Annotated in this window: 53 protein-coding genes and 1 tRNA gene (1 of these 54 cut by a window edge); 26 read left to right on the top strand and 28 right to left on the bottom strand. The window is 62.3% G+C overall.

Going from position 1 to position 55,996, the window contains the following annotated elements:
- The 7 genes from Q8R61_RS00390 to yrfG all read left to right on the top strand — a co-directional run.
- Positions 1 to 243: the end of an autotransporter assembly complex family protein gene (locus Q8R61_RS00390; protein ID WP_305533334.1), read on the top strand. The gene continues 1,491 nt to the left of window position 1, outside the view; only the last 243 of its 1,734 coding nucleotides appear in the window; its start codon lies off the left edge, out of view; its stop codon occupies positions 241 to 243.
- Entirely contained in the window at positions 240 to 3,980 is a 3,741-nt protein-coding gene (locus Q8R61_RS00385; RefSeq protein WP_305533333.1) for a translocation/assembly module TamB domain-containing protein, read from the top strand. Before Q8R61_RS00390 ends, Q8R61_RS00385 begins: the two co-directional genes overlap by 4 nt.
- A 103-nt stretch (positions 3,981 to 4,083) precedes the next feature.
- Positions 4,084 to 4,827, top strand: a complete 744-nt coding sequence (gene surE / locus Q8R61_RS00380) for a 5'/3'-nucleotidase SurE (protein ID WP_305533332.1) — start codon at positions 4,084 to 4,086, stop codon at positions 4,825 to 4,827.
- Positions 4,812 to 5,492: a protein-L-isoaspartate(D-aspartate) O-methyltransferase gene (locus Q8R61_RS00375; protein ID WP_305533331.1), complete on the top strand. Its 681-nt coding sequence runs from the start codon at positions 4,812 to 4,814 to the stop codon at positions 5,490 to 5,492. The genes surE and Q8R61_RS00375 overlap by 16 nt, the downstream gene beginning before the upstream one ends.
- Complete coding sequence (locus tag Q8R61_RS00370) at positions 5,489 to 6,406, top strand: peptidoglycan DD-metalloendopeptidase family protein (protein ID WP_305533330.1); 918 nt, start codon at positions 5,489 to 5,491, stop codon at positions 6,404 to 6,406. Before Q8R61_RS00375 ends, Q8R61_RS00370 begins: the two co-directional genes overlap by 4 nt.
- The gene (gene rpoS, locus Q8R61_RS00365) at positions 6,403 to 7,344 is read left to right on the top strand and encodes an RNA polymerase sigma factor RpoS (RefSeq protein ID WP_305533329.1); all 942 of its coding nucleotides are present in this window, start codon (positions 6,403 to 6,405) and stop codon (positions 7,342 to 7,344) included. Before Q8R61_RS00370 ends, rpoS begins: the two co-directional genes overlap by 4 nt.
- A gap of 49 nt (positions 7,345 to 7,393) precedes the next feature.
- Positions 7,394 to 8,050 carry a GMP/IMP nucleotidase gene (yrfG, locus tag Q8R61_RS00360; protein WP_305533328.1) on the top strand — a complete coding sequence of 219 codons (657 nt, stop codon included), beginning with the start codon at positions 7,394 to 7,396 and terminating at the stop codon, positions 8,048 to 8,050.
- 762 nt (positions 8,051 to 8,812) lie between these two features.
- On the opposite strand, the gene Q8R61_RS00355 is transcribed toward yrfG, so the two are convergent.
- Positions 8,813 to 9,226, bottom strand: coding sequence for an Mth938-like domain-containing protein (locus tag Q8R61_RS00355; RefSeq protein ID WP_305533327.1), 414 nt, complete (start codon positions 9,224 to 9,226; stop codon positions 8,813 to 8,815).
- Between the two features lie 159 nt (positions 9,227 to 9,385).
- On the opposite strand from Q8R61_RS00355, the gene Q8R61_RS00350 reads away from it, so the two are divergent.
- From Q8R61_RS00350 to msrA, 6 genes are all read left to right on the top strand, one after another.
- The gene (locus Q8R61_RS00350) at positions 9,386 to 10,630 is read left to right on the top strand and encodes a pyridoxal phosphate-dependent aminotransferase (RefSeq protein WP_305533326.1); all 1,245 of its coding nucleotides are present in this window, start codon (positions 9,386 to 9,388) and stop codon (positions 10,628 to 10,630) included.
- Positions 10,631 to 10,713: 83 nt separating this feature from the next.
- Positions 10,714 to 12,027, top strand: coding sequence for a homoserine dehydrogenase (locus Q8R61_RS00345; protein ID WP_305533325.1), 1,314 nt, complete (start codon positions 10,714 to 10,716; stop codon positions 12,025 to 12,027).
- A complete protein-coding gene (gene thrC / locus Q8R61_RS00340; protein WP_305533324.1) occupies positions 12,024 to 13,463 on the top strand; it encodes a threonine synthase in 1,440 nt (479 codons plus the stop codon). The genes Q8R61_RS00345 and thrC overlap by 4 nt, the downstream gene beginning before the upstream one ends.
- Positions 13,464 to 13,528: 65 nt before the next feature.
- Positions 13,529 to 14,323, top strand: a complete 795-nt coding sequence (locus Q8R61_RS00335) for a phosphatase PAP2 family protein (protein ID WP_305533323.1) — start codon at positions 13,529 to 13,531, stop codon at positions 14,321 to 14,323.
- Between the two features lie 219 nt (positions 14,324 to 14,542).
- Complete coding sequence (locus tag Q8R61_RS00330) at positions 14,543 to 15,151, top strand: glutathione S-transferase (RefSeq protein WP_305533322.1); 609 nt, start codon at positions 14,543 to 14,545, stop codon at positions 15,149 to 15,151.
- 57 nt (positions 15,152 to 15,208) lie between these two features.
- Positions 15,209 to 15,742, top strand: coding sequence for a peptide-methionine (S)-S-oxide reductase MsrA (gene msrA / locus Q8R61_RS00325; protein WP_305533321.1), 534 nt, complete (start codon positions 15,209 to 15,211; stop codon positions 15,740 to 15,742).
- A gap of 54 nt (positions 15,743 to 15,796) precedes the next feature.
- On the opposite strand, the gene Q8R61_RS00320 is transcribed toward msrA, so the two are convergent.
- The 8 genes from Q8R61_RS00320 to Q8R61_RS00285 all read right to left on the bottom strand — a co-directional run bounded on the left by Q8R61_RS00320 (position 15,797) and on the right by Q8R61_RS00285 (position 22,395).
- On the bottom strand, positions 15,797 to 16,636 hold the full coding sequence (locus Q8R61_RS00320; RefSeq protein WP_305533320.1) for a hypothetical protein: 840 nt from the start codon (positions 16,634 to 16,636) through the stop codon (positions 15,797 to 15,799).
- Between the two features lie 80 nt (positions 16,637 to 16,716).
- Positions 16,717 to 18,414 carry a glutamine--tRNA ligase/YqeY domain fusion protein gene (locus Q8R61_RS00315; protein WP_305533319.1) on the bottom strand — a complete coding sequence of 566 codons (1,698 nt, stop codon included), beginning with the start codon at positions 18,412 to 18,414 and terminating at the stop codon, positions 16,717 to 16,719.
- Between the two features lie 40 nt (positions 18,415 to 18,454).
- Complete coding sequence (locus tag Q8R61_RS00310; protein WP_305533318.1) at positions 18,455 to 18,787, bottom strand: type II toxin-antitoxin system RelE/ParE family toxin; 333 nt, start codon at positions 18,785 to 18,787, stop codon at positions 18,455 to 18,457.
- Between the two features lie 4 nt (positions 18,788 to 18,791).
- A complete protein-coding gene (locus tag Q8R61_RS00305) occupies positions 18,792 to 19,061 on the bottom strand; it encodes a type II toxin-antitoxin system Phd/YefM family antitoxin (RefSeq protein ID WP_305533317.1) in 270 nt (89 codons plus the stop codon).
- Positions 19,062 to 19,130: 69 nt separating this feature from the next.
- The gene (locus Q8R61_RS00300) at positions 19,131 to 20,264 is read right to left on the bottom strand and encodes a hypothetical protein (protein ID WP_305533316.1); all 1,134 of its coding nucleotides are present in this window, start codon (positions 20,262 to 20,264) and stop codon (positions 19,131 to 19,133) included.
- Between the two features lie 37 nt (positions 20,265 to 20,301).
- Entirely contained in the window at positions 20,302 to 21,378 is a 1,077-nt protein-coding gene (gene mnmA, locus Q8R61_RS00295) for a tRNA 2-thiouridine(34) synthase MnmA (protein ID WP_305533315.1), read from the bottom strand.
- Complete coding sequence (locus Q8R61_RS00290) at positions 21,375 to 21,830, bottom strand: NUDIX hydrolase (protein ID WP_305533314.1); 456 nt, start codon at positions 21,828 to 21,830, stop codon at positions 21,375 to 21,377. The genes mnmA and Q8R61_RS00290 overlap by 4 nt, the downstream gene beginning before the upstream one ends.
- Entirely contained in the window at positions 21,823 to 22,395 is a 573-nt protein-coding gene (locus Q8R61_RS00285; protein ID WP_305533313.1) for a pseudouridine synthase, read from the bottom strand. The genes Q8R61_RS00290 and Q8R61_RS00285 overlap by 8 nt, the downstream gene beginning before the upstream one ends.
- A 39-nt stretch (positions 22,396 to 22,434) precedes the next feature.
- Here Q8R61_RS00285 and icd point away from each other — a divergent pair, with 39 nt between their 5' ends.
- Entirely contained in the window at positions 22,435 to 23,676 is a 1,242-nt protein-coding gene (gene icd, locus Q8R61_RS00280) for an NADP-dependent isocitrate dehydrogenase (protein WP_305533312.1), read from the top strand.
- Between the two features lie 92 nt (positions 23,677 to 23,768).
- On the opposite strand, the gene Q8R61_RS00275 is transcribed toward icd, so the two are convergent.
- Positions 23,769 to 23,975, bottom strand: coding sequence for a cold-shock protein (locus Q8R61_RS00275; RefSeq protein ID WP_305533311.1), 207 nt, complete (start codon positions 23,973 to 23,975; stop codon positions 23,769 to 23,771).
- A 293-nt stretch (positions 23,976 to 24,268) separates the two neighbouring features.
- Between Q8R61_RS00275 and earP the strand changes: the two genes are divergently transcribed.
- The 3 genes from earP (at position 24,269) to dnaE (ending at position 29,624) form a co-directional block, all read left to right on the top strand.
- The gene (gene earP / locus Q8R61_RS00270) at positions 24,269 to 25,435 is read left to right on the top strand and encodes an elongation factor P maturation arginine rhamnosyltransferase EarP (RefSeq protein WP_305533310.1); all 1,167 of its coding nucleotides are present in this window, start codon (positions 24,269 to 24,271) and stop codon (positions 25,433 to 25,435) included.
- A gap of 25 nt (positions 25,436 to 25,460) precedes the next feature.
- Positions 25,461 to 26,021, top strand: coding sequence for an elongation factor P (gene efp, locus Q8R61_RS00265; protein WP_305533309.1), 561 nt, complete (start codon positions 25,461 to 25,463; stop codon positions 26,019 to 26,021).
- 162 nt (positions 26,022 to 26,183) lie between these two features.
- Complete coding sequence (gene dnaE, locus Q8R61_RS00260) at positions 26,184 to 29,624, top strand: DNA polymerase III subunit alpha (RefSeq protein ID WP_305533308.1); 3,441 nt, start codon at positions 26,184 to 26,186, stop codon at positions 29,622 to 29,624.
- Positions 29,625 to 29,897: 273 nt separating this feature from the next.
- On the opposite strand, the gene Q8R61_RS00255 is transcribed toward dnaE, so the two are convergent.
- Together Q8R61_RS00255 and metG are read right to left on the bottom strand one after the other, a co-directional pair.
- Positions 29,898 to 30,173: an acylphosphatase gene (locus Q8R61_RS00255; protein WP_305533307.1), complete on the bottom strand. Its 276-nt coding sequence runs from the start codon at positions 30,171 to 30,173 to the stop codon at positions 29,898 to 29,900.
- A gap of 7 nt (positions 30,174 to 30,180) precedes the next feature.
- Entirely contained in the window at positions 30,181 to 32,235 is a 2,055-nt protein-coding gene (gene metG, locus Q8R61_RS00250) for a methionine--tRNA ligase (protein ID WP_305533306.1), read from the bottom strand.
- Between the two features lie 393 nt (positions 32,236 to 32,628).
- Here metG and Q8R61_RS00245 point away from each other — a divergent pair, with 393 nt between their 5' ends.
- The 3 genes from Q8R61_RS00245 to Q8R61_RS00235 all read left to right on the top strand — a co-directional run bounded on the left by Q8R61_RS00245 (position 32,629) and on the right by Q8R61_RS00235 (position 35,434).
- On the top strand, positions 32,629 to 33,066 hold the full coding sequence (locus Q8R61_RS00245) for a hypothetical protein (protein WP_305533305.1): 438 nt from the start codon (positions 32,629 to 32,631) through the stop codon (positions 33,064 to 33,066).
- Positions 33,067 to 33,274: 208 nt separating this feature from the next.
- Entirely contained in the window at positions 33,275 to 33,682 is a 408-nt protein-coding gene (locus Q8R61_RS00240) for a hypothetical protein (RefSeq protein WP_305533304.1), read from the top strand.
- 39 nt (positions 33,683 to 33,721) lie between these two features.
- Positions 33,722 to 35,434 (top strand): hypothetical protein, encoded by a 1,713-nt coding sequence (locus Q8R61_RS00235; protein WP_305533303.1) that lies wholly within the window; start codon positions 33,722 to 33,724, stop codon positions 35,432 to 35,434.
- A 218-nt stretch (positions 35,435 to 35,652) separates the two neighbouring features.
- Here Q8R61_RS00235 and Q8R61_RS00230 read toward each other — a convergent pair whose 3' ends face one another.
- Positions 35,653 to 36,264: a DUF924 family protein gene (locus Q8R61_RS00230; protein ID WP_305533302.1), complete on the bottom strand. Its 612-nt coding sequence runs from the start codon at positions 36,262 to 36,264 to the stop codon at positions 35,653 to 35,655.
- Between the two features lie 7 nt (positions 36,265 to 36,271).
- Positions 36,272 to 36,523 (bottom strand): CDGSH iron-sulfur domain-containing protein, encoded by a 252-nt coding sequence (locus Q8R61_RS00225; RefSeq protein ID WP_305533301.1) that lies wholly within the window; start codon positions 36,521 to 36,523, stop codon positions 36,272 to 36,274.
- A 143-nt stretch (positions 36,524 to 36,666) separates the two neighbouring features.
- On the opposite strand from Q8R61_RS00225, the gene Q8R61_RS00220 reads away from it, so the two are divergent.
- Together Q8R61_RS00220 and Q8R61_RS00215 are read left to right on the top strand one after the other, a co-directional pair.
- On the top strand, positions 36,667 to 38,187 hold the full coding sequence (locus Q8R61_RS00220; protein WP_305533300.1) for an FMN-binding glutamate synthase family protein: 1,521 nt from the start codon (positions 36,667 to 36,669) through the stop codon (positions 38,185 to 38,187).
- 315 nt (positions 38,188 to 38,502) lie between these two features.
- The gene (locus Q8R61_RS00215) at positions 38,503 to 38,829 is read left to right on the top strand and encodes a hypothetical protein (protein WP_305533299.1); all 327 of its coding nucleotides are present in this window, start codon (positions 38,503 to 38,505) and stop codon (positions 38,827 to 38,829) included.
- A 65-nt stretch (positions 38,830 to 38,894) separates the two neighbouring features.
- Here the strand turns inward: Q8R61_RS00215 and Q8R61_RS00210 are convergent.
- Positions 38,895 to 38,971, bottom strand: a tRNA-Pro gene (locus tag Q8R61_RS00210).
- Between the two features lie 74 nt (positions 38,972 to 39,045).
- Positions 39,046 to 40,014, bottom strand: a complete 969-nt coding sequence (ispB, locus tag Q8R61_RS00205) for an octaprenyl diphosphate synthase (protein WP_305533298.1) — start codon at positions 40,012 to 40,014, stop codon at positions 39,046 to 39,048.
- 169 nt (positions 40,015 to 40,183) lie between these two features.
- On the opposite strand from ispB, the gene rplU reads away from it, so the two are divergent.
- From rplU to cgtA, 3 genes are all read left to right on the top strand, one after another.
- Complete coding sequence (gene rplU / locus Q8R61_RS00200) at positions 40,184 to 40,495, top strand: 50S ribosomal protein L21 (protein ID WP_305533297.1); 312 nt, start codon at positions 40,184 to 40,186, stop codon at positions 40,493 to 40,495.
- A gap of 12 nt (positions 40,496 to 40,507) precedes the next feature.
- Entirely contained in the window at positions 40,508 to 40,771 is a 264-nt protein-coding gene (rpmA, locus tag Q8R61_RS00195) for a 50S ribosomal protein L27 (RefSeq protein ID WP_305533296.1), read from the top strand.
- A 94-nt stretch (positions 40,772 to 40,865) separates the two neighbouring features.
- Positions 40,866 to 41,945, top strand: coding sequence for an Obg family GTPase CgtA (gene cgtA, locus Q8R61_RS00190; protein ID WP_305533295.1), 1,080 nt, complete (start codon positions 40,866 to 40,868; stop codon positions 41,943 to 41,945).
- Here cgtA and Q8R61_RS00185 read toward each other — a convergent pair.
- The 10 genes from Q8R61_RS00185 to Q8R61_RS00140 all read right to left on the bottom strand — a co-directional run bounded on the left by Q8R61_RS00185 (position 41,942) and on the right by Q8R61_RS00140 (position 52,252).
- Positions 41,942 to 42,217, bottom strand: a complete 276-nt coding sequence (locus Q8R61_RS00185; protein ID WP_305533294.1) for a hypothetical protein — start codon at positions 42,215 to 42,217, stop codon at positions 41,942 to 41,944. The two genes, cgtA and Q8R61_RS00185, sit on opposite strands and share 4 nt — an antisense overlap.
- Positions 42,214 to 44,304, bottom strand: a complete 2,091-nt coding sequence (locus tag Q8R61_RS00180; RefSeq protein ID WP_305533293.1) for a nitric oxide reductase activation protein NorD — start codon at positions 44,302 to 44,304, stop codon at positions 42,214 to 42,216. Before Q8R61_RS00180 ends, Q8R61_RS00185 begins: the two co-directional genes overlap by 4 nt.
- 29 nt (positions 44,305 to 44,333) lie before the next feature.
- A complete protein-coding gene (locus Q8R61_RS00175) occupies positions 44,334 to 45,146 on the bottom strand; it encodes a CbbQ/NirQ/NorQ/GpvN family protein (RefSeq protein ID WP_305533292.1) in 813 nt (270 codons plus the stop codon).
- Positions 45,147 to 45,162: 16 nt separating this feature from the next.
- Complete coding sequence (locus Q8R61_RS00170; RefSeq protein ID WP_305533291.1) at positions 45,163 to 45,735, bottom strand: DUF4124 domain-containing protein; 573 nt, start codon at positions 45,733 to 45,735, stop codon at positions 45,163 to 45,165.
- 4 nt (positions 45,736 to 45,739) lie between these two features.
- Complete coding sequence (locus tag Q8R61_RS00165; RefSeq protein WP_305533290.1) at positions 45,740 to 46,651, bottom strand: YkgJ family cysteine cluster protein; 912 nt, start codon at positions 46,649 to 46,651, stop codon at positions 45,740 to 45,742.
- Between the two features lie 264 nt (positions 46,652 to 46,915).
- Positions 46,916 to 48,937, bottom strand: coding sequence for an adenylyl-sulfate reductase subunit alpha (aprA, locus tag Q8R61_RS00160; protein ID WP_305533289.1), 2,022 nt, complete (start codon positions 48,935 to 48,937; stop codon positions 46,916 to 46,918).
- Positions 48,938 to 48,964: 27 nt separating this feature from the next.
- Positions 48,965 to 49,438 (bottom strand): adenylyl-sulfate reductase subunit beta, encoded by a 474-nt coding sequence (gene aprB, locus Q8R61_RS00155; RefSeq protein ID WP_305533288.1) that lies wholly within the window; start codon positions 49,436 to 49,438, stop codon positions 48,965 to 48,967.
- A 180-nt stretch (positions 49,439 to 49,618) separates the two neighbouring features.
- Entirely contained in the window at positions 49,619 to 50,836 is a 1,218-nt protein-coding gene (sat, locus tag Q8R61_RS00150) for a sulfate adenylyltransferase (protein ID WP_305533287.1), read from the bottom strand.
- A 167-nt stretch (positions 50,837 to 51,003) separates the two neighbouring features.
- Positions 51,004 to 51,417, bottom strand: a complete 414-nt coding sequence (locus Q8R61_RS00145) for a hypothetical protein (RefSeq protein WP_305533286.1) — start codon at positions 51,415 to 51,417, stop codon at positions 51,004 to 51,006.
- Between the two features lie 124 nt (positions 51,418 to 51,541).
- Positions 51,542 to 52,252 carry a type 1 glutamine amidotransferase gene (locus Q8R61_RS00140; protein WP_305533285.1) on the bottom strand — a complete coding sequence of 237 codons (711 nt, stop codon included), beginning with the start codon at positions 52,250 to 52,252 and terminating at the stop codon, positions 51,542 to 51,544.
- Between Q8R61_RS00140 and Q8R61_RS00135 the strand changes: the two genes are divergently transcribed.
- Positions 52,251 to 52,901, top strand: a complete 651-nt coding sequence (locus Q8R61_RS00135; protein WP_305533284.1) for a TIGR02281 family clan AA aspartic protease — start codon at positions 52,251 to 52,253, stop codon at positions 52,899 to 52,901. The two genes, Q8R61_RS00140 and Q8R61_RS00135, sit on opposite strands and share 2 nt — an antisense overlap.
- 74 nt (positions 52,902 to 52,975) lie before the next feature.
- Here the strand turns inward: Q8R61_RS00135 and folE2 are convergent, their stop codons facing one another.
- Positions 52,976 to 53,791 carry a GTP cyclohydrolase FolE2 gene (gene folE2, locus Q8R61_RS00130; protein ID WP_305533283.1) on the bottom strand — a complete coding sequence of 272 codons (816 nt, stop codon included), beginning with the start codon at positions 53,789 to 53,791 and terminating at the stop codon, positions 52,976 to 52,978.
- A 65-nt stretch (positions 53,792 to 53,856) separates the two neighbouring features.
- Positions 53,857 to 55,710, bottom strand: a complete 1,854-nt coding sequence (gene dxs / locus Q8R61_RS00125) for a 1-deoxy-D-xylulose-5-phosphate synthase (RefSeq protein ID WP_305533282.1) — start codon at positions 55,708 to 55,710, stop codon at positions 53,857 to 53,859.
- Between the last annotated feature and the right edge of the window lie 286 nt (positions 55,711 to 55,996).

The following is a 55,996-nucleotide window of genomic DNA, read 5'->3' as shown; positions in this document are numbered from 1 at the left end:
TCGGTGCGGCACCTGGCCACCGGCAGCGTCGAATACAACCATTTCTTCGAAGGCAACTGGGGCATGGCCGTGTTCGTCGACGCGGGCGACGCGGCCGACACCCCGGCCGCGCTGTCGCCGGTGTTCGGCTACGGCGTCGGCGCGCGCTACCGTTCGCCGGTAGGGCCGATCAACCTCGACCTGGCCTACGGCGAAGCCACCGGAAAATTCCGCCTGCATTTCTCGCTCGGGGTGCTGTTTTGAAGCGCGCGGCCTGGGCACTGGGGGCGCTGCTGGCCGGCGTGACGCTGCTGGGTTTGCTGATGCTGTGGCTGACCACGACGACCACCGGCTTTGTCTGGCTGGCGAAACAGGCCACCCCGCTAAGCGAGGGTCGCCTGGTGCTCGAAGGCGTGGAAGGCCATCTGGCCACGTCGGTTCATATCCGGAAAATGACGCTCACCACGGACACCCAGCGCATCACCCTGCAGCAGGTGAAGCTGGAGTGGCAGCCGCGCTCGCTGTGGCACCGCCTGATCGAGATCGACCTGCTGGCAGCGCAACACGCGCAGGTGGAGACGCTGGCCAAGGACCCGACGCCACCCGCTTATCCCGTCACGCTGCGCTGGCTGTTCGACATCCGCGTGGCCGCGTGGGACGTGGCCACGCTCGATGTCGTCGACGCCGGGCAGACGCTGCAGTTCAGCGCGCTGCGCGGCACCGTGGATGGCCGCGGCGAGCGCTTCGACTTCACGGCTGCAGCCCGCACGCCGTGGGCGGACGTGGCGGGAAAATTCGGCATCCACAAGGACGCGCCGTTCAAATTGCAGGGGCAGTTCAACGCCACTCGCAGCACGCCGGTACCGACCGAGGCCACGCTCGGACTGACCGGCGAACTGGCGGCGATCGATTTCAGGCTGGACGCGCTGGCCGAAGGCATGACCGTGATGGCCGACGGACAGGCGGCGCCCTTCGAGCCGGTGCGCCTGCCGCGCCTGCTGGTGGCGGGCGAGGGCATCGACCCGCGCCAATTTGCGGCGGATGCGCCGCGCGCCGACCTTGCGTTTTCCGGCGTGTTCGAAGGCCGGCCCGACGAGCGCCTGCTCGGCACCTTCAGCCTGTCGAACCGGCTGGCCGGGCGCGTCGACCAGGATCGGCTGCCGCTCGCCAACCTCACCGGCGCGGTGCTGGGCGACGCCCGCCACGCCGACTTCAGCGCGCTGTCGATCGATCTTGGCGCGGCCGGGCAATTTGTCGGCGACGGGCAATGGCGCGATGGACGCTTTAGCGTGAACCTCGCCAGCCCACGCGTGAACCTGGCCGGCCTGCACCGCGACCTGAATTCCACGCGGATCAAGGCGAATTTGAAACTGGCGGGCGACGCCACACGTCAGACGCTCGACGCCGACGTCAGCGAAACCTGGGGCCAGGGCCGCTTCACGCTGAGCCATGCCGATGCGGCGCTGCGGCTGGAGTCGGCGAACTTCAGCGGCCAGGCCGGCCGCCTGACGGCGAAGGGCGTGCTGCAGCTGGATGCCGGACGTGCGTTCTCGGCCGAGTTCGATGCTTCGCAAATCAATCCCGCCCGCTTCGGCAAATTTCCGCGCGGGCAGCTCAATGCGCGCGGCGAGGCAAGTGGTTCGCTGGCACCCAAGCTGCGTCTGCAGGCGCAGTTCACGCTGCCGCCGGGCGATCTCGACGGACGTCCGGTCAGCGGCAAAGGCCGGGTGCGTTACGAAAATCAACATCTCGCCGACGCCGACGTCGATCTGAATCTGGCCGGCAACCGGGCGAAACTGCTCGGCGCCTATGGCCGCGCCGGCGACCGCCTCAACTGGGACATCGATGCGCCGGCGCTGGCACGGCTGAACCTGGGCCTGGCCGGGCGCCTGACCAGCCGCGGCAGCGTGAGCGGCGACCCCGCGGCGCCGCAGATCGAAGCGACCGTCGCGGCCAGCGGTCTGCGCCTGCCGGGCGACATCGCCGCCGACACGTTGAACCTGGAACTCAATTTGCAGGCCGCCGCCACCGGCGCATTCACCGGCCAGCTCGACGCGCGCGGCGTCACGCTGGCCGGGCAGCGCCTGAGCGCCGTGCGCGCCAAGCTGCAGGGCCGCCGCAATGCCCATACGTTGACGCTCGACGCCCGCCTGCCCGACTGGCAGGTGACCGCGAGCCTGGCCGGCGGACTCGATGCACAGCAGGTCTGGCGCGGCCAGCTGAACCAGGCCCGCGCGGAAGGGCCGTGGCCGATGCTTCTGACGGCGCCGGCCACGCTGTTGCTGTCGCGCGAACAACAGCAGGTGAGCCAGCTGGCGCTGACGGTAGCCGGCGGCCGGCTCACGGTCGAACAGTTCAACCTGCAAGACGCGCAGTGGGCGAGCAGCGGCACGCTCGCCAACCTGCCGCTGGCGCCGCTGTTGACGCTGCTGGACACCGCGCCGCCTTTCACCACCGATCTCCGGGTCAACGGCAACTGGAACCTGCGCGCCGGCACCACGCTCGACGGCACGCTGCGGCTGCGTCGCCACTCGGGCGACGTGCGGATGAAGGACCCGGTGCTGAACCTGGGCCTCACCACGGTCGAACTCGATCTCGATGCGGTGGCCAGCCGGGTTAGCGCGCGTGTCGAGGCGACCAGCCGCGAAGCCGGCCAGTTGCGCGCCGAAGGGCAGGCCACGCTGGCCCGCGTAGGCGCCGGCTTTACCCTGCCGCGCAGCGCGCCGCTGGCCTGGACCGCGCAGTTCGATGTGTCCGATCTGCGGTTGCTGCGTCCCTTCCTGCCGGTCACCATGCGTGCCGACGCGCGTCTCAACGCCAACCTCACCGGCAGCGGCAGCCTGGCGGCACCGCGGATCGACGGCCGCATCGATGCCAGCCAGATTCGCTTTGCGATGCCGGAAGCGGGCATTGCGATCAGCGATGGCACGCTGAAGCTGCTGCTGGCCGACGACCGCGTGCGGGTGCAGGAAGGCGAGCTGATCGGGCCCAGTGAAATCCAGGGCGGGGGCGGCCGCATCGTGGTGAGCGGCGAGGCGCAGTGGAAAAACCCGCAGGCGGGGCTCACGCTCAACTTCGAGAAATTCGCCGTCACCAACCGCAGCGATCGCCGCGTCGTGGTGTCCGGCGCCACCCGGCTCCAGCTCGATCCCAAGCGGCTGCAACTGACCGGCGAACTCACCGCCGACCGCGCCCGCCTGGAAATGCCCGAAGCCAGCCGGCCCACGCTGTCGAGCGACGTCGTCGTCGTCGGCCGGCCGCCGCCCGAAAAAACGGCGGCCCAGCGCATCCCGCTGGAGCTCGACCTCAAGCTCAACCTGGGCAAGGATTTCCTGTTCAAGGGGGGCGGGCTGGATGCGCGCCTCGGCGGCCAGCTGCGCGTGTTCACAGTCAATACCGTGCTGCGCGGCGAAGGCCGCATCCAAGTAGAGGAAGGTCGCTATGCCGCCTATGCGCAGACGCTCGACATCGAGCGCGGTGTGCTCAACTTCATCGGTCCGATCGAGAATCCTGGACTCGACATCCTGGCGGTGCGCAAGACGCCCACGGTCAAGGTCGGCGTGCAGGTCCGCGGCACGGTGCAGCGGCCGCTGGTGACGCTGTATTCCGATCCGCCGCTGCCGGACACCGAGAAACTCGCCTGGCTGGTGCTGGGGCACGGGCTGGAAAACGGCGGCCAGCAGGAATTCGCCTTGCTGCAGATTGCCGCCGGCGCGCTGCTGTCGCAGGCCGAGTCGGTCAGCATGCAGGCACAGCTGGCCGAGACTTTGCGCATCGACAGCTTCGGTGTGCGCGGCGGCGAGGGCGATGACCTTGCCACCACTGTGGTCAGCGTCGGCAAGCGGCTGTCCTCGCGCGCCACGCTGAGCTACGAGCAAAGCCTGGATGGACTGAACCAGGTGGTGAAGGTGCTGTATCAGCTGTCGCCGCGCGTGCGGCTGGAAGCCCAAGCCGGCCAGCCGAGCAGTTTCGATGCGTTTTACACCCGCGAATACGACTGAATCGATCAAATCCCGATGGTAGAATCGGGCCCATGTTCGACGTACGCATCATCGCCATGATATTCCCGCGCCGAATGCCGGCTCTGCCCGGAGGCTACCGCTGATGCGCATCCTGCTGTCCAACGACGACGGTTATTTCGCCCCCGGCCTCGCCGCGCTGGCGCAGGCACTTGCGCCGCTGGCCGACATCACCGTGGTGGCGCCCGAGCGCGACCGCAGCGGCGCCTCCAATTCACTCACGCTCGACCGTCCGCTGATGCTGCGACAGGCACCCAGCGGCTTCTATTACGTCAACGGCACCCCTACCGATTGCGTGCACCTGGCCGTTACCGGCATGCTCGATCACATGCCCGACATGGTGATTTCCGGCATCAACCACGGCGCCAACATGGGCGACGACACGATTTATTCCGGCACCGTGGCCGCCGCCACTGAGGGCTATCTGCTGGGGATTCCGTCGATCGCGGTATCACTCGCCAATCACAACGCCAAGTATTTCGACACTGCGGCGCGTGTGGTGGCCGAGCTGGTGCAGCGTATCCAGACGCAGCCGCCGACCGAGCCGATGCTGCTCAACGTCAACGTGCCGGACCGCGCCTGGACCGATCTCGCCGGCCTCACCGTGACCCGGCTGGGCAAGCGTCACAAGGCCGAGTCGGTGGTGAAGACGACCAATCCGCGTGGCCAGGTCGTCTACTGGGTGGGCGCGGCGGGGCTGGCGCAGGATGCGGGCGAAGGCACCGACTTCCATGCCGTCGACAACGGCTATGTATCGATCACCCCGCTGCAAATGGACCTCACCCGTTTCAGCCAGATGGACAGCGTGAATGCATGGCTGAAACTTTGAATCTGCGCGGCGGCATCGGCATGACCTCGGCGCGCACGCGTGGCCGCATGGTCGAACGCCTGCGCGAGCAGGGCATCCGGGACGAGACCGTGCTGTCGGCCATGGGCACGGTGCCGCGCCACCTGTTCGTCGATCAGGCACTGGAGTCGCGCGCCTACGAGGACAACGCGCTCCCGATCGGTTTCGGCCAGACCATTTCCAATCCCCATATCGTTGCGCGCATGGCTGAGCTCGCGCGCCACGGCGAGAACGGGCACGGCCGCGCGCTCGGTCGCGTGCTCGAAATCGGCCTGGGTTGCGGCTACCAGGCCGCGGTGCTGGCCAAGCTGGCGCGCGAAGTGGTGTCGATGGAGCGCATCGCCGCGCTGGTCGGCAAGACGCGCGTGCGGCTGCGCGAACTCAGGATCAACAACGTCAAGCCCAAGCACGGCGACGGCATGCATGGCGCCAAGGACTTCGCGCCCTTCGATGCCATCGTGATCGCGGCCGCGTTCGCCGAAGTGCCGCAGGAACTGCTGGCGCAGCTGGCCGACGGCGGCCGCCTGGTGATGCCGCTTGGCAACAGCAGCCAGACGCTGTGCGTGATGGAACGCCAGGGCGACGCATACAACGAGCGTCTGCTCGAAGGGGTGAAGTTTGTGCCTCTGCTGCCGGGGGTGGCATGAGCGGACGCGTCACTGTATTCCCGATTCGGGCCGCCTTGCTGGGCGCGCTGCTGGCGCTGGCGGGCTGCACCTCGACCGGACCGGCGCCGGTGAGCGAGCGCACCGGGACACGCACCGCAGCCAAAGCCGAGACGCCGCGCCCGTCGCAGATCGCGCCGTCGACCACTGGCCTGCACACCGTGCAGCGCGGCGACACGCTGTATGCGATCGCCTTTGCCAACGGCCTCGATCATCGCGAGGTCGCCATCTGGAACCAGCTCGAATCGGCCGACCGCATCCTGGTCGGCCAGGTGCTGCGCCTGACGCCGCCGCCGGGCGCGGTGGAAGTCATGCCGCTCGACGACGAGGCTGCGCCGAGCGCGCGCCCGTTGGTTGAGGAGCAGGTGCTGCGTGAACCGCAGGCAGTGCTGCTGCCGTATTCCGAAGCCAACTGGGCGCAGGCGACGGCACCGCGTCCGCCGGCCGTTGCCGTGGCGCCACTACCCGCACCTGCGCCCGTTTCAGCCCCGCTGCCGAAGCCGCCTGCGCCGCCTGCGAACGCCGGTGCCGTCGCCTGGATGTGGCCGGCCGAAGGCACCGTGCTGGGCCGCTTCGGCGCAGCGGGTGGCAAGGGCATCGACATCGCCGGGGAACGCAACGCACCGGTGATCGCCATTGCGCCCGGCAAGGTGGTCTACAGCGGCAGCGGACTGCGCGGCTACGGCCGCCTGCTGATCGTCAAGCATGCGGACGAATACCTGTCGGCTTACGCGCACAACGAATCGATCCTGGTGAAGGAGGGCGACACCGTGGCCGCAGGCCAGAAGATCGCCCTGATGGGAGACAGCGATGCCGACCGCGTTAAACTCCATTTCGAGATCCGCCGTTACGGCAAGCCGCTCGATCCTCTGAATTATTTGCCGGAACGTTCATGAGCACCGAACCCCAAGACGAACAGGAAGACCTGCCACAGGAAGAAGCCGAAGCCGAGCTGCAGGCGCAGGACACCAACGAGGAACTGGCGTCGGCCATTCTCGACGAGCCGCAGGTCGACGTCACCCAGCTCTACCTCAACGAAATCGGCCAGGCCCCGCTGCTGACGGCGACCGAAGAAGTGGCGCTGGCACGGCGCGTGGTGGAAGGCGACTTCGAGGCGCGCCAGACCATGATCGAGCGCAACCTGCGGCTGGTGGTCAACATCGCCAAGCACTACGCCAACCGGGGGCTGACCCTGCTCGACCTGGTGGAGGAGGGCAACCTTGGCCTGATCCACGCGCTGGAAAAATTCGATCCCGAACGCGGCTTTCGTTTTTCCACCTACGCAACCTGGTGGATCCGCCAGAACATCGAGCGCGCGATCATGAACCAGTCGCGCACCATCCGGCTGCCGGTGCACATCATCAAGGAACTCAACATCTACCTGCGCGCCAAGCGCCATCTGGAAACCCATGGCGTCACCGACGCCAGCTCGGACGACATCGCCGCGCTGACCGGGCATACGGTCGAGGACGTGCGCCGCATCATGCAGTTGAACGAACGGGTCGCCTCGCTCGACGCGCCGCTCGACGTCGATCCCACGCTATCGCTGGGTGAGGCCATCGCCGACGACAATGCCCACCTGCCCGACGAAATGCTGCAGATCGAAGAGATCGAGCACCACGTCCATGAATGGCTCAAGCAGCTCAACGACAAGCAGCGCTGGGTGATCGAACGGCGCTTTGGCCTCAACGGCTGCGAAGCCTGCACGCTGGAAGACCTGGCGCTGGAGCTGCAGGTGACGCGTGAGCGCGTGCGGCAGATCCAGATGGAATCCCTGCGCGTGCTGCGGCAGCTGCTGCGCCGGCGCGGCGTATCCAAGGACGAACTGTTCTAGCCGGGGGCGCCGACCCCTCGCTCGGGGGCCGGCGCATGAAGACATCGCCATGATCAACTGGTCGCACATCGACACCGTCTTTCTCGACATGGACGGCACCCTGCTCGATCTCCATTTCGACAACCATTTCTGGCGCGAGCACATGCCGCGCCGCTATGCCGAATACCACGGCCTCGACGAGGCGGTGGCGCGCGCGCACCTCGACCAGCACTACGAACGCCACGCCGGCACGCTCAACTGGTACTGCCTGGATTTCTGGAGCAGCGAACTCGCGCTCGACATCGTGCAGCTAAAGGAAGAAGTCGTGCACCTGATTGCGGTGCGCCCCGACGTGCCGGCCTTCCTGAAGGCCCTGCGACACTCGGGTCGGCGAGTGGTGATGGTCACCAACGCTCACCCCAAGAGCCTCGGCCTGAAAATGCGCGAGACCGGGATCGAAACCTATTTCGACGCGCTGATCTCGTCCCACCAGGTCGGCCTGCCGAAGGAGCACCCGGATTTCTGGCAGGGATTGCAGACGATCGAGCCGTACGACAAGGCGCGCACGCTGTTTGTCGACGACAGCCTGCCAGTGCTGGAAAGCGCACAGGCTTATGGCATTGGGCAGTTGCTGGCGGTGTGCAATCCGGATTCGAGGCAGCCGCATAAAGATTGTGGGGGGTTTCAGGCGATTACGAGTTTTGAGGAGGTGATGCCGGATAGGTGAGTTGTTGTTGCTAGGCGCGAAGCACGTTTAGTGGTTAAACCTTCGCGGGGCTGCTGACCGTTGGCCGGGGGTTGCCCGGCGGCAAGTCACTTTCTTTTGTCTCGCCAAAAGAAAGTAACCAAAGAAAAGGCGACCCCGACAGCCCCGAATTCCCGAAGATCAAGCGCGTCGGGTGGGCGGCAAAGAACTCGCCCCGCCTTGTTGTTTTTAATTGGTTTTTTGTGGGCGGGGCTCAAACACCTTTGCCGCTGATCCACCCGACGCACTTGATCTTCGGCGGGTCTGTAAGGGGAAGAACGTCAAAACCAGTTTGACGTTGAGCACCATTGCGAACCAGATCGAAGGCTTCGCAGTGGAGCTATAGGGTCCTCGCCCAAGTACACAAACCGCCCCGTCATCACTGCCCTGATTTTGACTTGCCGCCCCTCTCAGTCCCACCGGAAATTGAGCCTGCCGGGCGGATCAGCGGCAAAGGTGTTTGAGCCCCGCTCACCTTCGAATGCCTACGAAAGCGGGGCGAGTTCTTTGCCGCCCGCCCGGCAGGCTCAATTTCCGGGGTTTCGGGGATGAGCGGGGTCGCTTTTTCTTTGGTTACTTTGATGAACGTGCCTTGGCATGTTCATCCTTAAGGCAGCGGCGAGGCAGGCGAGGGAACCGAGCAACTAGCCGCCGGGCTACCCCCGGCCAACGGTCAGTGGTTCCGCAAAGCCAGTAACTACTCGGTCGTACTCCGCACCAAACCAAAGGCTGGATGCTTCGGTGTTATGCGCCTCGCACCGACGGGCCCAATTCCCCAGCCCCCGGCTCGATCAGCACCGCCGCCCCCACACTCCGCCCCTCCGCCGCCAGAATGTTGTAGGTGCGGCACAGCGCCCCCGTGTCCATCACTTCCAGCCCGATCTGCGCCTCCACCAGCGCGCGCGTGAGCGAAGGATGGGGAAAGCGCAGGCGGGCGCCGGTGCCGAGCAGCAGGATGTCGAGTTCGCGACTGGCGACCCATTCGAAATGGGCCGGGGTCAGCGCCGCAAAGTCCTGCCCTGCCCAGGGGGCGATCTCGACGCCGCGCGCGGTCAGCAGCAGGCCGGCATCGAAGCGGTGGCCGTTGATCAGGACGTGGTCGGCGCCATAGCCGGTGAAGAGCAGCTGGCCGGCGTCGGTGTTGAGGTGCAGTTTCATATTTCTGGAACCTTAGCAGATTCCCGCCGGGCGGGCCCGCCGCGGCCTCCTGTGCGCGCCGCGGCGCCGGGTTTCGTTTGCCGGGGCGGGGCGCCTCCGGTAAAATCGCCTGCTTTCCAAGGCTTTGTTTTGCCTTGATTTACGCACCGGGAACTCACCGTGACGGCTGACAACAGGCCACGCTTACGCACCATCCACAAATCGACCAAGCTCGACCGGGTCTGCTATGACATTCGCGGACCCGTCATGGCGCGCGCGCGGCAGATGGAAGAGGAAGGCCACCGCATCATCAAGCTGAACATCGGAAACCCGGCGCCGTTCGGCTTCGAGGCGCCGGAGGAAATCGTGCAGGACGTGATCCTGAACCTGCCGAATGCGTCCGGCTACAGCGATTCCAAGGGCCTGTTCGCGGCGCGCAAGGCGATCATGCACGAGACCCAGCGCAAGGGGATCGCGGGGGTGCAGATCGACGACATCTTCATCGGCAACGGCGTCTCCGAGCTGATCGTGATGTCGATGCAGGCGCTGCTGAACAACGGCGACGAGGTGCTGGTGCCGGCGCCGGATTATCCGCTCTGGACCGCGGCGGTGAGCCTGGGCGGCGGCAAACCGTGCCATTACCTGTGCGACGAGGGCGCCGGCTGGCTGCCGGACCTGGACGATATCCGCGCCAAGATCACGCCCAACACGCGCGCCATAGTCGTCATCAACCCGAACAACCCGACCGGGGCGCTGTATCCCACCGAACTGCTGCAGGAGATCATCGAGATCGCGCGTCAGCACCAGCTGATCATCTATGCCGACGAGATCTACGACAAGGTGCTGTACGACGGCGTGGTGCACACCTCGATCGCCGCGCTTGCCGAAGACGTGCTGATCGTCACCTTCAACGGCCTGTCGAAAAACTACCGTGCCTGCGGCTACCGTGCGGGCTGGCTGATCGTGTCGGGCGACAAACGCCACGCCAGGGATTATCTGGAAGGGCTGAACATGCTGGCGTCGATGCGGCTGTGTTCCAATGTACCGGGACAGTACGGCATCCAGACTGCGCTCGGCGGTTACCAGAGCATCAACGACCTGGTCGCGCCGAGCGGCCGGCTGACACGCCAGCGCGATCTCGCGCACGAACTGCTGACGCTGATTCCCGGCGTCAGCTGCGTCAAGCCGAAGGCGGCGATGTATCTGTTTCCGAAGCTGGACCCCAAGCTCTATCACATCCACGACGACCAGAAGTTCATCCTCAACCTGCTGGAAGAGGAGCGTGTGCTGGTGGTGCAGGGCAGCGGCTTCAACTGGCATCACCCCGACCATATCCGGGTGGTGTTCCTGCCGCACGAAGAAGAGTTGACCGAGGCGATTACGCGCATGGGTAAGTTCCTCGACCGCCAGCGTGCGCATCGCTGATTGTTTTTTTCCACGAAGTGATGTCACGCGAACGCGTCGTTTTTGCCTTTTGTGGACACGGATTTTTAATTGAGATTATTTAAATGAAACCCATCAACGTCGGCCTGCTGGGCCTGGGGACAGTCGGCGGCGGCACCCTGACCGTGCTGCGCCGCAACGCCACGGAAATCACCCGTCGTGCCGGACGCGAAATCCGCGTGCTGCGCGCAGCGGTGCGCAATCTCGACAAGGCCAAATTGCTGGCGGGCGATCTGCCGTTGTCGACCAACCCGTTCGACGTGGTCGACGATCCCGAAATCGACATCGTGGTGGAACTGATCGGCGGCCTGGAGCCTGCGCGTGAACTGGTGATGCAGGCGATCGCCAACGGCAAGCACGTGGTTACCGCCAACAAGCACCTGATCGCCAAGCACGGCAACGAAATTTTCGCCGCGGCGCAGGCCAAGGGCGTGATGGTCGCGTTCGAGGCGGCGGTGGCGGGCGGCATACCGATCATCAAGGCGCTGCGCGAAGGACTGAGCGCCAACCGCATCGAGTGGCTGGCCGGCATCATCAACGGCACCAGCAACTTCATCCTGACCGAGATGCGCGACAAGGGCGCCGCCTTCGAGGACGTGCTGAAGCAGGCGCAGGAACTGGGTTATGCGGAAGCCGACCCGACCTTCGACATCGAGGGCATCGACGCCGCGCACAAGCTCACCATCCTGTCGGCGATCGCCTTCGGCATCCCGATGCAGTTTGACCGCGCCTACACCGAAGGCATCTCCAAGCTGACGCGCGAAGACGTGCAATACGCCGAGGAACTGGGTTATCGCATCAAGCTCTTGGGCATTGCGCGCCGCGCCGAAAACGGCATTGAGCTGCGCGTGCATCCGACCCTGATACCCGAGCGCCGGCTGATCGCGAATGTGGATGGTGCGATGAATGCCGTGCTGGTGAAGGGCGACGCTGTCGGCCCGACGCTGTATTACGGCGCCGGCGCCGGGGCCGAGCCGACCGCGTCCGCGGTGGTCGCCGACCTGGTCGATGTCACGCGGCTGCACACCGCCGACCCGCACCATCGCGTGCCGCATCTGGCCTTCCAGCCCGACCAACTGTCTGACACCCCGATCCTGCCGATGGACGAAGTGCGCACCGCGTATTACCTGCGCCTGCGCGCGTTCGACCGCCCCGGTGTGCTGGCCGACATCACCCGCATCCTGGCCGACAGCCACATCTCCATCGATGCGATGGTGCAGAAGGAACCGGCCGAGGGTGAGGAGCAGGTGAACATCATCCTGTTGACCCACATCACAGTGGAAAAGAACGTCAATGCGGCCATCGCCAAAATCGAGGCGCTCGATGCGGTGGCGGGGCAGGTGATGCGCATTCGCCTCGAAGAACTGGCAGCCAAATGAACTACCTCAGCACCCGCGGCCTGGCGCCGCGACTCCGCTTCTCGGAAATCCTGCTCGGCGGGCTGGCCAGCGACGGCGGCCTCTATGTGCCTGAAGCGTACCCGCGCTTTACCGCCGCCGAACTGGCCGCGATGCGCGGCATGAATTATCGCGAGCTGGCGTTCGCGGTGCTGTCGCGCCTGATCGACGACATCCCGCACGACGATCTGCGTCGCCTGATCGACAAGACCTATGTCGCCGACGTCTACCGCTACACCACCGACAAGGAAAACGCCGAGGACATCACCCCGCTGAAAACGCTGGAGCCCGGCCTGCACGTGCTGGCGCTGTCGAACGGCCCGACGCTGGCGTTCAAGGACATGGCGATGCAGCTGCTCGGCAACCTGTTCGAGTATGTGCTCGACAAGACCCAGGGCGAGCTCAACATCCTCGGCGCGACCTCCGGCGACACCGGCTCCGCCGCCGAATACGCGATGCGCGGCAAGCACGGCGTGCGCGTCTTCATGCTGTCGCCCGAGCACGGCATGACGCGCTTCCAGCAGGCGCAGATGTACGCGCTGACGGATGCCAACATCCACAACCTGGTGATCCGCGGCGTGTTCGACCAGTGCCAGGATATGGTCAAGGCCGTATCGAACGACCTCGACTTCAAGGCCAGGCATCACATCGGCGTGGTCAACTCGATCAACTGGGCACGCGTCGCGGCGCAGAGCGTGTACTACTTCAAGGCCTATTTCGCGGCGACGCACGACAACGACCAGCAGGTGTCGTTTTCGGTGCCGTCGGGCAACTTCGGCAACGTCTGCGCCGGCCATATCGCGCGCCAGATGGGCCTGCCGATTGCCAAGCTGATCGTCGCCACCAACGAGAATGATGTGCTCGACGAATTCTTCCGCACCGGCGTCTACCGCCCGCGTCCGGAAACAAAACACACGTCGAGCCCGAGCATGGATATTTCGAAGGCGTCCAACTTCGAGCGTTTCGTGTTCGACCTCGCCGGGCGCGACGCCGCCCAGGTACGCAGCCTGTGGAGCGCGGTCGAATCCGGCGGCAGTTTCGATCTGAATACCCATGCCGATCCCAAAGGCGGCAGCCTGTTCGACCACGTCGCCGACTTTGGCGTGGTCTCGGGATCGAGCAACCATGCCAACCGCATCGACACCATCCGCACCGTCTACGAGGTGTACGGCACGATGATCGACCCGCATACCGCCGACGGCCTGAAGGTGGGCCTGGAGCACCGCGAACCGGGCGTACCGCTGATCTGCATGGAAACCGCGCAGCCTGCCAAGTTCGAGGATGCGATCCATGAGGCGCTCGGCATCGAGCCGGTGCGACCGACCGAACTCGCCGACCTCGAAGCGCAGCCGCAGAAAAAGCACGTGCTGGAGGCCGACGTCGCTGCGGTCAAGCGCTTCATCGTCGAACACGTCTGACCGCCCGGCCGGGTTAAGGCTTACTTAAGCCTGCCCTGCGAGCATGGACTCCGCGGCGAGCTGCCGTGGATTCCTGCGACATATCGAGCGACCTGTACGTGCCGAGCCCCATCCCCCCTGCGGTTTCACCCGCGCCGCTTTCCCGGGCGCGCCTTGTCGCCCTGGCCGTCTGGCCGACGCTCGCCTTTGTCGTGCTGTTCGGGTTGATGCAAGAGACCGGGTTCGATGCGTGGGTGGCGGCCCGCTTCCATGATCCCGCCCTCGGCGGCTTTCCGCTCAGGGACAACTTCTGGACCAGCCAGGTCCTGCACGAGGGCGCACGCGAGGTGCTCGTGGTCTTCGCTGTCGCCATCCTCGCCCTGTGGCTGCTGTCCTGGCCGGTGCAGGCGCTGCGCAGCCGGCGCAAGTCCCTGGCCTACCTGCTGGTGGCCATCACGCTTTCCGTCGTGGCGGTGCACCAGGGAAAGCAGTGGACGAATATGGATTGCCCTTGGGATGTCGCCGAGTTCGGCGGACAGCGGCCGCACCTCGGGCTGTTCGACGACAAGCCGGACACGCTGCCACGGGGGCACTGCTTTCCGGGCGGCCACAGCTCGGGCGGCTTTGCGTTGCTGGCACTCTATTTCGCGGGCGGCGGGGGGCGGTCGCGTAGCGGGTTGCTGTTGCTCCCCGGTCTGCTGATCGGTAGCGTGTTTGCCGTCGACCAATGGATGCGTGGCGCGCATTTCCCGTCGCACGACCTGACTTCGGCCTATCTGTGCTGGATGATCGCGCTGGGGACGCATGCCTGGTTTTACCGGCGGGAACGTGCCGCCGCACGCCTGCCAATCAAGCGGGTCGACACGCCACCCGGAAGCTGACCGTCGCGTTTGGCGCTAGCCATGTATCCATGGCCGCCCCCGATGTGCTGCCACTGCCGCATCCCAGCCCGCGCAATCGTCTATGGTTCAAGCGCCATCCCGGGTTCGAGGCCGAAATTCTCCCCCTGTTGCGCGAACGGGTTGGAGCCGCGATGACGGCAGGCGATAATGGCAGCGCTCGCAAGCCATCCTAATCAAGAAGACCTTCAGGGAACCCGTATGAAACTCGTCACCTCGCTCACCAGCCCCTACGGCCGCAAGGTCCGTGTCGTACTGGCGGAAAAGAAAATCCCGTTTCAGCTCCAGGTCGAAAACCCCTGGCTGCCCGACAGCCCCGTTGCCAGCGTCAACCCGCTCGGCAAGGTGCCGGTGCTGGTGCTGGAGGATGGCGTTTCCGTATTCGATTCGCGCGTCATCGTCGAATACCTCGACCATGTCAGCCCGGTGGCGCACCTGATCCCCAGCGAACCGAAAGCCCGCATGATGGTGCGCGGCGTCGAGGCACTGGCTGATGGCGTCACCGATGCTGCGGTGGCCGTGTTTCTGGAGAAGAAGCGCGCGCCCGAACAGCAGAGCGCCGACTGGCTGGTGCTGCAGGAGAAAACCCTGTTCCGCGGCCTCGAAGCCCTGTCCGAAGCACTCGGCGAAAAGCCCTGGTACCTCGGCAACAGCATGACCCTGGCCGATGTCGCCTGCGGCTGCACGCTCGGCTACCTGGGGCTGCGCTTTGCCGACATCGACTGGCGTGCCGCCCACCCCAACCTGGCGAAACTCTTCGACAAGTTGATGACGCGTGCGTCGTTCCAGGACACCGTGCCCGTCGTCTGAACCGTCATTGCGAGCCCCGGTCGAAGCAATCCCCCCTCGATATTAAGGACGAGCATCATGGCCCACGCAGTAGCAACTCTCGCAGGCGGCTGTTTCTGGTGCATCGAAACCGTGTTCAATCGCCTGCGCGGCGTCGAGTCCGCGGTCTCGGGCTACATGGGCGGCCACACCCTCAACCCGACCTACAATGACATCTGCAACGGCGACACCGGCCACGCCGAAGTGGTGCAGGTGACGTTCGATCCGGATGTGATGTCGTTTCGGGAATTGCTCGACGTCTTCTTCACCCTGCACGACCCCACTCAACTCAACCGCCAGGGCAACGACGTCGGCACCCAGTATCGATCGGCGATCTTCTGGCACACGCCCGAGCAGAAGGCTGAAGCGGAAGCGGTGATCGCCGAGCTGAATGCTTCAAAGCAGTTCGGCGCGTCCATCGTGACGGAAGTGAGCGAGGCGACGACCTTCTATCCCGCCGAGGATTACCACCAGCGCTACTTCGAGCAGAACCCGCATCAGCCCTATTGCCAGTTCGTGGTGGCGCCGAAGGTAGCGAAGGCGGAGGGGAAGTTTGGGGAACGCCTAAAGTAATTTGGAAATCATCTATCGTACGTGACTTTGCAAGACCTGATTTCTGAAGCGTGGCTAATGCCCAAGTAAGGTCTGCATTCTTGCCTGCAATGCCTGTGTTAGCGCGGCAAGTCCTTCAGCATTGTTGAGGTATCGAACATAACGAAGATGACGAAGGTCGAAGGGAATGTCATGTTCGCTCTGAGTAATTAGGATTACGTCACGCCCCAGCGTGTGGGCGATGCCGGCCTCGTAAAACACGTTCGGGTTTCGACCCGTGCAGTCGCAGATAACAATGCGAGAGCGGTCAATAAGTGAGACCACATCCTGGATGATCGCGGCGTGCTCCCAAATGTCGTCAGCTCGCCTGCACCTAAGCCCCGCGTTGTCAGCGGCCTGACGAATGCTGTCATAGATCGCGTTGAAGCCCGCGTCGAAAGGCATCATTGCGGACGCAAGGGTTGTCTCGATATTCTCGTGCTCGGGGATATGGAATACCGTAGGACGCTGTCTGCGGGGGTGAACGTTTCGGAGTAGGAAGCGATAAAGATCTACATCCTTTACTGCCCAATGGTTCCTCGAAAACTCGAAGTCATGAGGCATGTCTAGTTCTGTTCGGCTCGTGTAGATCATGCTGTTCTGTAGTGGAGGCACCTCCGCGTCGAAACTGATCTCCAATAACAAGTCTCTGCCAGCGATCCTCGCTCGGTTGATCTGACCAACGTAGGCGATTTCGTCCGTAATGCCTTCTTCGCAGAAAAGGCATGGGAGGGAGGTAAGGCGGTCCAGCAGAGGATTGCCACCATCCCGAAATTGGGTTGCGATGTGTTCATCGGTGTACTCGAACATTCGCCCCATTGGGACAGTAGCCCGTCCTGATGACCAATCAACGTTAAACATCAATAGATTGAACATCGCTCTCCCAAGTAATTCGGATCATCTCTAGGATCAAAGGCGCTAGGCTGAGCTGCCCCAGTTCTAATAGTCATTGATAGTTAATTACCTGCCTTAATCCACGAATCCTTCAACGTCACCGTACGGTTGAACACCGGCGCGCCGAGTTTCGAGTCGACGCGATCGGCGACGAAGTAGCCGTGGCGCTCGAATTGGAAGCGGTCTTCCGCCGCGGCGTCTTTCAGCGCAGGTTCCAGTTGTGCGCGGATGAGGCGTACCGAATCGGCATTCAGATCATTCAGGAAATCGCCACTTTCGCCGCCCGGCTGGGCGGTAGTGAACAGGCGGTCGTACAGACGCACCTCGGCTTCGTACGCATGGTCCGCGCTCACCCAATGGATGTTGCCCTTGACCTTGACTGAGTCGGCCCCCGGCGTGCCGGACTTGGTGTCGGGCAGGTAGTCGCAGTGGACGGCGGTGATGGTGCCGTCGGCGTCCTTGTCGCAGCCGGTGCAGGTGACGACGTAGCCGTAGCGTAGCCGCACCGAGTTGCCGGGGAATAGCCTGAAATAGCCCTTGGACGGGGTCTCCATGAAATCCTCGCGCTCGATCCACAGCTCGCGTGAAAACGGCACTGCGCGTTTGCCCAGGTCGGGCTGTTGCGGGTGGTTGGGGGCGAAGCAGTCTTCTGACTGGCCTTCCGGGTAGTTGTCGATGACGAGCTTGACCGGGTCGAGCACGGCGATGCGGCGCAGCGCGGAATCATTCAATACATCGCGCTGGCAGGCCTCGAACACGCTGTAGTCGATCCAGCCGTCGGACTTCGACACGCCGATCTGGTCGGTGAAGCGCTGGAAACCTTCTGCCGTGTAGCCGCGGCGGCGCGCGCCGACGAGCGTGGGCAGGCGCGGGTCGTCCCAGCCGCTGACGTGTTTTTCGTCGACCAGTTGGATGAGCTTGCGCTTGGAGAGCACGACGTAGGTCAGGTTCAGCCGCGCGAACTCGATCTGCTGCGGAACCGGGCGGGTGAAGAATCCGCCGTCGGCAAGCTTGTCGAGCAGCCAGTCGTAGAACGGCCGCTGGTCCTCGAATTCCAGCGTGCAGATCGAGTGGGTGATGTGCTCGATCGCGTCCTCGATCGGGTGGGCGTAGGTGTACATCGGGTAGATGCACCAGGTGTCGCCGGTGTTGTGATGATGCGCGCGCTTGATACGGTAGATCGCGGGGTCGCGCAGGTTGATGTTGGGCGAGGCCATGTCGATCTTCGCGCGCAGCACGTGGGTGCCGTCGGGGAATTCGCCGGCGCGCATCCTGCGGAAGAGGTCGAGGTTTTCTTCGACGCTGCGGCTGCGGTGCGGGCTGTCTTTTCCTTTTTCAGTCAGCGTGCCGCGGTATTCGCGCATCTCGTCAGCGCTCAGCGAATCGACGTAGGCGTGGCCGGCCGTAATCAAGTACTCGGCGCAGGCGTACATGGTGTCGAAATAGTTCGACGCGAAATAGAGATGCTTGCCCCAGTCGAAGCCCAGCCATTTCACCGATTCGGTGATCGCGTCGACGTATTCCTGGCTTTCCTTTTCCGGGTTGGTGTCGTCGAAACGTAGGTGGCACACGCCGCCGTAGTCGCGCGCCAGGCCAAAGTTCAGAAAGATCGACTTGGCGTGGCCCAGATGCAGGTAGCCGTTGGGCTCGGGCGGAAAGCGTGTCTCGACTCGGCCGCCCCATTTCCCGGCGGCGTTCTGCTCGTCGATGATGTTTCGGATGAAGTTGGCAGCGGGCGCGGTGATGGGGGAATTGCTCATATGCGGTGCGTAGGGAGAAAGTCGGTCGAAAAATCGTGTCTCAGTTTGGCCCGCCGAGCAGCCGCTGCGCGAGCAGGGTCTGCATGTCACGACGGCCATCGGCAATCAGATACACGACAACCTCGGTGCGGATTATCCGGTAAATCAGCCGGTAGGGCTTGAAAAACACCTGGCGGTATTGATGAATGCCCAGCACCAGCAACTCCCGGGGGTGTGAGCCGCGCTCGGGAAAGGTTGTCAGATCGCCGGCGACTTTCAGCAGCCTGTCCAGCACACGGTCGGCGGCCGCTTTGGAATCGTGATGCGCGATGTAGTCGTGGAGCGCTTCCAGATCGCGCTCCGCGCCTGCGGTCAGCAGGACCTTGTAGGGCATGGGCTCAGGCTTGCTTGGCGCGTAGCCGCTTGACGACATCGCCCAGCGGGCGTGTCCTGCCAGCCTCGACGTCCTGGTTGCCTAGCGCCAGCAGCTTCAACAAGGCCAGCGTTTCCTGGGTTTCCTCGTAGCTGGCCACGTCCTGGATGACCGCCTTGGCTTCGCCGTTCTGCGTGATGATCATGGCTTCGCGCTGATCGGTAAGTTGCTGCAGCACTTCGGCGGCATTGGCTTTCAGATAGCTGATGGGTTTAACTTGGGTCGAGTAGCGCATGGTGGGCTCCTGAATAGATGAGACTGAATATAGTCCTTTATCGGTTGTGCTGCAATGAGCCAATGAGCCTTAGTGCGTTTTACTTACCCTGTTGTAACTCGCATACGTCTTTTGAACAAAATCGTCAATTTCTTTCCATTGGGAAAGCCTGGAAAAAGGGAATGTGTACATCAGGCTGACACCATTCGGCAGGTCTTTCTCTACGTCACATGGTTGTCCAATGAGTGAGACGGAAGAAGCTTTGTTCATGCAGCGTATAACGTGCTCGCCAGAGACAAACCATTTCCATACACGGCCTTCTGTTGAATACGTGGTGAGTTGCATTACATCGTCGTACGTGGCGAGAACATTTCTTCGACCACCACTTGCTTCCAGAGCCATTTGCCCAGCTTCGACGGCTGGAGATGAATTGGTATCCAAGCCAGTCTGGATTTCCCATTCCTTTTTGAGGCTTAGGCCTTGGCGTACTGCGGATGATTTGATTCTGATATTGAGCCGGTCCCTATTGCCGAGATTCTTGAATGCTTGTTCATTTTCTAGATTGCGATTGGCGTAATCTGGAAATAGAAACTCCACAGTGACTTCTGTTTGCATGCGGCTGGAAAAGGTCTGCATATATTTAGGTAAATAGTCCTCCCGTATTGAACCGATGTGATTGGACGGAATCGACAACCAAACATTACTGGGACGCAGTCGGATGGTCTCAACTCGCGCAGAAAATTGATCATTTGGGGTTGCCGTGCGCTGACTCTCATGTCTTTCTGGCCACATTTTAGAGTTCAGCCAGAAACCAGATAAAAAAACCATGACCAGAAAAAGCTGGCTTGTTACGCCCAATGGCAATTTCAACAGGTGGGGTTGCCAAAATGGCAGCTTGAATAGCTTCCATACCTGTCTTTGTGCCAATAGGAGGCACATCAAGAGGAAGAGTCCTCCAGTAAGTGCGTTGAGTATTTTTCTATCGTCTATTTGTGTGGACAGGACTACACCTAATATCAAGGTTGTAATCCCGGCACCAAAAACCTGAAGTGCAAATATGAGCACAGCTGCAATTATTTTTTGCGGCTGGGGCAGTGTATTGCCAGAACGTCGAGGGAATCGTGCAGCTAGCACGCTTGCACCTAACGCCAAGCCCGAGAAGGCAGACCAAATGGCCAAGAATTTGAGGGCGACATAAAGAACGATTAAACCTGCAACACCCATAATTCATTACTCCTTGGGGGGGTGAGTACGCGTTGTGTCAGGCGATGATGCCGCCGCCGAGACACACTTCGCCATCATATAAAACCACAGATTGTCCGGGCGTGACGGCCCATTGCGGCTGTTCGAAGGCGAGCTCCAGCGTGTCATCGTCGAGCCGCGTGATGTGGCAGGGCGCATCGGTCTGCCGGTAGCGGGTCTTGGCGGTATAGGGTTTGGTCGGATCGGGGGCGAGGCCGCTGATCCAGTTGAGCTGGCCGGCGGCCAGCGTCATGCGTTTGAGCAGCGGGTGGTCGTGACCCTGCACCACGACCAGCGTGTTTCTGGCCATGTCCTTGGCGGCGACGAACCACGGTTCATCGTTGCCGTCCTTCTGTCCGCCGATGCCGAGGCCCTGGCGCTGGCCGAGGGTGTAATACATCAGGCCCTGGTGCTGGCCGACCACGTGGCCTTCGGGCGTTTTCATGTCGCCGGGGTTGCGCGGCAGGTAACGCTCGAGGAATTCGCGAAAGTTGCGCTCGCCGATGAAACAAATTCCCGTGCTGTCCTTCTTGGCGGCGTTGGGCAGGCCGATTTTTTGCGCCAGCGCACGCACCTCGGGCTTGGGCAGATGAGCGAGCGGAAACAGGGAAGGGGAGAGTTGCGCCAGGCTCAGGCGGTAGAGAAAATAGCTCTGGTCCTTGTTAGTGTCCGCCGCGCGCAACAGCGTGGCACGGCCGGCCGCGTCCGTTCCCTTGCCAACGTAATGCCCGGTGGCGATGTATTCGGCGCCGCGCGCGATGGCGTCGTCGAGGAAGGCCTTGAACTTGATTTCGGCGTTGCACAGCACGTCGGGGTTGGGGGTGCGGCCGGCCTGGTATTCGGCGAGGAAATAGCTGAACACGCGTTCCTTGTATTCGGCGGCGAAGTTGACCGCCTCGACCTCGATGCCGAGCACGTCGGCCACTGCCAGCACGTCGAGAAAATCCTGGCGCGCGGTGCACTGCTCGGTGTTGTCGTCGTCGTCCCAGTTTTTCATGAAGACGCCGAGCACGTCATAGCCCTGCTGTTTCAGCAGATAGGCGGCGACGGCGGAATCGACGCCGCCCGACATGCCGACGACAACCTTGGTGCTCATGCGTGATTCACGAAGTCGAGCGGAAAGCGCCGACCGGCCAGATAATCCTGCATGCAGCGCATCACCAGCGGACTGCGGTGAGGAACGAGGCTGGCAGCGATTTCATCCGGCGTCAGCCATACGGCACGCACGATGCCGGTATCCAGCGCACGTTCGGCGTCGAAGCCGGTCACGCTGCAGACGTAGGCAAAGCGCAGGTAGGTGATGTCGCGCTGCGGGTAGTGCGTGGTGTAGCAGCCCAGCAGCGCGATCGGTTCGACGTGGTGCGCGGTTTCCTCCAGCGTCTCGCGCCGCACCGCCTCGATCAGCGTCTCACCTCGTTCCCAGTGGCCGGCCGGCTGGTTGAGGCGCAGGCCTTCGGCCGTGTGTTCCTCGACAAGCAGGAATTTGCCGTCGCGTTCGACGATGGCGGCGACGACGACATGGGGCAGCCAGGTTTCGGTGTCAGACATGAGTCTCTTTCCATTCTCCGGGCAGAAGCGTGCCCAGCGGCCATTCGCCGACGGCGGCGCGGATCAGCCGCAGCGTGGGGAAACCGATCTTCGCCGTCATCCGCCGCACCTGGCGGTTCTTGCCTTCGCTGATCGTGAGTTCGATCCAGGCGGTGGGGATCAGGGCGCGAAAACGGACCGGTGGAGTGCGCGGCCACAGCCCGGCGGGTTCATCGATGAGTCGGGCCGTGGCCGGGCGGGTGACGAAATCGCCGAGATCGACGCCGCGGCGCAGCGGCTCCAGGTTGGCATCGGTTGGCGCACCTTCGACCTGCGCCCAGTAGGTTTTGGGCAGCTTGTGCTTCGGATCGGCGATCCGGCTCTGGGTCGGGCCGTCATCGGTTAAAATCAGCAGGCCTTCGCTGTCGGCGTCCAGCCGCCCGGCCGCATACACGCCGGGTACGCTGAGGTGGTCGCGCAGGCCCTGCCAGCGCCCCTCGGGGGTGAACTGGCTCAGCACGCCGTAGGGTTTGTTGAACAGGATCAATCGCGCCACGCTGGAGACGAACGTCGTAAAAGCCGCCATTTTAACGTTACCCGAGCACTCACCTTAATTTATCCCGCCATGACTTATCAGCACATCCAGATCCCCGCCAACGGCCAGAAAATCACTGTCAACGCCGACAATTCGCTGAACGTGCCCGACACGCCCATCATCCCCTTCATCGAGGGCGACGGCACCGGCGTTGACATCACGCCGGCGATGCGCCGCGTCGTCGATGCCGCGGTGGCCAAGGCCTATGGCGGCAAAAAGCAGATCGCCTGGATGGAAGTGTTCGCCGGCGAGAAGTCAGTCAAGGTCTACGGCGGCGACCAGTGGCTGCCGGACGAGACCGTGCAGGCGGTGAAGGAGTATGTGATCTCGATCAAGGGCCCGCTCACCACGCCGACTTCGGGCGGCATGCGCTCGCTCAACGTCGCGTTGCGCCAGATGCTCGACCTCTATGTGTGTCTGCGTCCGGTGCGCTACTTCACCGGCGTGCCCAGCCCGGTCAAGGCGCCGGAAAAGGTCGACATGGTGATCTTCCGCGAGAACACCGAGGACATCTACGCCGGCGTCGAGTGGGAGGCCAACTCCGACCAGGTGAAAAAGGTCATCGAATTCCTGCAAAAGGAAATGGGCGTGACCAAGATCCGCTTCCCCGAGTCGTCGGCGATCGGCATCAAGCCGGTGTCGGTCGAAGGCTCCGAGCGGCTGATCCGCAAGGCGATCCAGTACGCGATCGACAACAAGCGCCGTTCGGTGACCCTGGTTCACAAGGGCAACATCATGAAGTTCACCGAGGGCGGCTTCAAGAAGTGGGGCTATGAGCTCGCCGCGCGCGAGTTCGGCGCCAAGCTGATCGGCGAAGGTCCGTGGATGGAATTGCCCAACGGCATCGTCATCAAGGATGTGATCGCCGATGCCTTCCTGCAGCAGATCCTGCTGCGTCCCGATGAGTACGACGTGATCGCCACGCTGAACCTGAACGGCGACTACATTTCCGACGCGCTGGCGGCCGAAGTCGGCGGCATCGGCATCGCGCCGGGCGCCAACCTGTCCGACACCGTGGCGATGTTCGAAGCCACCCACGGCACCGCGCCGAAGTACGCCGGCAAGGACTACGTCAACCCGGGCTCGCTGATCCTGTCGGCCGAGATGATGCTGCGCCACCTGGGCTGGGTCGAGGCGGCCGACCTGATCGTCGCCAGCATGGAAAAAGCCATCGCGGCGAAATCCGTGACCTACGACTTCGCACGCCTGATGGACGGCGCGACCGAGGTGAAGTGCTCGGCGTTTGCCGAGGCGATGGTCGCCAAGATGTAAGCCGGCTTCCGGCCAATAAAAACCCCGTCGTAGCGGGGCTGCATCAAAAAGAAACCCCGCCAAGGCGGGGTTTCCTGATTCAATTCAACAACTCAACCCTGCGGCTGGATGTTGGAAGCCTGCTTTCCCTTGGGGCCCTGGCTGACTTCGAACGTGACTTTTTGACCTTCTTTCAGGGTCTTGAAGCCGTTGGACTGGATGGCGGAAAAATGTGCGAACACATCCTCACCGCCGTCATCCGGGGTGATAAAGCCAAAACCCTTGGCGTCGCTGAACCACTTGACGGTACCTGTTGCCATTCAAACTCCCTCCTTGGCGAGACACGAACATAACCGCGGTGAGCGCAATTGCGTCTGCGGATGACATGACGGCGTGATTTTTTTGGCCGTCGGTCTGAATTCAAGCGCGCTACCCGGTAATGCCCCAGCGGTAATGCCAAACCTGTACGGTTCTTGAAACCAAACTGATTGCTTTTTACTCCCGCGTATCGGTTTTTACAAGAGGGAAAGCGTGAATAAACAAGGGACTGGCCCGACTGTGGTTTCATTCCAACCCCGGATTTTCATGATGTCGATACGGTAGGATGCGGGCCATGCGCACCCGCTGGGACATTTTCTGCACCGTCATCGACAACTATGGCGACATCGGCATCGCCTGGCGACTGGCGCGCGGACTGGCGCGCGAACACGACCTCGCCGTGCGGCTGTGGGTGGACGACCTGCAGGCTTTCCGGCATCTCTGGCCGGCAATCGATCCGGATGCCGACACGCAGCTTCGCGAGGGCGTGACGGTCTGCGCATGGCGCACGCCGTTTGGGGCAGCCGAACCGGCGCAGGTGGTGATCGACGCCTTTGGCTGCGCGCTGCCGGACGCCTATCTGGATGCAATGGGCGCGCAGTCGCCGCCGCCGGTCTGGATCAATCTCGAATACCTGTCTGCCGAACCGTGGGTGGCCGAACACCACGGCCTGCCGTCGCCGCATCCGCGGCTGCCGCTGACGCGGTATTTCTTTTTCCCCGGCTACACGGCGGATACTGGCGGCCTGCTGGCCGAGGCCGACCTTGCCACGCGGCGCGCCGCATTCGTGCAGGACGGCTGCCCGGCATTCTGGCGCACGCTGGGGCTTGCGTCGCCGCAGCCAGATGAACTGCGGGTGTCGCTGTTCGCCTACGAGAATCCGGCGCTGCCCGCTCTGCTCGACGCCTGGGCCGCCGACCCGCGGCCTGTCACCTGCCTGGTTCCGGAAGGCCGGGTCATTCCGCAACTGGCAGCGTGGCTGTCGGTTGCCGGCTTGCAGGCGGGCGAAATGCATCAGCGCGGAGCGGTGCGGCTGCATGTCCTGCCGTTTGTGGATCAGGACACCTACGACCAGCTGTTGTGGGCGTGCAACCTGAATTTCGTGCGCGGCGAGGATTCGTGCGTGCGTGCGCAGTGGGCGGCGCGCCCGCTGGTGTGGCAGGCCTATCCGCAGGCCGACGCGGCGCACTGGGACAAGACCCACGCGCTGCTGGCGCATTACATCGAGGGCTTGCCTGACGACGCGGCGCGCGCGGTCAGCGATCTATGGCGGCACTGGAACGGCATGCCGGCCGAGGAGGGCGTCGCCGCCAGTTGGGCGGCCTGGCGTGCGCAAGAGGCCGCGATCGAACGCCATGCCGAAGCCTGGTGCGGGCGGCTGGAGCGGGCTGGCCGACTTACTGCGAAGCTGGTTGATTTTGCTGAAAATAAGTTAAAATCCCGGGTTTTCTCAAACCCTTAGCGCTCTCGCAGCAGGACACACACTCATGAAAATCGCACAGGAACTCCGCGCCGGCAACGTCGTGATGATCGGCAAAGACCCGATGGTGGTGCAAAGGGCCGAATTCTCGAAGTCGGGCCGCAATTCCTCCGTCGTCAAAATGAAACTGAAGAACCTGCTGACCGGTTCCGGCACGGAAAGCGTCTACCGTGCCGACGACAAGTTTGAAACCGTCAACCTCGAGCGCAAGGAATGCACCTATTCTTACTTTGCCGATCCGCTGTACGTGTTCATGGACAGCGAATACAACCAGTATGAAGTCGAAGGCGACAACCTCGGCGACGCGCTGAACTACCTCGACGACGGCATGCCGGTCGAAGTGGTGTTCTACGACGGCAAGGCGATCTCGGTCGAGATGCCCACCACCGTCGTGCGCGAAGTCGAATACACCGAACCTGCCGTGCGCGGCGACACCTCGGGCAAGGTCATGAAGCCGGCCCGCATCAAGCCCACCGGGTATGAGTTGCCGGTCGCGGCTTTCGTCGAAATCGGCGACATGATCGAGATCGACACCCGCACCAACGAGTTCAAGCGCCGCGCCAACTGAGCGTGGTTGTTGCCGATTTATCGGCTTTACAACCACGGCCTGCCCCTTGCGGGTGGAGTGCTGTGCGTGATTCGGACAAAAGGCAGCCGAGGCTGCCTTTTTGTTTTTTGGCTCACCCTCGCGCAGCGTTAAAATAGCCCCCTGCTTTTTCGTTGCGCCACCATGACCGACCCGCGTTTCATCCATCTTCGCCTGCACACCGAATATTCCATCGCCGATGGGCTGGTGCGGGTGGGCGAGGCCGTCAAGCGCGCCAAGGACGTCGCGATGCCGGCGTTGGGCATTTCCGACCTGTCCAACACCTTCGGCTGGGTGAAGTTCTACCGCGCGGCGCGCGGCGCCGGCATCAAGCCGGTGTTCGGTTGCGACGTCTGGGTGAGCAACGCCGCCGACCGCAACCGGCCGTCGCGCCTGCTGCTGCTGGTGCAGCACCGCGAAGGCTATCGCCGCCTGTGCGAACTGCTGACCCGCGCCTACCAGGACAACATTCACCGCGGCCGCGCCGAAATCGATCCCGCCTGGCTCGCCGAGGGCACCGACGGCCTGCTGGCCTTGTCGGGAGGCGACGCCGGCAACGTCGCGCAGGCGATCCTCGACGACAAGCCCGATGCCGCACGCGCCGCCGCCGAAGCCTGGGCGACGCTGTTTCCCGGACGCTATTACCTGGAGCTGCAGCGCTTCGGCCAGCCGCACGCCGAGCACCTGATCGACGGCCTGCTCGACATTGGCGCCGCGCTGAATCTGCCGGCGGTTGCCACCCACCCGATCCAGTTCGTGGCGCCCGACGACTTCAAGGCGCACGAAGCGCGCGTCTGCATTGCCGAGGGCATGATGCTGGGCGATCCGCGCCGGCCGCGGCCATTCACCGCCGAACAGTATTTCAAGACGCCGGACGAGATGACGGCGCTATTCGCGGACCTGCCGGAGGCGCTCGCCAACAGCGTCGAAATCGCCAAGCGCTGCAACCTCACGCTCGAACTCGGCAAGAGCCAGCTGCCCGATTTCCCGACGCCCGCCGGCATGAGTCTCGATGACTACATGCGGCAGCGTTCCTTCGAGGGCCTCGCCGAACGCATGGCCCACCTTTACCCCGACGAAGCCGAGCGCGCCACAAAACTGCCCGAATACACCGAGCGTCTGGAATTCGAACTCGGCACGATCATCCAGATGGGCTTCCCCGGCTACTTCCTGATCGTGTCCGACTTCATCAACTGGGCCAAGAACAACGGCGTGCCGGTGGGGCCGGGGCGCGGCTCCGGCGCGGGTTCGCTGGTCGCCTACAGCCTGCGCATCACCGACCTCGATCCGCTCGCCTACGACCTGCTGTTCGAGCGCTTCCTCAACCCCGAGCGGGTGTCGATGCCCGACTTCGACATCGACTTCTGCCAGGACGGGCGCGACCGCGTGATCCAGTACGTGAAGGAGAAATACGGCCACGCGGCGGTGTCGCAGATCGCCACCTTCGGCACCATGGCGGCCAAGGCGGTGCTGCGCGACGTCGGCCGCGTGCTCGACCTGCCGTATCTGTTCGTCGACAAGTTCGTCAAGCTGGTGCCCAACGAGCTCGGCATTTCACTGGCCGAGGCGCGCGAAAAGGAGCCGCAGATCGACGAGCGCGCGCGCAACGAGGAAGAACTCGCCGAGCTGCTTCCCCTGGCGGAAAAGCTCGAAGGCATCACCCGCAACGTCGGCATGCACGCGGGCGGCGTGCTGATCGCGCCGGGCAGGCTTACCGATTTCTGTCCGCTGTATCAGGCGGAAGGCTCGGATGCCGCGGTGTCGCAGTTCGACAAGGACGACGTCGAGGCGATCGGCCTGGTCAAGTTCGACTTCCTCGGCCTGCGCACGCTGACCATCCTGGCCGAGGCAGTGCGCTTCGTGCAGCGGCATGAAGACCGCACCAAGTTTCAGCTGGAAGACCTGCCGCTCGACGATCCGGCGGTGTACAAGCTGTTCGCCGACGGCAACACCACCGCGGTATTCCAGTCCGAATCGCGTTCGGCCAAGGATCTGGAAAAGAAGCTCAAGGGCGACTGCTTCGAGGACATCATCGCGCTGATGGCGCTCAACCGGCCGGGTCCGCTCGGCTCCGGCATGGTGGACGACTTCATCGCGCGCAAGCAGGGCAGGCAGAAGCCGGAGTATTTCCACCCCGACCTTGAACCTGTTTTGAAGTCGACCTACGGCATCATCGTCTACCAGGAGCAGGTGATGCTGGTGGCGCAGATTCTGGCCGGCTACAGCCTCGGTGCCGCCGACATGCTGCGGCGCGCGATGGGCAAGAAGAAGCCCGAGGAAATGGCCAAGCAGCGCGAGATTTTCCTCACCGGCGCGGCCAAGCGCGGGGCCGACACCAAGGTCGCCGAACGCCTGTTCGACCTGATGGAAAAATTCGCCGAATACGGCTTCAACAAGTCGCACTCGGCGGCCTACGCCCTGATCGCGTATCACACCGCCTGGCTCAAGGCCTATTACCCGGCCGAATTCATGGCGGCGACGATGTCGTCGGAAATGTCCGATACCGACAAGGTGCGCATCTTCTATGAGGACTGCCGCGCCAACGGACTGACCATGCTGCCGCCCGACATCAATCTGTCGGGCTACCGTTTCGAGCCGGTGTCCAGGACCGAAATTCGCTATGGACTGGGCGCGATCAAGGGCAGCGGCGAAGCGGCGATTGGCGCGATCGTCGCCGAACGTGAAGCCAACGGTCCGTATAATGGCTTGTTTGACCTGGCTCGGCGCGTCGACAAGCGCTACCTCAACCGCCGCACGCTGGAAGCGCTGGTGAAAGCGGGTGCGTTCGATGCCCTGAACGACCACCGGGCCAGCCTGATGGCCTCGGTCGGCGCGGCGCTGGAAACCGCCGACCGCGCCGCGCGCAGCGGCGGCCAGGTCGGCCTGTTCGGCGAAGCGCTCGACGGCGGCGGCGAAGACCTGATCGACGCGCCGGTGTGGCCCGAGCAGGAAAAGCTGCTGCAGGAGAAATCCGCGCTCGGTTACTTCTTCAGCGGCCACCCGTTCACGTCGTATCTGGCCGAGGTGTCCAGCTTCGCCAAGCGGCAGCTCGACAGCCTGGAGCCCTCGCGTGACCCGGTGATGCTGGCCGGCATTGTTGTTTCGCTACGCACGCAGATGACGCGGCGCGGCAAGATGCTGATTTTGCTGCTGGACGACGCGACCGCGCAGGTCGAAGTGGTGATTTTCAATGAACTCTACGAGCAGAGCCGCCATCTGCTGAAGGACGACGCCCTGCTGGTCATCGAGGGCAAGGTCAACCGCGACGACTATTCAGGCGGAATGCGGGTCACGGCGGAGCGGATCTACGACCTGGCGGGTGCGCGCACCCGCTTCGCCCAAGGCCTGCAACTGGCGTGTAATGGCCAATGCCATGGCCAGTCCCACAGCGGGCGCAAGCTGGCCGAGCTGCTCGCACCCTACAAGGTGCAGGAGGGCGGTTGCCCGGTCTGGGTGGATTACCATACCCCCAGCGCCCGTTGCCGGGTGCGCCTGGGCGAGGACTGGCGGGTGCGGCTGGATGACCGGCTGATCGAGTCGCTGGCCGGCTGGCTCAAGCCCGAGGCGGTCAACGTCATTTACTGATTCATTGCGGATTCCCAGGCAACGGCCTGGTACAAAACGACGCTTAGGCGGGTTTTGTGTAACAAAGTGTTGACATGAGTTCCGTTATATTAGACTATTCTAATAACACTGAGGTCGCCGCAATGGCACTTGGTGTTGTCTCCTCCAATCCTCCTCCTTTGGTGGATACTCTGCCCGGCTCTTCACTGAGCTGGGCATTTTTTTGTCTGTACGAAGTGGCCCGCCGCAAAGGCAGGCAACGCCCGACCTGATCACACGCCACATCCGCCGTACTTAATCGACCCGCTTGTCGAATCCGCTGAAAGGCCCGAGCGACTCGTCCGACTCGACCTCGACCCGGTCGACCCGCGCCTGTGGCGGGCCACGGTGCGCCCATTCGATGAGCGCGTCGACGGCGGCCTCTTCACCCTGGACCACCGCCTCGACCGTGCCGTCCGGCGTATTGCGCACCCAGCCTGTCACGTTCAGCCGCAGGGCCTCGCTGCGCATGGATTCGCGAAACCACACCCCCTGCACCCGGCCATGAATGAGCAGGTGCTGCGTTTTCATTGCGCGATCACTTCACCTTCATGCCCGGCTGCGCGCCGCTGTCGGGCGACAGGATGAAGAGGCCGGGCGCGTCGCCCGAGGCGGCCAGCACCATGCCTTCGCTCATGCCGAACTTCATCTTGCGCGGCGCCAGGTTGGCGACCATCACCGTCATCCGCCCCACCAGCGCTTCAGGCGCATAGGCCGACTTGATGCCGGCGAACACCTGGCGCGTGCCGAGTTCGCCGAGGTCGAGCGTCAGCCGCAACAGCTTGTCGGCCCCCTCGACGTGCTCGGCGTTGGCGATGCGCGCGATGCGCAGATCGATCTTGGCGAAGTCGTCGATGCTGATCGTGTCGGCAACCGGGGCGGCGGCCGGCTGCGCAGCGTGCGCCTGCGCTTCGGCGTGGCGTGCAGGTGCAGGGGCCGGAGTCGGTTCGAGGTTCTGTTTGTTGGCTTCTACCATGGCTTCAATTGCTTTCGGGTCGATACGGGTCATCAGGTGGTTGTACGCGTTGATGCGGTGGCGGATAAACAGGCTCTGGGAATCATCCCAGGCGAGCGGATCAATATTGAGGAAAGCTTCGACCTCGCCGGCGAGCTTCGGCAGCACCGGCTTCAGGTACAGCGTCAGCAGGCGGAAGCAGTTCAGCGCGACCGTGCACACTTCGTGCAGTCGATAGACCGCTTCGGGCTTCTTGGCGAGCTCCCAGGGTTTTTCGTCGGCGACGTACTGGTTGGCGCGGTCGGCCAGCGCCATGATTTCCCTTAAAGCCTTGGCATAATCGCGTGCCTCGTAATGCGCGGCGATGGTGCCGGCCGCGGCCTGGAAATCGCCGATCAGTTCGAGGTTGGCCACGCCGTCGGCGAGCTTGCCCTCGAAATTCTTGTGGATAAAGCCGGCGGTGCGGCTGGCGATGTTGATGAACTTGCCGACCAGGTCCGAATTCACCCGCGCGACGAAGTCGTCGAGGTTCAGATCGATATCCTCCATCGAGCCGTTGAGCTTGGCCGCGTAGTAATAACGCAGCCACTCGGGATTCAGCTTCTGCGCGAGGTAGCTTTCGGCGGTGATGAAGGTGCCGCGCGACTTCGACATCTTCTGCCCGTTCACCGTCAAAAAGCCGTGCGCGTACACCGCGGTCGGCAGGCGGTGGCCGGAAAATTTGAGCATCGCCGGCCAGAATAGCGCATGGAAATACAGGATGTCCTTGCCGATGAAGTGCACCAGCTCGGTTTTCGATTCCGCACCCCACCAGGCGTCGAAGTCGAGGCCGTTGTCCTTGGCGTATTTGGCGAAGCTCGCCATGTAGCCCACCGGCGCGTCGAGCCACACATAAAAATATTTGCCCGGCGCATCGGGAATCTCGAAGCCGAAGTAGGGCGCGTCGCGGCTGATGTCCCAGTTGTTCAGGCCCGAGGCGAACCATTCCTGCATTTTGTTGGCGGCTTCGTCCTGCAGCGCGCCCGACTTGGTCCACTCGCGCAGGAAGGCCTCGCAGGCGCCGAGCTTGAAGAAGTAATGCTCGGAATCCTTGTGCACCGGCGTTGCGCCCGACACCGCCGACACCGGGTTCTTCAACTCGGTCGGGCTGTAGGTTGCGCCGCACACCTCGCAGTTGTCGCCGTACTGGTCCGCCGCGCCGCACTTCGGGCATTCGCCCTTGATGAAACGGTCCGGCAGAAACAGGTTCTTCACCGGGTCGTACAACTGGGCGATCGTCTTGACTTCGATCAGCCCGGCGTCTTTCAGGCGCAGGTAGATTTTCGAAGCCAGCTCGCGGTTCTCATCCGAATGCGTCGAGTAGTAATGGTCGAAGCCAATGTGAAAACCCGCGAAGTCGCGCGTGTGCTCGTCCCACACCCGGCCGATCAGCGCCTCCGGCGTGATGCCTTCCTTCTCCGCGCGCAGCATGATCGCGGTGCCGTGGGTGTCGTCGGCGCACATGTAGCGGCAGTCGTGGCCGCGAATTTTCTGGAAGCGCACCCAAATGTCGGTCTGGATGTATTCGACCAGGTGGCCGAGGTGGATGCTGCCGTTGGCGTAGGGCAGGGCGGAGGTGACGAGGATCTGGCGGGACATGGAAAGGCCGGAAGGCGCAAAACCGCCATTTTACCCGGGGGGCGCGAATGCCGGCTAGAAACGCGAGCCCGGCTGCTTTCGGCCTCCTCAAGTTTGAACGCGCGCACGTGGATTTCTTACGATATCAGCGTGAAGACGCATCACAGTTTCTCGGAATGGCCGTTGTTCGGACAAAGCGGACGCTCGCGACGCTATGCTAGTTAGCTAGCTACCAAGGGTTGCACTGTACTCACGCTGCGTCCGTTTTTTCACAGTAATAGACGGACCCAGGAATCAAAACATCTCTGATAATGATGTGGGGAGGGGTGCTACGATGGCTTCCGTAAAGAAGTCCGGACCCGTGGGGTCCGTCTAATTACTGTTAGCGCCGTCTGAAATATCAAGGAAGCGGAAATGAGCGACGCCCCATCTCTCTCCAAAGAAGAGATACAAGCAAAGGTCCATGCCAAGCTAGACGAATACAAACAACTGAGCATGCTGGAGCAGTACGCTATGTTTATGGGCAAAGCTCAGATATTGGAATTTGGGCTAAAAGGCTTACTCACACGCAGATACAACATTCCTCCTGAAGATATGGAGCGATGGACCCTCGGTATAACAAGAAACGAACTCAGAGACAGAGGATTGCGAGCCGATTTCATTTCTTTATTGGATAGCTTGGTTGACTATCGCAACAACATGGCCCATGAGTTCCTAGTAAATAACGCAATCACACGGTCAATTGCAGACCTCAGTCAGCGCAAGTTGTATGGCGACTTGTTCCGTGCAGTCTACGAGCTTGAGCAAATAATCATTTTGTATGACTGGTGCGAAGAGAATGGCGGCTGGTAGTTTTGCGCCTAGCATCTCGGTCCACCGGAAGCTCAACAAGCTGCGCTTGTTGGCTTCCCTCCACGCTGGGCGCTCCGGCGCCACTTACTTCAATATTTGATTGCAGCGTTCGCATCGAGACGTTGACTGACAAACGATGAACATCCACCGGTTTCTACACATCGCACCAATGGCGGAAGGAATACGGTTACGGCTTCGCCGATACCTTATGGACCGCGAAGTTGACCGAGAGCGCCGCCGCATCGTCAAGAACGGGGGAAATGCAGCAGACATTTGGGAAGACGGTAGTTGGCAGTTCGAGTACCAGTTGCTCGAAGAGGACGAGGCCAGCTTCCATTCCAAGCAGCTATTGGGGCGCGCTCGTGAACTTCGAATTCCAACGCCGCCAGTGTTCGAGGGAGATGTTTTGTCCGCTGATTACCAGCGTAGTGGATTGGATGGCCACCGCTATTACTTGTCACTCGCCGGTGAGCAAAAAGTTCGCTCGGCTATCCGCGAGGAGGAAAAATATCGGTCGGAGCGTTGGGCGAGGCGCATTCCCTATATCACTGCACTTAGTGGCCTGATCGGCACCATCACCGGTCTTGTGGCTCTTCTAGCCAAGTGGGGGCCATAGTCACCGTGTGGCGACAATCTAAGCACGCTGAATGACTTAATGGACGCTTCCGGCCAACAAGCTATGCCACCGCTAGTGATAGATGCAGCTGCCCAGAAGCTCCAAGAGCTAGCCATCTCGACTGATTGGCTAACACTTTCCGCACGTAGCGCGATCGAGACGGCTTCGAGAGTCTATGCGAGATGTCCACCGCAACAGCGCAAGCTTGCTGGTATCGACGCGGCGAACTACCTGCAGGCGGTCATACCGCAAATTCAAGCAGATGTTCTTGAACAACACGGCAGCTACGGACCGGTCCGATGGCTTTGGTACCTGCGGCGTACACCTAACAGCCTCTTTGAAGGGGGCTATCGGACCACGCTTGGTTATGATCGGATCTTGGCCGAGATGCTTTCGTCGAAATTCACGGCAAGCGATGCTAGCGGAATGGCGGATCGCGTCGCATTTCGCGTCGATGACGCGGTCTTTCGGCACCTTGTCCGTTATGTCGGACGCGTGAAGCTCTTGTCGCACCTGCACTCCTTATACCGGCGCGTTGGCAAAGGCGCAGTTCTCGATGCAAGCCGTCCGCTTCTCATGGCCAACACCAGTGAGGCTATTGAGCGTGCAATTCAGATATACGACCAGCGGCACGACCGCCACCACGAGTTTAGTGGGGCGGGGCTGGGGATGGTCACTATAGAACCTGATTTCCAATTGCTCGTTAACGAGCAGTTAAACAGGGAACCAATGGCATTTCTGTCGATGGGCTGCACGCCCAGCTTTCAAGCGCCCATAACCTATCCAGATGGGGCTGGCGGTCTCTCCATCGCCACGGTAAGCGTTCAGCACGTGATATCGAAACTGAGCTTGGCTCGAATCCTGAATCCCGTGGGTGTCGAAGCAGGTATCCCGCACTACTTGCCCGGCATTGCAGCTCTGGCCCAATTATTGATGTTGGTGCCGGCGATCTGTGTGCACGTGCCATGGGCACTCAGCTCGATTACTCAACAGGGATATGTTTTCGTGGGCGAAGAGCGGCTGCGTGACATCGTCGATCACCATATACACGGGATTGTCGAGCAATTAGCACCGTTGACACCGGGCTTCGCCTGGCCTGCGAACTTCATCCAGTGGCGCGACTCCTTGCTGGCTGTCACCGCATCCGTATGGCCACTCTCCAGCGGAAATGTTATGCGGCGGTTCCGCGGAAATTTCCTCATCGATACCACTGGGGCCTCACATGCACTACTGCATCGACTTGAGCTCAATCGTTCGCCGGCGATCGGCAATATGAGGGGGAGGGAGTTCGAGTTGCAGTGCCAGGACCTAATCGACGGTACGTCTTGGGAGCCACCGCCTGAAGTGAAATCCCTTCGTGGACGGCCGCTGCGCCAGAGTGGCGGGGTACTGACCGACATTGATGCTATTGGCGTCAGGGAACGAACTCTGCTGATCGTGTCATGCAAGAGCGTCATCTACGACCGCGACTACGATCAGGGGGTATTCCGCGTCATCAGGAACGCCCAGGCTACCATTGATGGTGCGGTTGAAGCGTGGGAGGGGATCGTCGCGGAGTTAAGGCGGCAGCCGATAGGCGAGAACTTTGATCTTTCCAAATTTGACGAAATCATCGGGGTTGTGTGTTCCCCCTTCGCGGTGTATTCAAGCGAGGAACGAACCCTAGCGTTTGTAAAGCCGAATCTGCGGGTCAGTTCGTCAATGTTAGAACTCAGAGATTGGCTAACGGGCAACGCGGCCTCCAAAAGCTGACGCTCGCCAACGGCCACAAGTGGCACACACCCGACATTTGAGTGGGTGGGGCGAATGACTTGCTCAGGGTCGGTGCGAACGCTCAGTAGGGTGGCTTCAACCGTCCGCTCAGGCCGATAAGCAGAACTTCAATTTTTCAGTCTAACTACCCGCAATGGGCTGCGGACTAGACCGGTGGAGGCAGCGAGTCCACATCCCCCGACCGGCGGGGCCGTGGGCTAAAAACGCGATCCAGGCTGTTTCAGGAATTCAAGCTCTTCGGGCGTGGATGGCCGCCCCAGAATTTCATTGCGATGCGGAAAGCGGCCGAAGCGTGCCACCACGTCGAGATGCTTGCGCGCGTAGTCGAGGAAGTTGTCGAATAATGCACGTTCGTCAGTGGCTGCTTCATTCGCCAGTTGCTCATAGAGCGATACGGACTGCTCCTGCATTTCAATCGACTCGGCATGCTCCAGCGGCAGGTAGAGAAACACGCGCTCAATCGGCGCCAGTTTTCTGTCCTCGCCGGATTCCAGTGCGGCGAGACTCAGCGCCAGCGACTGCGGGTCGGTGGCAAAGGCCTGTGGTTGGTCGCGATGGATGTGGTGCGGAAACTGGTCGAGCACGATCACCAGTGCCAGCCGTCCGCGCGGTGTGTGCGCCCAGTGATCGAGCCGGCCTGCGGTGGCGGCGGTCAGCGTATCGGCGAAGCGATCGATGACCGCCTGGTCGTTGGCGAGCGATTTGCCGAACCACAGCTTGCTTTGCCGGCCGGCGATCTCGGCCGCGCTGCCCGACGCGCCGAACCAGAAGTCGAGCACGCTTTCGGGCGGGGCAGGCAGGGCGGACATGAATGGCTCAGAAAATGTCGTCGGGCAGGTCGTTGTGGCTGCCGTCGCAGAAGGGCTTGTCCTTGGTGTGCTTGCAGTTGCACAGCCACACCGTGGTCTTTTCCTTGATGACGAACGGTTGCGGCTCCAGTCCGGTGCCTTCGTGCGAGCCGTCGCAGAAGGGCTGCGTCATCGAGCGGCCGCATGAACACCACCAGTATTCACCGGGTTCGAGCTCAAGTTCGGCGGGATTGCGGTCGTACACAACGGGATCGGACATGAAAAGTCTCCTGCGAAAAGGCATGATTCTAGCCGCTTCGGCGAACAGAAGTCCGTACGCGGTGTGTGGCAATCCGGGTGGGCATGCACGGGACTGTGCATTCTGGTTCCAGGAAATGTCCGCGCGCAAAAAAGTGAGGCCTCATGAATCGTATCGCCGATCTTGACTGGGTGGTGCCGCTGCTGGAATTGCTGGCGGCATTGTTCGTCCTGATGCTGGGCCTGGCCACGCTGGTCGTCATCGTCGTCTATCTGCTCGATGTGACGCAGACCAAGCAGGCCTTGCGCCGGAACTATCCGGTCATCGTGCATTTTCGCTATGCGTTGGAGCATTTGGGCGGATTTTTCCGCCAGTATTTTTCTGCGATGGATCGCGAGGAAATGCCGTTCAACCGCGCGCAGCGGGCATGGGTGTATCGCGCGGCCAAGAATATCGACAACACGGTGGCCTTCGGCTCGACGCGCGACCTGCGTCCGCCCGGCTCCATCCTGTTCGTCAACACGCCTTTTCCCACGCTGAACGAGGATGCCGTGCCCCCGCACGCGGTGACGATCGGGCCGGATTGTCCGCATCCCTATGTCACGCATTCGATCTTCAACATTTCGGGCATGAGCTACGGCGCGATTTCCCGGCCCGCCGTGCTGGCGCTGTCCAAGGGTGCCAAGCGGGCGGGATGCTGGATGAACACGGGAGAGGGCGGCTTGTCGCCCTGGCATCTGGAAGGCGGCGCCGACATCGTGTTCCAGATCGGCACCGCCAAAAACGGCGTGCGCGATCTGGAAGGCCGGTTGGACGACGACCGGCTGCGCGCGATGGCCGCCCATCCGCAAGTCCGGATGTTCGAGCTCAAACTGTCGCAGGGTGCCAAACCGGGCAAGGGCGGCATCCTGCCCGGCGCCAAGGTCACGCCCGACATTGCGGCCATCCGCAACATCCGCGTGGGCGAGGATGCGATCAGCCCCAATCGCCATCCCGAGATCGCCAACAATGCGCAACTGCTCGACCGGATTGCGCATATCCGTACGCTGACCGGCAAACCCACCGGACTCAAGACGGCGCTGGGCGGGCCGGACTGGCTGGACCAGCTGTTTGCCGAAATCAACCAGCGCGGTGCGGCCTGCGCGCCCGACTTCATTTCGCTCGATGGCGCCGAGGGTGGCACCGGCGCGGCGCCGCAGGCACTGATCGATGACATGGGGCTGCCCTTGCGCGAAGCCCTGCCGATGCTGGTCGACATGCTGGTGAAGCATGGCCTGCGCGAGCGGATCAAGGTTGTTGCGGCAGGCAAGCTCATCACGCCCGCGGATGCGGCATGGGCGCTGTGCATGGGGGCAGATTTCGTGAATTCCGCGCGTGGTTTCATGTTTGCGCTGGGCTGCATTCAGGCCTTGCAATGCAACCGCAATACCTGTCCCACCGGCATCACCACGCACGACCGCCGCCTGCAACGCGGGCTGGTGCCCGAAGACAAGGCGGAGCGCGTGGCCAATTACCATCGCAACCTGACCTATGAGGTGGGCGTCATCGCCCATGCCTGTGGCGTGCGCGAACCGCGTGCGCTGAACAGGCGCCACTGCCGGGTGGTGGGGGCGTCTGGCCTGTCGGTGCCGCTCGTGGTGCTGCATCCGGAGCAGGGACCACACTCGCCTCAGGCTCTTGATTAAAAAGTAAAAACAAGCCGGGTCGCGCACCCGGAACGTCTCGCAGCGCCCACACCCGACTCAGCCTCTTCCTACAGAGCATTCGGCACGCGACGGCATCGCTGGTGGTCGACTCTCCAGACAATGGGTATCGAGTCGCAGGCTGCCATGCTGGATGTGGATCCCCTCCACTTTTTAGAACGTTCTGCATGTGCCTGGGTCACTCCTGCATGAATGGCCAATCGACTGGTCGTTCTCGGCGCATGCAACTCATGGTCTGCGCGCTTGCCGCGTGCTTGCATGGCCTCCATTTACATCCATTCTCAAAGGAAAATTGACATGAAAAAGACTCTACTCGCAGCATCGCTCAGCATATTTGCCATGGGCGCGCACGCCGATCCCGGCTACATGCTGGGCGTCACTTACAGCCTGGACGGCCAGGCTTCAATGAAGAACCTGGGCTTCAGTGCCAAGATCCTGACCTCGGATCGGGAAGACAAATGGGTGGGGGCGGCAGGCGTCTCGCTGTTCCCGTGGGCGGACCGCAAGCTGGGTCTGGATGTCGGCGGGGGCTACACCTTCAATGATTCGACGGCCCTGGTCAGCTATGACTTCCTGCAGGCCAAGCCGCTGGTCAGCTATGGCTTTACCGACACCAATCGCTAAGCGCATTCGAGCTGCGCCGGGAAGAACGCTTCCGGTACCGAATGGGGTGCATGTGTAAGGAATGATGGTCGGGGCGAGAGGATTCGAACCTCCGACTCCTGCGTCCCGAACGCAGTACTCTACCAGGCTGAGCTACGCCCCGAGGCAGATGGCGGGCTCAGTGATGTGCTGAACCCCATTTGAAAAACTACCGGGATAACGACCGACGCGGCGCCGTCAGAAACTACGGTCAACCGCGAAAGCCGCTAATTGTAACAAAGCTGATTTGGAATTTGAATCCGGCAAAGAAGAAATTGCTGCATTGGCGGCCTGAATTTCTTTGCGCGCGACGTCGCGGGTGTATTGCAGGGCGCTTGTGTCCTTGATTGCAGCGAGCACGCTCTGGAATTCGGTGAGGCCCCCGTGCTCGATGGCCTGGCGAATGCTGGCGGCCTGCTCGGCGGTGCCGTGCTTCATCGCGTACAGCAGCGGCAGGGTGGGCTTGCCTTCGGCGAGGTCATCGCCAATGTTCTTGCCGGTCTTGAGAAAGTCGCCGGAATAGTCGAGCACGTCGTCCACCAGTTGGAACGCGGTGCCGAGGTGCATGCCGTAGTGGGCGAGCGCCTCTTTTTCCGCTGCGCTGCCGCCGCCGATGACGGCGCCGAGCCGGCCTGCAGCCTCGAATAGCTTGGCGGTTTTGTAGCGGATCACGCGCAGGTAGTTCTCTTCGTCGATGTCTGGATCGTGGCAGTTCAGGAGCTGCAGCACTTCGCCTTCGGCAATGGTGTTGGTGGCATCCGACAGGATGCGCATGACTTCCATGTTGTCGATCGTCACCATCATCTGGAAGGCGCGCGAGTAGAGAAAATCGCCGACCAGCACGCTGGCGGCATTGCCGAACAGCGCGTTGGCGGTTTTGCGGCCACGGCGCAATTCGGATTCGTCGACCACATCATCGTGCAGCAGGGTCGCGGTGTGGATGAATTCGACCACCGCGGCGAGCTCGTGGTGGGCGCGTCCCTGATAATTGAAGCAGCCCGCCGACAGCAGCACCAGGGCCGGCCGCAGCCGCTTGCCGCCGCTGTTGATGATGTATTCGGAGACCTGGCGGATCAGGACAACGTCGGAATAGAGGCTTTGGCGGATGACATGATCGACGGCGCTCATGTCGTCGGCCAGGTAGGATTGCAGACGCTCCAGGGACACGATGGGGGCTCGGTTCGAGCTTGTTATTGGATAATCACGCATGGTAGCAGCCCCGCCGGGGTTTTTCACGATCCCCTTTTTGGATGCAGCCTGCCAAATGGTTTGACTTAATGTGGCGGGGCCGCTAAAATCTCGCGCTTTCCTGGGTTCGTATGGTTGGAGACCCCCCATGTACGCAGTCATCAAAACCGGCGGCAAGCAATATCGCGTGAGCGCCGGTGACAAACTTAAAATTGAAAAACTCGAAGCCGAGATCGGCAGCGAGATCACCTTTGATCAGGTGCTGATGGTGGGCGATGGCGCCGACATCAAGATGGGCGCGCCCATGCTGCGCGGCGCCACGGTGACGGCCACGGTGCTGAACCAGGCACGCGGCGACAAGATCATGATTTTCAAGATGCGCCGCCGCAAGCACTATCGCAAGAGCCAAGGCCATCGCCAGTACTTCACCGAAGTGCAAATCGGCGGCATCACCGCATAAGGAGCACATACCATGGCACACAAGAAAGCAGGCGGCAGTTCGCGTAACGGTCGCGATTCGGAGTCGAAACGTCTGGGCGTCAAGCGCTACGGCGGCGAGCTGGTTCTGGCAGGCAACATCATCGTGCGTCAGCGCGGCACCCAGTTCCACCCCGGCGACAACGTCGGCATCGGCAAGGACCACACCCTTTTCGCCAAGGCGCACGGCACCGTCAAGTTCGAGATCAAGGGCGCTGCCCGCCGCCGCGTGGTTCGCATCGAGCCGGTTGCGGTTTGAATTGATTTGAGCTGAGTCCGACTCGCTCGCCAGAAAGCCCTGTCCGCGGATGGGGCTTTTTTGTTTGTGCGGAATTTAACCAGGTCCACCCGCTATGAAATTCATTGACGAAGCCAAAATCGAGGTCATCGCCGGCAAGGGCGGGGACGGCAGCGCTTCGTTCCGCCGCGAGAAAAACATTCCCCATGGCGGGCCCGATGGCGGCGATGGCGGCCGCGGTGGCAGTGTGATCGCAGTGGCCGACCGCAACATCAATACCCTGATCGAGTTTCGCTTTGCCCGCGTCTTCAAGGCGCAAAAGGGCGAAAACGGTCGCGGCGCGCAGTGCTACGGCAAGGGGGGCGACGACCTCATCGTCCGCGTGCCGGTCGGCACGGTCTTCACCGACAGCACCAGTGGCGACGTGGTGGCCGACCTGACGGCGGACGGCCAGACCGTGTGCCTCGCCAAGGGCGGCAAGGGCGGCCTGGGCAACCTGCATTTCAAGTCGAGCACCAACCGCGCGCCGCGCCAGCACACGCTGGGAGAACCAGGCGAGGAATGGGAACTGGCGCTGGAACTGAAAGTGCTGGCCGACGTCGGCCTCTTGGGCATGCCCAACGCGGGCAAGTCGACCTTCATCCGCGCGGTGTCGGCGGCGCGCCCCAAGGTGGCGGATTATCCGTTTACCACGCTGGCACCGAACCTGGGCGTGGTGCGGGTCGACAGCGAGCGCAGCTTCGTGATCGCCGACATTCCGGGGCTGATCGAGGGCGCGGCCGAGGGCGCGGGACTGGGCCATCAGTTTCTGCGGCATCTGCAGCGCACGCGAGTGCTGCTGCATCTGGTCGACATTTCGCCGCGCTGGGAAGACAGCGGCGACCCGGTGCACGATGCGCGCGCCATCGTCGAGGAGCTGCGCAAGTACGACCAGCAACTCTATGACAAGCCGCGCTGGCTGGTGCTGAACAAGCTCGACATGGTGGATGAGGCAGAGCGCGAGGCGGTGGTGGCGAAATTCGTGGCGGACTACGAATGGACCGGGCCGGTGTTTGCGATTTCGGCGCTCGACGGCACCGGCTGCACGGCGCTGACCTACGCGATCATGGATTATCTGGGCACGCAGGCGGCCGTGATTCTGGAAGGCGATGAGCCTGCGGCGGGCTTGCCTGCCGACCCCACTGCCGGCGCTTAAGCCGCTTCGGATTCGGTGGGTGGCGCGTCGCCGCCGACGCGCTTCCAATCGTTTTCCACCAGGGCCACCTGGTATTTGGCCCAGCGTGCGAAGTCAGTCAGGCTGCAATGCCCCTTCTTGCGGCGGCAGGTGCCGGCCACCCCTTTGAAATACGCTTCCAGTTCGCCGTTCTCGGCATCGGTGGTGATTTCCGCCAGTTGCCGCACGCCCCAGGTCCGGCCGTAGGCGCCGTTGCTGTAGAAAAATCCTGATTTCAGTTCGTCCTGGATCATGTCGTGATGCGTCGGTAAATGTCGGTGACTTTCACCGGCAATTGTCGCACGTCATCCAGAATGATGTAACGCGCCGCGCCGTACATGTGCGGCAGGTAGTCGCGCGCGTCGCGGTCGAGCGTAACGCAGAAGGGGTGAATCCCGGTGCGCGCCGCTTCCTGCAACGCCATGCGTGTGTCCTCGACGCCATACTGGCCGCGGTAGACATCGAAATAGTCGTCCGGGCGGCCGTCCGATAGTGTCACCAGCACGCGGGTCTTGGCTTCGACCTGGTTCAAGAGCTTGGTCATGTGGCGCAGCGCAAAGCCCATGCGGGTGTATTCCTGCGGGCGGATGCCGGAGATGCGCGCCTTCACCTCGTTGTCGTAGCGTTCGTCGAAGGTCTTGATGCGGAACAGCTCACACCTTTTTCGGGTCGTCCCGGAAAAGCCGTAGATCGCGTAGCGATCGCCCAATAGCTCCAGCGCCTCGCACAAGAGGATCAGTGCCTCGCGCTCGGCCTCGTTGATCCAGCCCTTGGTCGAGCCGCTCATGTCGACCAGAAAAGCCACCGCGATGTTGCGCTCGGCACGGTGCATTCGGACGAACAGGCGATCGCTCATTTCGCGGCCGTCTTTCGCGTCGGCCAGCGCCTCGATCAGCGCGTCGAGGTCGATTTCGTCACCCTGGGTCTGCCGCTTGTCGAGACGGTTTTCGTCGCGCAACGCCTCGAACTTGCGACGCAGCTGCTTGATCACGCCGGCGTATTTGTCGAGCGTATCGCGATAGAAGCTGTCGTGAACCGGAGCGACGGTTTTCTCCCGCATCACGCACCAGTTCTTGCGGTAATGCTGGCGGCCGTGATCCCACTCGGGAAACAGCTCCGCGCCTTTCTCATGATAGGTGCCGTGCCACACCGCGTCGGGGTCCTCGGGCTGGTCGAACACGCGGTTCGCGTCGTATTCGCCGTCGCCCGCCGGGACGAGATAGTCCGGGGGAATCTCGCCGAAATCGAGATAGACCGAGGTCAACAGTTGCTTGACGCCCTCGGGCGGGGCGATCGGGGCATCGTCGAGCGTGATGTCGAAGTCGAGCAGGCCGTTTTCGTCGCGTGGCGTCACATCCAGCTCGGGCGGGGGTTCCGGTGCGGCCTGCGGATCGGCCTGCGCAGCTTGATGTTCTTCCAGCAGTTCGGCCAGCTTGATGCGCAGCCGCGCCTTTTCCTTATCCAGCCGGGCGGCGCGGGCGGCGGCAATCGCATCCGGACGCAGACAGCCCTGGTCGCTCCACTGCGGACAGTCGACTTCGTTGTAGGCAGCGCCGAGCAGCGCCAAGCTGTCCTCGGGTGTGGCCTGCTCGGCGGCCAGCGCGGCCTCGTAGCGCTGCCAGCTCGGCGGCAGCGCGGAATCGAGCTGGGCGCGCAGGCGCTTCATTTCACGCGACAGGCCGGGCAGCTCGCGCGCGATGCGCGCGGAGAGCCGCAAAGTTTCCAGCGCATGCAGGCGGGTCAGCGCGCGCTCGGGATCGGCGTAGCCGGCGGCAATACCGGCATGGTCGATGCGCAGGGTGCCGAAACGGGTCTGTGCCCACAGCAGCGCGACCGTGATCTTGGCGAGCTGGAAATTGTCGTCCAGGTTCGGTAGCGCGGCGATTAGCGGCGGCAGCACGATGCGCTCGCCGTCGGTCCACGCGGCATCGCCTTCCTCCAGCTTCAAACGGCGTCCGGACAGGCCGCAGACGAAGTTGCCGAGCACCGGCGCGATGTCCTCGAACAGCGCGCCCGCCGCGTCGTTTGCGTGCTGTGCGTCGTCGAAACTGTCGACTTCTTCCATCACCCTCAACGCAGTCTGCAGCCCGGTGCGGTCGAAGATGTCGCAGGTGTGCACCGCCCACGCTTCCAGCAGGCGGCGTTCCATGCGCGGTAGCAGCGCCGGCGCGCGGCGGCCGAACTGCCAGGCCAGCGTGATGTGGGTGGAGGCGATGCGACGGATCCAGCCGAGGATGAAGTCCTGCTCGTCGCGTGCCAGCGGTGCCAGTTCGGCGGCGAGCTGCTCGACCTTGAAGAAGGTGAATTCGGTATCCAGCCAGACGTGGAGGCTGGCCTCCATCTCAACTGCTGTTAATGGTTTCTGCGCCATCAGAAGATGGAGGAGGACAGCTCCTGGATCGCCTTCAGCATGTCGGCGTCGTCGGTGACCGCCTGCGCGACCGCGGACTTGCAGGCGGTGACCGGGCTCACGCCGTCGGCGATCAGCTTGCCGGCATGGACCAGCAGCCGGGTGGAGGCGCCTTCTTCCAGTCCGCTGCCCTTGAGGTTGCGCGTCATCTGGGCGAAGCGCACCAGGCTGTCGGCGATGGCGTCGGACACGCCGGATTCGGTGGCGACGATGCGGCGCTCGAGCGCGGCCGACGGGTAATCGAATTCCAGTGCGACGAAACGTTGCCGGGTCGACTGCTTCAGGTCCTTCAGCACGCTCTGGTAACCGGGGTTGTAGGAAATGGCGAGACAGAATTCGGGCGGGGCCTCGACCATCTGGCCGAGCTTTTCCATCGGCAGGGCGCGGCGGTCGTCGGCCAGCGGGTGGATCACCACCATGGTGTCCTTGCGCGCCTCGACGATTTCATCGAGATAGCAGATGCCGCCGCAGCGCACCGCGCGGGTGAGCGGGCCGTCGACCCAGACGGTTTCGCCGCCCTTGACCAGATAACGCCCGACCAGGTCGGAGGCGGTGAGGTCGTCGTGGCATGACACGGTGATCAGCGGGCGCTTCAACCGCCACGCCATATGTTCCATGAAGCGTGTCTTGCCGCAGCCGGTGGGGCCTTTCAGCAGCACCGGGATGCGCTGGCGGTAGGCGGATTCGAACAGCTGGATTTCCTCGCCGACCGCTTCGTAATACGGCTCCTTTTCGATCAGGTGATGGGCGGGGTCGAGGGTGCGTGCGTTCATGGGCGTGATGAGGGGGTCAGAAGCAGCCGGATTGCTGTTTTTTCAGTTCGAGCGCCTTGATTTCCTGATTCCACTCGTCCATCTGCTTTTGCGTGGCGCCCTTGCCGCGCGCCCGGTCCATCTTGTCGAACACGCGGCCCAGTTGTTCGGTCAGGGTGTCGCATTGGCGCACCGAGGAACGCACAGCGGGCGGACTGATGCCGGCGGGGCGGCGCGGGGTGGCGGGCGGCGCCACGGGTGCAGGCGTCAGTGTCGGCAGCGGCGCAGGTGTGGGTTGAGCAATCGGTGGGGGTGCGGGCGCGGGGGCCGGCGCAGGAACGGCGACCGGGACTGGCGTGGGCGCGGGTAACGGTCCAGCTGTCTGTGCTGGAATGGGCGCAGGCGCAGGCATCGGCGGAGGCACGACAACCGGGACCGGCGGCGGCGGATCGATTTCAATGCGGCGGACCGCCTGGGCATTGCGGCAGGGCAGGTTGGAATAGGTGATCCGGCCCTCCGCATCGATGCACTTGTTGAGCGTGGCCTGTGCCGATGCGCCTGTGGAAAACAGGATCGGCAGGACCAGCAGGACAAGCGCAGGGAGTCGCATGTGATCAGTGCTCGCCGGAGTACTTGTCGTCTTCAATGGCCAATTTTTTCTGGAATTCGGCTTCCTGGTTCTGCTCGGCCAGGGCGCGCTTGCGTGCCAGACGTTTTTCATACGCCCCCGGGTGCTGTTCGATGAAATCTTCGCCGAACAGCGCGTGGCGCAGGAAATTCAGGCCGAAGTCGAGCAGGGCTTCGTCATCGGCGATCAGCAGCGCCATGACCTCGACCGGAATGTTGTAGGTGTCGTTGAAGCTCGGGCTCATCACAAACGCGCGGAAACGGTCGACGTCGTAGCTCGCCATGAAGAACAACTGGTTGGAAATGGGGGTGGGCTTGCCGATGGCGGGGCCGGCCGACTTGCGCTTGACCACGAGCTGGCGCCAGGCATGCGCCTTCTCGTCGTATTCGGCGACGCCCTGTTCGGCGCGGTATTGCTCGATGGTCTGCGTCTTGTCCTCTAAATGACCGAGGCAATGGGGCTCTCTCACCATGGCATAGGCGCTGCGGTCGACGTATTCGTCCGAGCGACGCATGGTCAGCAGCGCCACCGGATAATAACGGCAGGCAGTCGGGCGGTCTTCGTAGACGCCGCAGCCTTCCGGGGTCATGAACTGGCAGGCGGTGCCGCCTTCGACCGGCTTCAGCTTGACGCCGGGCATGCCGTCCTTGTCCATCTCGAACGGCACCGAATACTGGTTGAGAAACTCGCCGGACGACATGTCCAGGCGCTTCTTCAGGCGCAGGATGTCATAGGGGGTCAGCGGAATGTCGATGTTGCTGCAGCACGCATTCCAGCACTTGACGTTGCGATGGCAGCGGAATTGCAGCGTCGCATCTTCCGTCAGCATGATGGGTTTGACCGGACTGCCCGCGAAGGGGGAGTCTTCGATCATGTCTTTGAATTCAGCTTCGTTCATGGTTCAACCTCGTGGGGCGTGGCCCCTCACTTCAAAAATCGATAACACACAGTCGGGAGTGCGTAGGGCATACGACTCTGCATGCGCTTTAGCGTATAGCAGATCGGAGTCCTTTAGGGTACGCGCTTTCGACTGGATGCTGAACAACCCTGCATGCCTTGCTGCTATTGAATCCGGAAAAAAACCGGGCGCCTGGTGGCGCCCGGTTTTAAAGGGCGCCGATTAAAAACAGCGGCGCCCGGCGTTTACTGCTTCACTGGTGACTTAGTGGGCAGCGGGCTTGAACAGCTTGGACTTGTCGACCAGATCCACGTGGGCGCGCTTGAAGCAGTTCCACTGTTTGGAGTTCTTGTCGTACACCGAGTTCACGAAACAGTGCCAGTTTTCCTCATCGACAAAGTTCTTGTCCATGCGGTAGTAGAAGCCGGGGTAACGGCTTTCCTGGCGGAACTGGATGTGCTTCATGTGGGCTTCGGCGGTCAGGATGCGGTGGTAGTTTTCCCACGCGCGCAGCAGCTCGTGCAGGTCCTTCGCACGCATCTTCTCCGCGTCTTCCTTCAGCATGTTCAGCTTTTCTTCAGCGACGCCCAGCATGTTGGCGTTGGTCGTGTAGTAGGTCGCGACACCGGCCACATACTCGTCCATGATCTTCTGCAGACGGAACTGCAGCATCTTGGGCGTGATGTAGTTGGGGTTGACGTCGATTGCCGTGGTGTAGTCCTTGTGCTCCAGGAAGGTACGCACCGGCTTGTAGATGTCTTCCACCAGCTGCTCGACGGAGGTGTCGAGTTCGGGTTTCCAGTCCTTGTTGTCGATGCAGTACTTGACCATGGACTTGGCGCACATGCGGCCTTCGGCATGCGAGCCGGAGGAGAACTTGTGGCCGGATGCGCCCACGCCGTCGCCGGCGGTGAACAGACCCTTGACCGTGGTCATCGAGCGGTAGCCCCAGCTCCAGCCCTTGGGCAGGTGTGCCGGGATCTTGTCCGCGTCGGCGTGGTCTTCGGAGGTCGGTGCGCCGAGGTCGGTCGGACCCGACACCCAGATGCCGCAGCAACCGGAGTGCGAACCCAGCAGGTAGGGCTCGGTCGGCATCAGTTCGGAGTTCTTCTTCTCCGGCTCGATGTTCTCGCCCACCCAGATGCCGCACTGGCCGACGCACATGTCGAGGAAGTCTTCCCAGGCTTCGGCTTCCAGGTGCTTCACTTCGCGCGGGGTCAGGGTCTCACGCAGTTTCGCGAGAGCGGTCACGGTGTCCATGTAAATGGGGCCGCGGCCGTCCTTCATTTCCTTCAGCATCAGGTGGTTACGCAGGCACGATGCGGGAACGGCTGCCTGCCCGTAGGGGGGGTAGTCGTTCAGCAGTTCCTTGTTTTTCACCATGTAGACTTCGCCGTAGGCGTTCACAGCTTGCGCTTTGAACAGCAGGAACCAGGCGCCGACCGGGCCGTAGCCGTCCTTGAAGCGGGCGGGAACGAAGCGGTTTTCCATCATGGTCAGCTCAGCGCCGGCTTCGGCGGCCATCGCGTAGGTCGAGCCTGCGTTCCACACCGGGTACCAAGCACGGCCGGTACCTTCACCGACGGAACGCGGACGGAAGATGTTCACGCAACCACCGGCGGCCAGCAGAATCGCCTTGGCCTTGTACACCACAACTTTATGGTCACGGGTCGAGAAGCCGACGGCACCGGCGATGCGCTGCGGGTCGTTCTTGTCGTTGACCAGCTTGACGATGAAGATACGCTCTTCGATGCGGTCCATGCCGAGTGCTTTTTTGGTGGCTTCAGCAACGATCCATTTGTAGGATTCGCCGTTGATCATGATCTGCCACTTGCCGGAACGCACGGGCTTGCCGCCGTCCTTCAGCGCGGGCAGGCCCTGGGCGCCGTCATGACGCTCGCCGTTTTCGTCGGTCTTCCAGATCGGCAGGCCCCATTCTTCGAACAGATGCACGGAATCATCCACGTTGCGGCCCAGGTCATAGGCCAGGTCGTCGCGGGTGATGCCCATCAGGTCGTTGGAGACCATGCGGGCGTAGTCGGCGGGATCCTGTTCGGAGCCGATGTAGGTGTTGATCGCGGACAGACCCTGCGCTACGGCGCCGGAACGGTCCATCGCAGCCTTGTCGACCAGCTTGATTTTAAGATCGATGCCCATCTCGGCCTTGGCAGCATCTGCCCAGCGCATGATTTCGTAGCCAGCACCGCAACATGCCATGCCACCACCGATCAGGAGGACGTCGACATCCTCCTGGACAACTTCGGGATTACCAAATTCTCCAGCCATTTCACACCTCTTTCAATTAAATCTGGATTACTTACGGATCAGTTCGGCAGGGTTACCGGCGCGGTAGCCGCCCATCATGTCGCGCGTGAACGAGCCCGTGGATTCGATTTCGGCCATCTTGGGCATGGGTTTGTTGCCATAGGGGTCGATCGAGCCTTCGGGCGTGGTGCGGATCGGGAACTTGAAGCGCTTCAGCGTGCCGTTGCGGAACTTGATCGTCCACATGATGGAATCGGAACCACGCAGCGGCTGCACCATGCCACCCAGCGGCACGACGTCGGCGTAGTGACGGACTTCGATGGCTTGCTGCGGGCAGATCTTCACGCAGGAATAGCACTCCCAGCACTGCTCGGGCTCCTGGTTGAACGCGCGCATGGCATGGCCGGTTTCCGAACCGTCTTTGTCCAGCTTCATCAGGTCGTGCGGGCAGATGTACATGCAGGCGGTCTTGTCCTGACCCTTGCAGCCGTCGCACTTGTCGGTACGAACATAGGTTGGCATTAATGTCTCCTAAAAGTTAGCTAACAATCCGCGTACGTCGCGGTCCGTCTAGAACTGAACCCGTCCTTGGCCGGGGCGTATCGCGAATCCGCTTCCGGTAGGCTCGTGTCCTAAAACCCTTGCCCTGTTGGGTTTGATGCGATCAGGGCGGTGCCTCCGGCCTCGCAGCCGGAGAAAAATTCATGCAGCCGAGTGGCCTTTCAGTTCGATCTTGACGTTCTGCTCGGCGGAGAGGCCTGCGTAGTACTTCTGCAGCACCTTGGCGACTTCCGGACGGCTGAATTCGACCGGCAGGTCCTGTCCTTCGGAGAGCATCGAGCGCACTTTGGTGCCGGACAGCAGGATGCGGTCGTCCTTGGTGTGCGGGCAGGTGCGCTGGCTGGCCATGCCGCCGCACTTGTTACACCAGAAGGTCCAGTCGATGTTCATGTTGACGGTTTCGAGCGAGCCCTTGGGGATCTCGTCGAAGATCTTCTGCGCGTCGAACGGGCCGTAGTAGTCGCCGACACCGGCGTGGTCACGGCCGACGATCAGGTGCGAGCAGCCGTAGTTCTGGCGGAACAGCGCATGCAGCAGCGCTTCGCGCGGACCTGCATAGCGCATGTCGAGCGGGTATCCGGCCTGGATCACGGTGTTGGGGGCAAAGTAGTTGTCGACCAGCACGCTGATTGCTTCGGAGCGGACCTCGGCCGGAATGTCGCCCGGCTTCAGCGCGCCCAGCAGCGAATGGACCAGCACGCCGTCCATGGTTTCGATGGCGATCTTGGCCAGGTATTCGTGGCTGCGGTGCATTGGGTTGCGGGTCTGGAACGCGGCGATCCTGGACCAGCCCATCTGCTCGAACTTGGCGCGGGTCTCGGCCGGGGTCATGAACTGGTCGCCGTATTCTTCCTTGAAGCTACCGGTGGAAAGGACCTTGACCGGGCCGGCGAGGTTGACCGGGCCCTGATCCATCACCATTTTGACGCCGGGGTGCTCGAGGTCGGTGGTCTTGTAGACCTGCATGCACTCGTGCGCCTTGTCGATGGCGTACTTTTCGGTGATTTTCATGGTGCCCATGATCTCGCCGGATTCGCCGTCGACCAACGCCACGCTGTCGCCCACCTTGATGCCCTGGCTGGTGACTTCGTCGGTGGAGAGGGTGACCGGGATCGGCCAGAACAGGCCGTTGGCCATCTTGTAGCCGTCGCAGACGCCCTGCCAGTCGGCATGGGTCATGAAGCCTTCCAGCGGGGTGAAGCCGCCGATGCCCATCATGATGAGGTCGCCGGTTTCGCGTGAGCTCATGCGAACTTTGGGCATTGCGTCGGCGCGTGCTTTTTCGGCGGCGAGTGCGTCACCCGTCAGTAGCAGGGGTTTGAGTTCGCCGCCACCGTGCGGGCGTACCAGTTTGGACATGCCGTCTCCTCAGACTAGATGTGGGTATTAGAGTCCGGGCAGGATAGCACCCGGCCCTGTGCCTGAATAATCCTTTATTTTTATTTGAGGATAAGCGGGTTTGATATTGCGGGGCAGAAACAAAAAAGCCCGGCATAACCGGGCTTTTTTGTTTTCACAACAATAACTTAGGCGTCGAAAAATGCCGGCATGTCGCTTTGCTCGGTCTTGATCACGTCGACCCAGGCGGGTTTGGTGTCGGCACCGGCGGCAGCCAGCTTTTTGGTCTCTTCGTAAAGCATCTTCCAGCGGTTGTACAGGCAGTCGCTAACCTTGCGCATGCCCGAGTCAAAGTAGGAATTGTGCAGGTCGCCGATGGTGCGGGTGAAGGATTCCATCTGCTCCAAGAGATTGTGCGGATAGCCCTGGCGATTGGGATCGGCATATTTGACCATTTCACGCTTGACGGCGCGCACGAAGACTTTCTGGCCTTCGGTGAGATCGGCTTCGGTACGGGGCGCCCCGCCAAAGTTCATGACTTCCTGGATAAAGCTGTTGAGACGTTCGCCGAAGTCGAAGTTGGCATAGTCGACGTTTTGCATAAATCCTCCAAATGTTTCCTGTTACCGGTATTCGCGAGCTGCGTTTCAGACTGGTGTGAGTCCGGCTCCTATCCTACGCCGCGCGATGCGGCTGTCCAGCCGTCCTTTTGGCGCAGTGTCGGGATTATTTCCTAAGCCCTTGAATCCAGCGGGAATAAATTTTGTCGGCCAGCTGGTGCAGGTGCGCGGCGCGGGCCGCGAGGTCCGTCTGGATCGCCTCGGGCGACTGTACCCCGGGGCTGTCGCTGGTGGCGATTTCGGCGGCGCCGGCGTCGCACCAGCTGGCGACGAGCTCCGGCGTCATTTCGACGTGGCATTGCATGCCGATGTGGCGGCCGTTCAGCACATAGGCCTGGTTGGCACACAGGGCGCTGTCGAGGATGCGGGTGGCGCCCGGCGGCAGGCTGAAGGTTTCACCGTGCCAGTGGAACGCCTGCATGGGGGCCGCAGCCTCGCCAAGCCAGGGGCGCGCGGCGTCGGCGTCGGTGATGCGTACATCGGCCCAGCCGATTTCCTTGTCCGGATTGGCGCCGACGGTGCCGCCGAGCGCTTTCGACATCAGTTGTCCGCCCAGGCAGTGGCCGATCACCGGAATGTCTGATGCGACGGCCTCGCGGATCAGCGCCAGCAGCGGCGGGATCCAGGGCAGGTCGTCGTTCACGCTCATCGGGCCGCCCATCAAGCAGAGGCCGGAAACGCCGTTAAGATTTTCAGGCACGGCGTCGCCGGCGTCGATGCGCACCAGTCTCCACGGAATGCCGTGGCGATCGAGGAATGTGGTGAAATACCCCGGTCCCTCGGTGGGGGAATGGCGAAATATTAGGACAGGATGCATGAACGTACTCAAACGAAATCTGGCTGTGTCCATCATAACCGCCGGGATGCTTTTCGGCACGACAGCGTGGGCCACCAGCGTATCGGTGGTGGGACTGTTCAAGGACAAGGCCATCGTCAGCATCGACGGCGGCAAGCCGCGCACGCTGAGTGTCGGTCAGACGATGGGTGGCGTGAAACTGCTCGCCGCAGATTCGGACAGCGCCAGTTTCGATGTCGACGGCAAGCGTCGTACCCTGGGCATGGGGCAGTCATTTTCCGGCGGGACGTCAAACGGTGATCGGCAGAGCGTGTCGCTCACCGCCGACGTGCGGGGCCATTTCACCGCGGCGGGCTCGCTCAACGGCTACCCGGTGAGCTTCATGGTGGACACCGGCGCCACCAGCATCGCCATCAGTGCCGACGAAGCCCGGCGAATGGGACTCGACTACCGGGCCGGGCAGGCCGTCGCGGTTGGTACGGCCGCCGGTGTCATGCCGGCCTGGCGCGTCAAGTTCAATACGGTCAAGGTCGGCAGCATTACCGTCAACCAGGTCGAGGGTATGGTGGTGGAATCCGGGCTGAGCATGCCGCTTCTTGGAATGAGCTTTCTCAACAGGATGGAAATGCGGCGCGACGGACAGACGATGACGCTGATCCAACGCTACTGAGCAATACGGATTGCTGCAAGTGAAAAGCAACAAGGCCTGCGATTGCAGGCCTTGTTTTTTTGGGTGACGCAGCGTTAGGCAGCTGTGCTGAGTTTGTTGCGCTCGATCAGCGCATAGGCCGAGTGGTTGTGGATGGACTCGAAATTTTCCGCTTCCACCACGTAGGCGTCGATCAGCGGCTCTGCGTTCATCGCAGCGGCGACGTCGCGCACGATGTCCTCGACGAACTTCGGATTGTCGTAGGCGCGTTCTGTGACGTATTTCTCGTCCGGCCGCTTCAACAGGCCAAAGAGTTCGCACGACGCCTGGTCTTCCACCTTGCGCACCAGATCCTCGATCCACAGGAAGCCGTTGGTTTTCGCGGTGACGGTGACGTGCGAACGCTGGTTGTGCGCGCCGTAGTCGGAGATTTTCTTCGAGCAGGGGCATAGGCTGGTCACCGGCACCTGCACCCGGGTAGTCTGAGTGTAGTGCCCGTTCTCGATTGCACCGATGAAGGTGACTTCGTAGTCGAGTAGGCTCTGCACGCCGGAAATGGGCGCCGACTTGTTGATGAAGTAGGGGAAGCTCATCTCGATGTAGCCCGATTCAGCTTCCAGGCGCTCGACCATCTGGCGCAGCATGCCCTCGAAGTTTTCGACCGAAATCTCGCGCTCGCGCGTGTTGAGGATTTCGATGAAACGCGACATGTGCGTGCCCTTGAAATTGTGCGGCAGGTACACGTACATGTTGAAGGTGGCGATGGTGTGCTGGACGCCCGCGCTCTTGTCGGCCACGCGAACCGGATGGCGAATGCTCTTGATGCCGACCTTGTTGATGGCGATTTGCCGGGTATCAGCCGAACTTTGCACGTCGGGCATGCAAACGGCGTTATCGCAAATCTGGTTCATGGCAGGCTCCTTGTGGTCTTTTTGCAGTTTAGACTGAGTCTACACTGCGCGAATAGTTGAGTAAACTACTCGGGTAATGGGGTTATCCGCTGACGCACCGCGTGCTCAATCCCGGCTGCGTCGAGCCCGCAGTCCGCCAGCATCCTGACCGCGTCGCCATGTTCGATGAAGCGGTCGGGCAGGCCCAGATGAAAAACCGGTACGTCGATACCGAGTTCGGCCAGCACTTCGGCCACGCCCGCACCGGCGCCGCCGGCCACCGCGTTTTCTTCCAGCGTGACCAGCAGGCGATGGCTGTGCGCTAGTTCGCGCAGCAGGTCGACGTCCAGTGGCTTGACGAAGCGCATGTCTGCGACGCTGGCGTCAAGCGCTTCGGCCGCGGTCAGCGCCGGCGCGACCAGGCTACCGAAGGCGATGAAGGCCACGCCATGGCCGCGCCGGCGCAGCACGCCCTTGCCGATTTCAACGGGTTCGAGTCCGGCGTCGATCGTGGCGCCGACGCCGCTGCCGCGCGGGTAGCGCACGGCCGACGGTCCGTCGTGCAGGAAGGCCGTGGTTAGCAGGCGGCGGCATTCGTTCTCGTCCGACGGCGCTGCGATCAGCATGTTGGGGATGCAGCGCAGGAAAGTGAGGTCGAAGCTGCCGGCATGGGTCGGGCCGTCGGCGCCGACCAGGCCGGCGCGGTCGATCGCCAGCATCACGGGCAGGTTCTGCAGCGCCACATCGTGGACCAGCTGGTCGTAGGCACGCTGCAGGAAGGTCGAGTAGATCGCCACCACGGGTTTGACCCCCTCGCAGGCAAGGCCCGCGGCAAAGGTCAGCGCGTGCTGCTCGGCGATGCCGACGTCGAAATAGCGCTTGGGAAATTCCTGCGAGAAGCGCACCAGACCGGAACCTTCGCGCATCGCCGGCGTGATGCCGACCAGCCGGGCGTCGGCGGCCGCCATGTCGCACAGCCAGTTGCCGAACACCTGGGTGTAGGTCGGCTTGCCGCCGGTTTTTTCGGCGATGCCGTTTTCCGGATCGAAGCGCGACACGCCGTGATACAGGCAGGGGTTGGCTTCGGCCGGTTCGTAGCCCTTGCCTTTTTTGGTGACCACGTGCAGAAACTGCGGGCCGCTCAGGCGCTTGATGTTGGTCAACGTGTCGATCAGCACGTCGAGATCGTGGCCGTCGATCGGGCCGATGTAGTTGAAGCCGAATTCCTCGAACAGGGTACCGGGGATGACCATGCCCTTCATGTGCTCTTCGGCGCGCTTGGCCAGTTCCAGAATCGGCGGCACCGCCCCCAGCACCTTCTCGCCGCCTTTGCGCATCGCGGCATAAAAGCGCCCCGACATGAGCTTGGCGAGATAATTGTTGAGCGCGCCAACATTTTCCGAGATCGACATATCGTTGTCGTTCAGCACCACCAGCAGATTGGCGTCCATCGCTCCGGCGTTGTTGAGCGCCTCGAACGCCATGCCCCCGGTCATGGCACCGTCGCCGATGATCGCCACCGCGCGCCGATCGCTGCCTTCTGCCTGAGCCGCAACCGCCATGCCGAGCGCGGCGCTGATCGAGGTGCTGGAATGGCCGGTGCCGAAAGCGTCGTATTCGCTCTCGGCGCGCTTGGGGAACCCGGCGATGCCGCCGAGCTGGCGCAGGGTGGACATGGCCTCGCGCCGCCCGGTCAGAATCTTGTGCGAATAGGTCTGGTGGCCGACATCCCACACCAGCCGGTCGTCCGGCGTGTTGAACACGTAATGCAGGGCGATGGTCAGCTCAACCGCACCCAGATTGGAGGCCAGATGGCCGCCGGACTTGCTCACGCTCTCGATCAGGAAGCTGCGCAGTTCCTCGGCGAGCTGGGGCAGCTGCTTGCGGTCGAGGGCGCGCAACTCAGTGGGGTCGTTGATGGTTTCGAGTAGTTTGTACATTTTCTCAACCGCCGATGAACGCAGATGCACACAGAGCAATCAAAGGCTTGTTTAAAATACTGGTTTAACCAAAAAGGCATGTCATTTTTTGTAGTAAGATCTGGTTTTATCGGCGTGTATCCGTTTTATCGGCGGTTAATCGCCGTTTTCGATATCGCTTACTTCCTCAGAAACACACCGCTTAAACACCGATGCCCATGCGCCAGAGTTGGGTAGTCGCGGCAGATATCAGGCTTTATCTCATGAATTCCGCAGTTAGCCTTCTGCTCCTCCATCTTGACTATAA

This window comes from Thiobacillus sp. (genome assembly GCF_030696885.1).
Lineage (GTDB): Bacteria > Pseudomonadota > Gammaproteobacteria > Burkholderiales > Thiobacillaceae > Thiobacillus.
This window is presented reverse-complemented; position numbering and strand designations above follow the sequence as displayed.

What these genes read in the sequence shown, in the direction of transcription:
- Q8R61_RS00240 (WP_305533304.1), top strand. Translation starts at nt 33,275, where the DNA reads ATGGACCGCGAAGTTGACCGAGAGCGCCGCCGCATCGTCAAGAACGGG.
- Q8R61_RS00330 (WP_305533322.1), top strand. Translation starts at nt 14,543, where the DNA reads ATGAAACTCGTCACCTCGCTCACCAGCCCCTACGGCCGCAAGGTCCGT.
- efp (WP_305533309.1), top strand. Translation starts at nt 25,461, where the DNA reads ATGAAAATCGCACAGGAACTCCGCGCCGGCAACGTCGTGATGATCGGC.
- Q8R61_RS00300 (WP_305533316.1), bottom strand. Translation starts at nt 20,264, where the DNA reads ATGGGTGTTGCAGGTTTAATCGTTCTTTATGTCGCCCTCAAATTCTTG.
- aprA (WP_305533289.1), bottom strand. Translation starts at nt 48,937, where the DNA reads ATGGCTGGAGAATTTGGTAATCCCGAAGTTGTCCAGGAGGATGTCGAC.
- Q8R61_RS00225 (WP_305533301.1), bottom strand. Translation starts at nt 36,523, where the DNA reads ATGTCCGATCCCGTTGTGTACGACCGCAATCCCGCCGAACTTGAGCTC.
- surE (WP_305533332.1), top strand. Translation starts at nt 4,084, where the DNA reads ATGCGCATCCTGCTGTCCAACGACGACGGTTATTTCGCCCCCGGCCTC.
- Q8R61_RS00220 (WP_305533300.1), top strand. Translation starts at nt 36,667, where the DNA reads ATGAATCGTATCGCCGATCTTGACTGGGTGGTGCCGCTGCTGGAATTG.
- Q8R61_RS00315 (WP_305533319.1), bottom strand. Translation starts at nt 18,414, where the DNA reads ATGAGCAATTCCCCCATCACCGCGCCCGCTGCCAACTTCATCCGAAAC.
- Q8R61_RS00255 (WP_305533307.1), bottom strand. Translation starts at nt 30,173, where the DNA reads ATGAAAACGCAGCACCTGCTCATTCATGGCCGGGTGCAGGGGGTGTGG.
- Q8R61_RS00170 (WP_305533291.1), bottom strand. Translation starts at nt 45,735, where the DNA reads ATGCGACTCCCTGCGCTTGTCCTGCTGGTCCTGCCGATCCTGTTTTCC.
- dnaE (WP_305533308.1), top strand. Translation starts at nt 26,184, where the DNA reads ATGACCGACCCGCGTTTCATCCATCTTCGCCTGCACACCGAATATTCC.
- Q8R61_RS00185 (WP_305533294.1), bottom strand. Translation starts at nt 42,217, where the DNA reads ATGATCCAGGACGAACTGAAATCAGGATTTTTCTACAGCAACGGCGCC.
- Q8R61_RS00145 (WP_305533286.1), bottom strand. Translation starts at nt 51,417, where the DNA reads ATGCAAAACGTCGACTATGCCAACTTCGACTTCGGCGAACGTCTCAAC.
- Q8R61_RS00245 (WP_305533305.1), top strand. Translation starts at nt 32,629, where the DNA reads ATGAGCGACGCCCCATCTCTCTCCAAAGAAGAGATACAAGCAAAGGTC.
- Q8R61_RS00370 (WP_305533330.1), top strand. Translation starts at nt 5,489, where the DNA reads ATGAGCGGACGCGTCACTGTATTCCCGATTCGGGCCGCCTTGCTGGGC.
- Q8R61_RS00375 (WP_305533331.1), top strand. Translation starts at nt 4,812, where the DNA reads ATGGCTGAAACTTTGAATCTGCGCGGCGGCATCGGCATGACCTCGGCG.
- Q8R61_RS00320 (WP_305533320.1), bottom strand. Translation starts at nt 16,636, where the DNA reads ATGTTCAATCTATTGATGTTTAACGTTGATTGGTCATCAGGACGGGCT.
- rpoS (WP_305533329.1), top strand. Translation starts at nt 6,403, where the DNA reads ATGAGCACCGAACCCCAAGACGAACAGGAAGACCTGCCACAGGAAGAA.
- metG (WP_305533306.1), bottom strand. Translation starts at nt 32,235, where the DNA reads ATGTCCCGCCAGATCCTCGTCACCTCCGCCCTGCCCTACGCCAACGGC.
- Q8R61_RS00285 (WP_305533313.1), bottom strand. Translation starts at nt 22,395, where the DNA reads ATGGCGGCTTTTACGACGTTCGTCTCCAGCGTGGCGCGATTGATCCTG.
- rplU (WP_305533297.1), top strand. Translation starts at nt 40,184, where the DNA reads ATGTACGCAGTCATCAAAACCGGCGGCAAGCAATATCGCGTGAGCGCC.
- folE2 (WP_305533283.1), bottom strand. Translation starts at nt 53,791, where the DNA reads ATGAACCAGATTTGCGATAACGCCGTTTGCATGCCCGACGTGCAAAGT.
- icd (WP_305533312.1), top strand. Translation starts at nt 22,435, where the DNA reads ATGACTTATCAGCACATCCAGATCCCCGCCAACGGCCAGAAAATCACT.
- Q8R61_RS00305 (WP_305533317.1), bottom strand. Translation starts at nt 19,061, where the DNA reads ATGCGCTACTCGACCCAAGTTAAACCCATCAGCTATCTGAAAGCCAAT.
- thrC (WP_305533324.1), top strand. Translation starts at nt 12,024, where the DNA reads ATGAACTACCTCAGCACCCGCGGCCTGGCGCCGCGACTCCGCTTCTCG.
- Q8R61_RS00290 (WP_305533314.1), bottom strand. Translation starts at nt 21,830, where the DNA reads ATGTCTGACACCGAAACCTGGCTGCCCCATGTCGTCGTCGCCGCCATC.
- yrfG (WP_305533328.1), top strand. Translation starts at nt 7,394, where the DNA reads ATGATCAACTGGTCGCACATCGACACCGTCTTTCTCGACATGGACGGC.
- cgtA (WP_305533295.1), top strand. Translation starts at nt 40,866, where the DNA reads ATGAAATTCATTGACGAAGCCAAAATCGAGGTCATCGCCGGCAAGGGC.
- Q8R61_RS00310 (WP_305533318.1), bottom strand. Translation starts at nt 18,787, where the DNA reads ATGCCCTACAAGGTCCTGCTGACCGCAGGCGCGGAGCGCGATCTGGAA.
- Q8R61_RS00140 (WP_305533285.1), bottom strand. Translation starts at nt 52,252, where the DNA reads ATGCATCCTGTCCTAATATTTCGCCATTCCCCCACCGAGGGACCGGGG.
- Q8R61_RS00275 (WP_305533311.1), bottom strand. Translation starts at nt 23,975, where the DNA reads ATGGCAACAGGTACCGTCAAGTGGTTCAGCGACGCCAAGGGTTTTGGC.
- Q8R61_RS00180 (WP_305533293.1), bottom strand. Translation starts at nt 44,304, where the DNA reads ATGGAGGCCAGCCTCCACGTCTGGCTGGATACCGAATTCACCTTCTTC.
- Q8R61_RS00355 (WP_305533327.1), bottom strand. Translation starts at nt 9,226, where the DNA reads ATGAAACTGCACCTCAACACCGACGCCGGCCAGCTGCTCTTCACCGGC.
- Q8R61_RS00165 (WP_305533290.1), bottom strand. Translation starts at nt 46,651, where the DNA reads ATGAACGAAGCTGAATTCAAAGACATGATCGAAGACTCCCCCTTCGCG.
- msrA (WP_305533321.1), top strand. Translation starts at nt 15,209, where the DNA reads ATGGCCCACGCAGTAGCAACTCTCGCAGGCGGCTGTTTCTGGTGCATC.
- aprB (WP_305533288.1), bottom strand. Translation starts at nt 49,438, where the DNA reads ATGCCAACCTATGTTCGTACCGACAAGTGCGACGGCTGCAAGGGTCAG.
- Q8R61_RS00345 (WP_305533325.1), top strand. Translation starts at nt 10,714, where the DNA reads ATGAAACCCATCAACGTCGGCCTGCTGGGCCTGGGGACAGTCGGCGGC.
- dxs (WP_305533282.1), bottom strand. Translation starts at nt 55,710, where the DNA reads ATGTACAAACTACTCGAAACCATCAACGACCCCACTGAGTTGCGCGCC.
- sat (WP_305533287.1), bottom strand. Translation starts at nt 50,836, where the DNA reads ATGTCCAAACTGGTACGCCCGCACGGTGGCGGCGAACTCAAACCCCTG.
- mnmA (WP_305533315.1), bottom strand. Translation starts at nt 21,378, where the DNA reads ATGAGCACCAAGGTTGTCGTCGGCATGTCGGGCGGCGTCGATTCCGCC.
- Q8R61_RS00135 (WP_305533284.1), top strand. Translation starts at nt 52,251, where the DNA reads ATGAACGTACTCAAACGAAATCTGGCTGTGTCCATCATAACCGCCGGG.
- Q8R61_RS00230 (WP_305533302.1), bottom strand. Translation starts at nt 36,264, where the DNA reads ATGTCCGCCCTGCCTGCCCCGCCCGAAAGCGTGCTCGACTTCTGGTTC.
- Q8R61_RS00175 (WP_305533292.1), bottom strand. Translation starts at nt 45,146, where the DNA reads ATGAACGCACGCACCCTCGACCCCGCCCATCACCTGATCGAAAAGGAG.
- rpmA (WP_305533296.1), top strand. Translation starts at nt 40,508, where the DNA reads ATGGCACACAAGAAAGCAGGCGGCAGTTCGCGTAACGGTCGCGATTCG.
- Q8R61_RS00215 (WP_305533299.1), top strand. Translation starts at nt 38,503, where the DNA reads ATGAAAAAGACTCTACTCGCAGCATCGCTCAGCATATTTGCCATGGGC.
- Q8R61_RS00235 (WP_305533303.1), top strand. Translation starts at nt 33,722, where the DNA reads ATGGACGCTTCCGGCCAACAAGCTATGCCACCGCTAGTGATAGATGCA.
- earP (WP_305533310.1), top strand. Translation starts at nt 24,269, where the DNA reads ATGCGCACCCGCTGGGACATTTTCTGCACCGTCATCGACAACTATGGC.